Raw genomic sequence first — 48,556 nt, forward strand, 5'->3', positions numbered from 1 at the left:
GCCCTGCCCGTCGAGGTGGGCGGCACCGGGGTCACCCGGGTCGAGGTCGGCCTGGAGACCGGCGCCCAGGTGCGGGGCGTGGTCCGCGCCCCGCACGGGCCGCTGGCCGACGCCCGGGTCACCCTGGTCGACGCGGCCGGCAACGTGGCCGGCACGGCGACGACCGGTGCGGACGGGGCGTACGCCTTCGCCGATCTGGACGGCGGCGAGTACACCGTCATCGCGACGGGCTACCCGCCGGTGGCGACGGCGCTGACCGTCTCCGGCACCGGTGTCGACGACCACGACATCGAGCTCGCCCACCCGGGCGAGTAGCGAGACCCCGGCCCGTGGCGGGCGGGCGCGTCCTGTAGCGGAGACGCGCCCCCGCCGCGGGCCGGTCTGTTCACGACCATTTTGTACGCGTATGAGCATGTGCAGGGAGAAAACGGGATGCCACTGACCGCGAGGATCCGCACCCGGGACGGATGGGCCGTGTCGCACGCGGTCGTCACGGTGACCGACGGGACCGGTACACAGGTGCTGCGCGCCGGGGCGGACGCCGAGGGCGCCGTCCGGGACACCACCGCGCTGGCGCCGGGGGCGTACACCGTCGTCGTCACCGCGGTCGGGTACGCGCCCGCCGCCGCGAGCGCCATCGTCACCGCGAGCGGGCGGGCCGAGGTCGGGACGGTGACGCTGGCCCGGCAGGGCGGCACCGAGCTGCCGCCGCCGGGGCCGTGGACCGTGGACCCGGCGCACTCGAGCGTGGCGGCCGTCGCCCAGCACCTGGGCATCTCCAGCGTGCGGGGCCGGTTCACCGAGTTCGCGGCCCTGGTGGAGATCGCGCCGGACGACGTCGCCAAGTCCCGCGTGGAGGCGGTGATCCGGGCGGCGTCCATCGACACCGGCAACGGGACGCGCGACACCCATCTGCGGTCCGCGGACTTCCTGGACGTCGAGCGGTACCCCGAGATCACGTACCGGTCCACCGGCCTGACCGGGACGGGTTCCGACCGCTGGACGGTCCACGGCGAGCTGGCCATGCGGGGTGTCGTCCGGCCCGTCGACCTCGATCTGGCCTACCTCGGCACCGGGGCGGACCCCTGGGGCGGCACCCGGGCGGCCTTCCGCGCCACGGCCGAGCTGCGGCGCGAGGACTTCGCGATGAACTACAACCAGGTCGTCCAGGCCGGCATCGCGGCCATCGGCACGACCCTCCGGGTGGAGCTGGACGTCCAGGCCGTCCAGGGGGAGTCGCTCCCGGCCGCGTGAGGCCCTCGTGAGGCCCGTCAGGGGGCGCCGGGCGGGTCGACGATGCGGCGGGCGAGGTCGCGCAGTTTGACGTTCTCCCGCTGCGAGGCCCGCACCAGGCTGTCGAAGGCGCCGGCCGCGTCGATGTCCAGGCGCTCCATGAGGATGCCGGTGGCCTGGCCGATCAGGTCCCGGGTGCGCATGGCCTCGGTGAGCTGCTCGCGCACGGTGGCGGAGTCGAGGGCGATGCCGACGTGCGCGGTGAACAGCCGGCCGATCCGCAGCGCGGTCTCGTCGAAGGCGCGCGGCTTGCGGGCGTAGGCGGTGAGCACGGTCAGCCGGCGGCGGTCGGCCCGCAGCCGCAGCGACAGCACGGAACGCAGACCCAGTCCGCGGAGCGCGTCGTCGCCCTCACCGTTCTCGCTGTCCTCCACCTCGGCCACGGGGGCGTTCCACAGGCGCTGCCAGTACGGCTGGTGCCCGGCCCCGGGGTCGCCGCCCTCCTCGGCGGTGCGCACGACGTCGTCGGTCCAGGCGAGCGGGGAGCGCCGGTCGTCCCGCCCGATGACGGAGATGCCCGCGTGGTCGGCGCCGGGCACGAGGTCGACCGCGAGACGGACGGCCGTGTCCAGGGTGCTCTCCGGGGTGGACGTCTCGTGCAGTCGCCGTGCCGCCGACGTGAGCGCTTCCGCCAGCTCCAACCCGGCCGGGAAACGGGGCAAATCAGAAAACCGGGACGCAACCACCACGAACCTCTTCGGCATGCACGGCGCCACGGCCGTGCGCAGGAGAGCTCCGCAGCACATTCCCGACTGCGAGCACAGGACGCACAGAACTCTATCCGTTCGGTTGCGATGAGGTGACGCCCGGACCTGGGGTATCGACATCCGGGCCGGTCGCCACCCCGGTCCGCTCCCACCGGTGCCCTCCGGCGTGGTGGAGGGGCGGACGGGTCGGGAAAGCGGCCTTGCCGGAATCCCGGACGCGGACCGGCGGACCCGCGCCGCGACGTTCCCGTGTACGACGCTCTCCCGGAGGCCGGGGCGGCCTAGTCTGACGCCATGGCACCGAACATCGCGACGAACACCCGTGTCTCCCTCGACGAGCTGCTGGACTTCGTACGGCCCCGGCACCGGGCGATCCTGCTGACCCGGCGGGCCGACGGCGGGCCCCAGGGCTCACCGCTGACCTGCGGGGTCGACGACTCGGGCCGGATCGTGGTCTCCACGTACCCCGAGCGCGCCAAGACCCGCAACGCCAAGCGGGACACCCGGGTGAGCCTGATCGTCCTCAGCGACGAGTGGAACGGGCCGTGGGTCCAGATCGACGGCACCGCCGAGGTGGTGGACTCGCCCGAGTCCGTGGAGCCGCTGGTGGAGTACTACCGGAACATCGCCGGCGAGCACCCTGACTGGGACGAGTACCGCGCCGCCATGGTCAAGCAGGGCAAGTCGATCATCCGGATCACCCCGGAGCGCTGGGGCCCGGTGGCGACCGGCGGTTTCCCGGCGCGACTGGTCGAGGGGGAGTAGGCGGATGAGGGCGGTGACCTGGGATGTCACCGCCCTCGTCCCCCGTCGGGGGGGCCGTCAGTCGTCGGTCGCCTTCCGCGTGAGGTCGTAGAAGGTGGCCGAGCCGGCCGTCACCTCCTCGAAGTTCTCCTGCACCCAGGTGGAGATCTGCGAGGAGCTTCCGGAGTCGCCGCCCATGCCACCGCCCATGCCACCGCCGGCGACGAAGTAGTGGATCTTCCCGTCCGCCACGTACTCCTTGAACTGCGCGAGCGTCGGGGACGGGTCGGTGCCGTTGAAGCCGCCGACCGCCATCACGGGTTCGCCGGTGGAGAGCTGGTAGCTCGCGGCGTTCTGGGCGCCGATGGCCGCGGCGGCCCAGGTGTAGTCGCCGGCGTCGGTCTCCAGCAGTTCCTTCGCCTCGGAGTCGACGTCCGCGCCGCCGAGCAGACCGCCCATGCCGCCGCCACCGCCCATACGGCCCTCGGCGCTGTCGCCGGCGCCGTTCCCCGGGGCGCCCTGGCCGTTCTGGCCGTTCTGACCCATGGGTCCGCCACCGGGGAGGCCGCCGGTGCCGGTGCCGCCCGCGCCGGGCGGGGTCTGGCCCTGGCCCTGACCGCCCTGCTGCCCCTGGCCGCCGGGTCCGCCCCCGCCGGGGAAGCCGCCGCCCCCGCCGGGACCGCCGCCCATGCTCGCCCCGGCCGGACCGGCGGTGACGATCGAACCGGTGTGTCCCTCCCGCACGGTGCTCAGCGTGTACGCCGTCGGGCCGGCCAGCGCGGCCACCAGGCCCAGCCCCGCCGCCGCGAACGCCACCCGCCGCCCCACCCTGCCCGCGAAGACCAGCCCGAGGGCCGCGACCAGCCCGCCGACCAGGACCGGCCACTTCAGCCACGGCAGATAGTCGGGCGTGCGGTTGAGCAGGACGTACCCCCAGGCGGCCGTGGCCGTGACGGCCGCCGCCAGGGCGAGCGACGCCCAGAGCGCCCGCCGCTTCTCCCACAGGGCCGCCGTGCCCATGCCGACCACGGCCGCGAGATAGGGAGCGAGGGCCACCGTGTAGTACTGGTGGAAGATGCCCGCCATGAAGCTGAAGACGACCGTGGTCATCAGCAGCGAGCCGCCCCACACCAGGAACGAGGCGCGGGCGAGGTCGGTCCGTGCGGCCTTCCGGGTGAGGACCAGGCCGGCGACGAGCAGGATCAGCGCGGCGGGCAGCAGCCAGGAGATCTGGCCGCCGATCTCGGAGTTGAACATCCGGTCCCAGCCGGTCTCCCCCCACTGTCCGCCGCCGCCCATGCCACCGCCGCCCCCGACGCTGCCGGTCTCCTCGCCGTTGAGCCGGCCGAGACCGTTGTAGCCGAAGGTCAGCTCCAGGAAGCTGTTGTTCTGCGAGCCGCCGACGTACGGCCGCGACGACGCCGGCCACAGTTCGACGACCGCGACCCACCAGCCGCCGGAGACGACCAGCGCGAGGGTCGCCAGGGCCAGTTGCCCCAGCCGCTTCCTCAGCCGGACGGGCGCGCAGACGCCGTACACCAGCGCGAGGGCCGGGAGGATCAGGAAGGCCTGGAGGGTCTTGGCGAGGAACGCGAGACCGATCGCGGCCCCGGCCCACACCAGCCACTTCGTACGGCCGTCCTCCAGGGCGCGGACGACGAGGTAGCAGGCGGCGGACATCAGCAGCGCCAGCATCGCGTCCGGGTTGTTGAACCGGAACATCAGCGCCGCGACCGGGGTGAGCGCGAGGACCGCGCCCGCGATCAGACCGGCCGCCGGACTGAAGCGGCGGCGCACGGCCGCGTACACGACGGCGACCGTGCCGACGCCCATGAGCACCTCGGGCACCAGGATCGCCCAGGAGTTCAGGCCGAAGATCCGCACCGAGAGCTCCATCGGCCACAGCGAGGCCGGGGGCTTGTCCACGGTGATGGCGTTCGCCGCGTCCAGCGAGCCGAAGAAGAACGCCTTCCAGGACTCGCTGCCCGCCTGGACGGCCGCCGAGTAGAAGGAGTTGGCGTATCCGGAGGCGCTCAGGCCGTAGAGGTAGAGCAGTCCGGTGGCCAGCAGCAGGCCGAGGAAGGCGGGGCGCGCCCAGCGGGGGTCCTCGGGCCGGCCGCGCCACACTCTGCGGGCCAGCGGCCCCCGGGGTTCGCCGGGGGCGGCGTGCCGGGCCGGGGTCGGGGGTCCCCAGGTGGCGGGGTCCGCCGGGGGGCTCGGCTGGTCGTACTGCGTGGTCATCGAAGGTCCCTCGGGTCGGAGCGGGAAGGGCGGGACGGACGGGTGGGCAGCGACGAGCGGACCGGCTGGAGCGGCAGGGTCGCGTCCTGCCAGGCAGGGGCGGCGGGAGCGTCCTGCCAGGCGGCGGGGGCGGGGACGGGGGGCTCGGGGAACCGGGTGCGGTCCGGGAAGACCCACGCCCGGAAGAGCAGGAACCGCAGCACGGTCGCCGCGAGGTTGGCCGCGATGAGCACCGCCAGCTCGGTGGAGTGGGCGGGGTCGCTGGTCGCGGCGTTGAGCGCGGCGAGCGAGCCGCTGGTCAGGGCGAGACCGATGCCGAAGACGACGAGCCCCTGCGCCTGGTGCCGTACGGCCCCGCCGCGCCCCCGCACGCCGAAGGTGAGCCGCCGGTTGGCGGCGGTGTTGGCGACCGCCGAGACCAGCAGGGCCAGCCCGTTGGCGGTCTGGGAGCCGGTGAAGGTCCGGAAGCCGCTGTAGAGCAGCAGGTAGAAGAGGGTGGACAGGACGCCGACGACGCAGAAGCCGACCAACTGGCGGGCCAGTCCCTGCGGTACGTCCTGGAGGGTGCGGTCGCGCGGGTCGTCGCCGAAGGGGCGGGCGAGCCGGTCCAGCGGCAGCGAGCCGGTGGCCAGGGCCCTGCCGACCCGCCAGACGCCCTTGAGGTCGTCGGTCGCCGTCTTCACGATGTGCACGGTGGAGTCGGGGTCGTCGACCCAGTCGACCGGCACCTCGTGGATGCGCAGCCCCGCACGCTCGGAGAGGACCAGCAGCTCGGTGTCGAAGAACCAGCCGCTGTCCTCCACCAGGGGCAGCAGCACCTGGGCCACGTCACGGCGGATCGCCTTGAACCCGCACTGCGCGTCGGAGAAGCGGGCCTGGAGCGAGCCGCGCAGGATCAGGTTGTACGAGCGGCTGATGAACTCCCGCTTGGCGCCCCGCACCACGCGGGAGCTGCGGCTCAGCCGGGAGCCGATGGCGAGGTCGGAGTGGCCGGAGATCAGCGGGGCGACCAGCGGCAGCAGCGCGTTGAGGTCGGTGGACAGGTCCACGTCCATGTAGGCGAGGACGGGGGCGTCCGAGGCGGACCAGACGGTCCGCAGCGCCCGGCCGCGCCCCTTCTGCTCCAGGCGCACCGACCGCACCTGCGGGAGCCGTTCCGCCAGCCGGGCGGCCACGTGCGGGGTGCTGTCCGTGGAGGCGTTGTCGGCGATCGTGATGCGGAAGGCGTAGGGGAAGGTGCGGGTCAGGTGCTCGTGCAGTCTGCGGACGCACGGCTTGAGGTCCTTCTCCTCGTTGTAGACGGGGATCACGACGTCCAGGACCGGCGTGCCCGCTCCGGCGGCCGGGAGGTGCTCCCGCGCCGGCAGGGTGCCGGGAGAAGAATCGGTTCGCATGGAACCGACTCTGCTCAGGCGCCCTGTCCTGCCCATGTGGTGACGCTGTGCCGTGGCTGTGAGTACGGCTCGGGCGTCAACTCCGTTTCTACGGCGGGGAGATGGAGCGTGAACGCGGTGTGTCCGGGCACGCTGTCGACGGTCACGGCACCGCCGTGGGCGGTCGCCACGGCCTGCACGATGGCCAGGCCAAGACCGGTCGAACCGGTGGCACGGGTGCGCGCGGAGTCGCCGCGCGCGAACCGTTCGAAGATGCGCGGGAGCAGTGCGGGCGGGACGCCCGGCCCGTCGTCGACCACGTCCACGCAGAGCCAGGGCCCGTCGCGGCGCACCCGCGCGGTGACGGTGGTGCCCGGCGGGGTGTGGTTGCGGGCGTTGCCCAGCAGGTTGACGAGGACCTGCTGGAGCCGGGCGGCGTCGGCGCACACCGGCGCGGGCTCATCGGGCAGTTCGAGCCGCCACACGTGCTCCTGGCCCGCGGCCCGGGCGTCGCTGATGGTGTCCACGACGAGCGGTACGAGGTCGGTCTCCTCGAACCGCAGCGGCCGGCCCGCGTCCAGGCGGGCGAGCAGCAGCAGGTCCTCGACGAGCAGGGTCATCCGGCTCGCCTCGGACTCGATCCGTCCGAGCGCGTGCCGGGTGTCGGGGCCGACCTGCTCCCGGCCGCGCCGGGTGAGCTCGGCGTACCCCCGGATGGAGGCCAGGGGCGTACGCAGCTCATGGCTGGCGTCCGCGACGAACTGCCGTACCCGCATCTCGCTCTCCTGGCGGGCGTGCAGCGCCCCGTGGACGTGGTCGAGCATCCGGTTGAGCGCGGCGCCGACCCGGCCGACCTCGCTGTGCGGGTCGCACTCGGACTCGGGGACGCGCTCCTCGAGGTTCACCTCGCCGGTGTGCAGCGGCAGTTCGGAGACGCGGGTGGCGGTGGCGGCGACCTTGCGCAGGGGGCGGGTGGCGACGCCGACGATGACGGCTCCGGCGAGGGAGGCGGCGATCAGTCCGGCGGCGGTGACGCTGATCTCGACGAGGATCAGGGTGTTGACGGTGTTGTCGACGTCCGCGGTGGGGAGGGCGACGTAGAAGGTGCCGTTGGGGCCTGCCCGGTAGGCGACGCGGTAGGTCCCGAGGCCGGGGATGTCCACGGTGTGCTCGGTGAAGTCCCGGGCGACGGAGCCGAGCGCGGCGGTCTGGGCCGCGTCCAGCGACTTGGCGCTCATCGAGAAGTCGTCCTCGGACTTCTTCCCGTACAGGGCCTCCGTGACGGCGCCGTTCTCGACCTTCGCCGCGATGGTGTAGCTCGGCTGCGGGCCATGGGCGACGAACTCGGTGAGATCGATCGGCTTGGGATCCCGGCCGGCCCCGCCCCCGCCCTGTCCCGGCGGTCCGAAGTCGCCCGACGCCCGTGTCGCGACCTCCTTCAGCTGCCCGTCGAGCTGCTCGTACAGATGGGACCGCAGCGCCAGCGTGGTCACGGACCCGATCACCGCGCACACCACCGCGATCAGCACCACGGACGCGACGACGAGCCGCGTCCGCAGGGTGCGCGGGGTGCGCGCCCGCCGCCGCGGACGCGGCCGTCGCCGTCCGCTCACGAGACCGCGGGCTTGATCATGTAGCCGGCGCCGCGCCGGGTGTGGATCATCGGCTCCCGGCCCGCGTCGATCTTCCGGCGCAGGTACGAGATGTACAGCTCGACGACGTTCGCCTGCCCGCCGAAGTCGTACGACCAGACCCGGTCGAGGATCTGGGCCTTGCTGAGCACGCGCCGCGGATTGCGCATGAGGAAGCGCAGCAGCTCGAACTCGGTGGCGGTGAGGTGGATGCCGTCGCCGCCGCGGGTGACCTCGTGGCTGTCCTCGTCGAGGGTGAGGTCGCCGACGACCAGCATCGACTCGGAGCGGCGGTCGGCCGCGCCGGAGCGGCGGATCAGTCCGCGCAGCCGGGCGACGACCTCCTCCAGGCTGAACGGCTTGGTGACGTAGTCGTCGCCGCCGGCGGTCAGTCCGGCGATACGGTCCTCGACGGCGTCCTTGGCGGTGAGGAACAGTACGGGCACGTCCGGGAGTTCGCGGCGCAGCCGGCCGAGGATGGCCAGGCCGTCCATGTCCGGCAGCATCATGTCCAGGACGACGGCGTCGGGCCGGAACTCGCGCGCGGTGCGGAGGGCCCCCTGGCCGTCCCCGGCGCTGCGGATCTGCCAGCCTTCGTACCGCAGGGCCATGGACAGCAGCTCGGTGATCGACTGCTCGTCGTCCACCACAAGCACGCGGACGGGGCTCCCGTCCGGCCTCAGCAGTTCGGTGCGCCCCTGGGGCGAGATCGTGGTCATACCGCACACGATGTCCGGGGCCTCTGAGAACACCCTTTCGGGAACCTGTGTTTTACCTGAGAAACCCACAGGCCGTTCTCAGCCACCGTTCGGCGAGGGAGCGTCTCTCCGGCGTGACGCCGCTTGTGCGGTGTTCCGCGGGGAGGGGGGCCCTCTCGTGGTGCCGGGGCGGACGCCTGGCGGCCTCCGACGGATTCGCCTCATGCGGTGCTCCCCGGGGCGGGGAACTCCCGTCATGGTGCCGGGGCAGGCGCCCGGCGGCCGTCCGGCGGATGAGCCGACGGCGTCCAGTGCGTGCCGGACCCCGGATCAGAACAGCCCGTCCTGCGCCGCCGGCCGGTCCCTGACCGCCCTGACCGGCACCGCGAACTCCCGTCCCGGGGCCGGGAGCAGGTCCCACCCGGTCAGCAGCCGGGTGTCCAGCACCACGACGCCCTTCCCCGTCGCCAGATGCAGATCGGGACCGGCGGCGGCCACCAGCTCCCCGCTCACCGCGCCCCCGGCGACCAGCTCGCTCACCTCCCCCACGGCGGCCGGCACCCCCGCCAGCCCGAACACCCCGACGTGATCGACCGGCCGGAACGGCTCACGGGCGAGTGACTCCGGCCACCCGTCCAGGGCGACCGCCCGCGCGTGCAGCCCGGCGATCTCGGCCGCCCGCTCCTCCTCCCCGTCCGGGAGGACCGCCCGCACCGCCCGCTTGCCGGCGTACGGAATCCGGTCGGGCACCCGGAGAGCCGCGCGCAGCAGCTCCTCGGTGCGCCGCGCCGCCATCAGCGGCCCGGTCCCCAGCCAGCTGAAGCAGACCGCCCCCTGCTCCAGCAGCCGCGCCGGCCCCCGCTGTACGGCGGTGATCCCGACCTTGGTCATCCCCGGCCCGAACCACGCCAGGTACACGCGGTAGGGCCGCGGATCGTCCGCGAGGGTGTCGGCGGCCACCGAGTGCGCCCGGTCCAGCCGGGCGCACTCCTCGCAGCGCGCCCCCGTGCTCCGCCCCGGGACGGCCGCCCCCAGCGGACACACGTGCCCCCGTGCCCCCACGCAGGTCCGCACTCCCCCTTCCCCGACCCCGAAGGCCACCCGCTTCCCCCGGGGCAGCGCGGAGCGCCGGCCGCCCTCCCACGCCAGCACGGGACCGTCCGCCGACCACCGCAGCCCCGAGCACCGCCATGCCTGTGCCATCTCTGACGAGACTAGGGGGCACCACTGACAACGCCCGCGGTTCAGCCGCCGGTCCGCCCCGACCCCGCGGACCGCCGCCGCGTCCGCGGGGAAGCGCTGCCGGACGCCCTGGCCCGCGCGCGCGAGATCTACGACCCCCACCACGCCCGCGTCAACGAGCTCTTCGCCGACTGCACCCCGGAGGAGATCGCCGTGCTCCACGACTGGTTCCGCCGCGCGGACACGGTCGCGGCCGACCACCTGGAGGAGCACTGCCGCACCGGCTGAGACGCCGAGGTGCCGAGCGGGAACCGGAGTGCAAACCTGGTGGAGGGGCCGCAATGCTCGGGGACAGCCGAAAGGTCGGACACATGGCGAGCAATGTCAGCGGCACGCGCCACCACCAGGCCGGGTGGGAGGCCAGGAGCCCTTGGGCGACGAGCTGGACGGCTGCAGCGGCGGTCCTGATGACGTTCGGCGGCATCATGGCGATCTTCCAGGGCATCGCCGCCATCGCCCAGGACGACGTCTTCGTCGCCACCCGGAACTTCACCTACGAGTTCAGCCTGACCGGCTGGGGCTGGATCCACCTGATCCTCGGCGCCCTGGTGACCGTCGCCGGTCTCGCCCTGTTCACCGGGGCCACCTGGGCCCGCATGGTGGGCATCGCGCTGGCCGGGCTCAGCATGGTCGCCAACTTCGTGTGGCTGCCCCACGCACCGGTCTGGTCGATCGCCCTCCTCATCATCGACGGCTTCATCATCTGGGCCCTGTGCGCACCACGCCGCGAGTCCCGGACCTAGAGCGCACCTCCGCGGCCCGGAACACCCTGTGGCCCTGGCTGGTCCAGGCGGCGGGCGTGGCGACGATGGTCACCGCGTACTTCCTCCTGCCCCTGGACCGTCTGGGCCCGCGCCGCCCGGCCCTGAGCTGGCTCCTCTTCGGCCTCGCGCTGACGCTGATCGCGCTCCTGCTGCTGCGGCAGGTCGTCCACGTCCTGCTCGGCCGCCCGGACGTCCGTCCGGGGCTGGTCATCCCCCTGCTGATGAGCCTGTCCGTCCTGGTCTTCGCGACCGCCTACCAGGCCCTGGCCCAGCGCCCCGGCGAGCTCGACGGCATCGCCACCCGCCTCGACGCCCTCTACTTCACGGTGGTCACCCTCGCCACCGTCGGCTACGGCGACATCACCCCGCACGGCCAGGCGGCCCGCCTGGTGACCATCCTGCAGATCCTCTACACCTTCGTCTTCCTCACGGCGGCGGCCACCGCCCTGACCAACCACCTCCGCACCGCACTCCGGCGCCACGAGAATCCCCGCCGTCCGGAGTGACCCCCACGTCGCGAGACAGAGTGACCGGCGCCACACCGGAAGGGGTGGGGGCGCACCCTGTACCGCACCTCCCGAGGGGTGTCCGCTCATGAGCGGCATAACGGCAACCACGTTCGACAGCCTGCGCGAGACCCTGCGGGGACGGGTCGTCACACCGCAGGACACGGATGACGACGAGGCCCGCAGCATCTACAACGCCATGATCGACCGGCGTCCGGCCGCCATCGCCCGGTGCGCGGGCGCGGCGGACGTCCGGGCCACCGTCGCCCTCGCCCGGGAGACCGGGATCGACCTCGCCGTCCGCGGGGGCGGCCACAGCGGGCCGGGGCCGTGCCTGGTCGACGGCGGGCTCACCCTGGACCTGTCCCCGATGCGCTGGGTGCGGGTCGACCCGGAGACCGAGACCGCGCAGGCGGGCGGGGCGGTCAGCTGGGCGACCTGGACCACGAGACGCACGCCTTCGGCCTCGGCGTGCCGGCCGGGATCGTGTCGACGACGGGCGTCGGCGGTCTCACGCTGGGCGGCGGGCACGGGTACCTGACCCGCAAGTACGGGCTGACGGTCGACAGTCTGATCGCCGCCGACGTCGTCCTCGCCGACGGCACCTTCGTCACCGCCACCGAGAAGGAACACCCGGACCTGCTGTGGGCGCTGCGGGGCGGCGGCGGCAACTTCGGCGTGGTCACGTCGTTCACCCTCCGGCTGCGGCCGGTGCACACGGTCGGGGTCGCCGTGACCGTCTGGCCCATCGACCGCACGGGGGAAGTGCTGCGCTGGTACCGGGAGTTCCTGCCCGCCGCACCCGAGGACCTCTACGGATTCTTCGCGGTGCTGTCCGTCCCGCCCGGCCCGCCCTTCCCGAAGCCGATCCACGGGCAGAAGATGTGCGCCGTGATCTGGTGCCACACCGGTGACCTGGAGTCCGGCCGGCTGGAGGACGTCCTGTCCGTGGTCAACGACCCGGCCCCGCCGGCCTTCCACTTCACCACGCCGATGCCGTACCCCGCCCTGCAGAGCATGTTCGACGCGCTGATCCCCGAGGGCCTGCAGTGGTACTGGCGGGGCGACTTCTTCGACGCCATCCCGGACGAGGCCGTCACGGTGCACGAGCGGTACGGCCACAGCCTGCCCACCGGCCTGTCGACGACGCACCTGTATCCCGTGGACGGAGCGGCCCACCGGGTCGCCCCCGGCGAAACGGCCTGGGCCTACCGGGACGCCGTGTGGTCCGGCGTCATCGCGGGCATCGACCCCGACCCGGCCAACGCCGACCTGCTCCGGCAGTGGTGCGTCGACTACTGGACCGACCTGCACCCGCACTCCATGGGCGGCTCGTACGTCAACTTCCTCGGCGAGTCGGAGGGCCCCGAGCGCGTCCGCTCCACCTACCGCGACAACCACGACCGCCTGACCGCGGTCAAACGCGCCTACGACCCGGACAACCTCTTCCACGCCAACCAGAACATCCCGCCCTCCGCGGCCTGATCCGCGGCTCTGGACAGATCGGTCGGTGACCGTCGCACAGGCCGCACTTCGGGTCGGCAAGGACGCTACGGGACGGGGCCGGTCGCCGCGGCCGCTGTACTCCGCTGCTGTACCGCTGCCGTTCGCCCCCGTTGATGTCAGCCGTTGATGTCACCGATGAGGGGCGCTCCCGACAGACCCGACGCGGCCTGCCGAGTCTCGAAGTCGGGTGTGGGCTTGTGCCAGCATCACGGGATGCTGCGACTCACCGATTTCATCATCGACTGCCCGGACACGATGAAGCTGGCGGCTTTCTACTCCGAGGTGACGGGCCGTCCGATCAGGGAAGGAAGCTCCGAGGACTGGGCCGGCATCCAGTTCGGCGAGATCGAGCTGGCATTCATCCGGGTGGACGACTACCGCGCTCCGCAGTGGCCCGACAGCGAGCACCCCAAGCAGTTCCACCTCGACTTCGAAGTGGACGAGATCGAGTCCGAGCAGCGCCGTGTCCTCGACCTCGGCGCGACGCTGAGGAAGGACTTCATCGGCCCCAACGGCTACGGCTGGCGGATCTACACCGACCCGGTCGGCCACCCCTTCTGCCTGTGCCGCAACAAGGGTGTGACCTGGACCGACCAGGGCCCGGTCTGGCCCGAGCACGGCTGATCAGCCGCCCGCTTCCCCACCCACCGCCCTCCCCGGCTCCCGTCCCGTCCACCGCCTCGGCCGCGGGCGGAGCCGGTCCGGGTGCAGCGGCGGGTCAGCGCGGTCGAGGTCCACCCGGAAGTAACCCAGCGCATCCTCCGGCATGCGCGGATCGCCATGACGAGGGAGGTCTACGCCGAAGCGAGCGAGGAGGAAGTGCGCGCCGCGATCGGTCGACTGTACGGCACGACGAAGCCCCCTCCGGGATGATCCCGAGGGGGCTTCGATCTGTGTGCACTCGGCAGGATTCGAACCTGCAACCTTCTGATCCGTAGTCAGATGCTCTATCCGTTAAGCTACGAGTGCTTGTCTCTTCAGTTTTCTCGCCGCTTCCCGGTCCTTTCGGCCCGCTCGCGGCGACAGGAAGAACATTACATGACTGCCGCCGTCATGTGAAATCCGTTTGGCTCACCCCTTGTGACCTGCGCAAACGCGGGATCGGCCGGGGAGAGGGAACGACGAAGCCCCGGCCGCAGGACCGGGGCTTCGTGAGGTGGCGGAGGCGGAGGGATTTGAACCCTCGATGGGCTTTAAGACCCAAACCGCATTAGCAGTGCGGCGCCATAGACCGGACTAGGCGACGCCTCCATGCACAGAACCCTCCGCGCGTGAGCGCGAGTGGATCGGTGCGTGCCGATGATGACACACCCGCGTTGGCTGTCACCAATCGCCACCCACGGTACTAGGCGGGGAGCCCGCAGGGCAAAGCACTTCCGGCCCTCGCGTCGGTGTGGCGCAACGTCCCGCGCGGTGGCGCGTTGATCAGGTCATGTCGCAGTCCATGTCACAGCTCATGTCGCAGCTCACCCCTCGGGTCGTGTCGCGGATCCGGCGGGCGGGCACCGCGCTCCCCGTGCTGTGGCGGCTCGTCGCCGTCGCGGCCCTCACCTCGCTGTCCACCGCGCCCCCGGCGGCGTACGCGCAGGGCGCTCCCCCGCGCGGTGACCGCCTCACCGTCACCGTGCGCGACGCGGGCGGCGGGGCGGACGGGACGTACGAGGTGCGGTGCCGGCCCAGCGGCGGCGACCATCCCGACCCCGCCGGGGCCTGCGCGGCCGTCGAGCGGAACGCGCGGTGGGGGCGGGACGCCTTCGCCCCGGTGCAGCGGGACGCCGTCTGCACCCTGCGGTACGGCGGGCCCGCCACCGCCCGCGTCACCGGCACCTGGGCCGGCCGCCCCGTCGACGCGGCCTACGACCGTACGAACGGATGCGAGATCGCCCGCTGGGACCGGCTGGTGCCGCTGCTGCCCGCAGCGGGCGCCGGGGGACGCGGGTGAGGGGACCTCCAAAGCGGCCGGAGCGGCGGGGGCGCGTGGTGGCGAGTCGGGGCACAGGGGACGTAAAGGTCCCGCGAAGGTTCGTGGCGCGTCGGCGCAGGCAGTCACGGGTTCCGGGCGTACCGGGCGTCACATCGCCGTCACTTTTCCGTGCGATGTCCGTCCCATCCGGCGTCGCGAGCGCAATCCCAGCCCTTAGACTCCCTCGCGTGACACGCTGCGGGCAGGTTGGCAAGATGGCCCGAGCGGTCGGCACGTCGCGGTAACAGGGAGGAAGCGTCTCGTGAGCAGCAGGCCATCCCGGGGCACTGCTCGCCTCGCAGCCATACTGGACGCGCTCCCGGACGCCCTGGTGCTGGTCAACGCCAACGGGACGATCGTCAACGCCAACGCCATCGCCCTGGAGGCCTTCGAGACCCCGGGCACGGCGCTGGTGGGGCGGGGGCTGCTGGACCTGCTGCCGGAGTTCGACTCCAAGCTCATCCCGGGGTCCATGCGACGGCCCGACCACATCGATCCCCGGGCCCGCACCAAGCCGACGCGGATGGTCGCCCGGCGGACCGACGGGACCGAGTTCCCGGTCGAGGTCACCAGTGCGAATCTGGAGACCGGCCAGCAGGCGTACGACAATTACGGCTACACCGGCGACGAGCTGCTGATGCTCGTCGTCCGCGACCTCTCCGGCACCGTCGACACCGAGGCCGAGCTGGCGCGTTCGCAGCGGCAGACCGAGATGATCCTGCGCGCCGCCTCCGAGGGCGTCGTCGGCACCGACACCGACGGGCGGATCGTCCTCGTCAACCCGGCCGCCGCCCAGATACTGGGATACCGGGCCGGCGAACTCGGCGGGCGCGAACTGCACACGCTCGTCCTGCACTCGCGCGCCGACGGCGCCCCCTTCCCGTACGACGAGTCCCCGCTCGCCGACACCCTGCGCTCCGGGCGCAAGCACCGGGTGCGCGGTCAGGTGCTGTACGCCAAGAACGGAGACAAGCTGCCGGTCGACCTGACGACCGCGCCGGTGCGCGACGGCGACCAGCTCGTCGGCGCCGTCATGACGTTCCTCGACCGCCGCCCCTACGACGCGCTCGCCGAGGAGAAGGAGCGGGCCGAGCGGGAGCACGCCGAGGAGCTGGAGCGGCTCGCCGAGGAACACGGCTCCGAGCTCACCGCCCTGCGCCAGGGCCACGTCGCCGAGCTGGAGGAGCTGCGCGAGCAGCACGCGGAGGAACTCGCCGCGAACGAGGAGCGGTACGCCGCGCTCGGCGAGCGGGAGAAGGACCGCTACGAGGCCCTCGCCGCGCGTCACGACCAGTTGCTCACCCTGCTGGGGCGGTCCCTGCGGGGCCCGCTGGACGAGCTGCGCCGGGAACTGTCCGCGCTGGCCTCCGACGACGCCGGTCAGCTGTGGCCCGAGGCCAACCAGGTGCTCCACCACCTGTCGGCCGGCTACGCCCGGATCACCACCCTCATCGACAACGTCCTCGGCTACCAGCGGCTCGACGCCGGTGGCGAGCAGATCGCCCGCACGAAGGTGATGCTCGACGCCGTCGTCGCCGCCGGGGTCGACGGTGCCGTGGAACTCATCGGCCCCGGACGGGTGCAGTTCGCGGTGCACGCGCCGCCCATCGAGGCCGAGGTCGACCCGCGGCTGCTCGCGACCGCCCTCGCGCATCTCGTCGCGGACGTCGCGGGTGTCGACGCGACCGGCAACACGCCGGTGTCGGCGGGCGGCTACCTGGACAACACGGTCGTGGTCGCGGCGGCGCAGCGCGGTGAGGTCGTCCGCATCGAGGTGCGCGGGCCGTACGGCGGCGGCGACCCGGTGCACGAGCCGATCGTGCGCGGGATCGTCCGGGCGCACGGCGGTGTGCTGCAGACGCACGAGGTGCCCGGGATGAGCGGCAGCGCGTTCGTCCTCGAGGTGCCGATCGGGGGCGGGGCGGGGTCCGTGCCGGCCGCCGAACCGGCGGTGTCGGCGGTGTCGGCCGAGGTGGCCGAGGTGGCCGAGGTGGCCGTTCCCGCCGAGCCGGTCCCCGGCGGTGGCGGGCGGCGCCGGGCGCGGCGCGCGTCCGTGGACGCCTTCCTGGAGAGCGAGGTGCCGGGTCCGGACGACGGCTCCGGTACGGACTCCGCGCCCACCGGCCGGCGCAGGCGCCGGGCGGCCGCCGCCGTCGACGACGAGCCCGCGCAGGCGTCCGGCGGCACCGGGCGGCGGCGCGGCCGGCCGGCCGAGGACGCGTCGGCCGCGGTGGGTGCCGAGGTCGAGCTCGCCGGGGCCGCCGGGGTGTCCGAGGGGGCCGTCGTCACCGCCGCCGAGCACGCGGCGGGGGCCGCCGCGTCGAACACCGGGCTGGGCGGGACCGTGCCGCCGCAGGGGGTGCCGGGGCCGTCCGGGCAGCGTGCCCGGCAGGGGTCCGGCGAACAGCACGCGCTGCCGCCGGCGCTGCCCGCGCCGTCCGGCACACCGCAGACCGAGGTCGCGGTGCATGTCCCGGCTCAGGCTTCGGGACAGGCGCAGTCGCAGCCGACGGGACGGCGCCGACGTGCGCTGGCCGCCGCCACCGAGCGGGCGGCGGCGCAGGAGGCCGCGCCCCGTACGGTGTTCGCGCTGCCACCGGCCGAGGCGGACCAGGAACAGCACACCGGCCTGCCCGCCCAGGCCGAGGCGATCGGACAGACCGACGCGGCCGGGGTGGTCGGACAGGCCGGGGCCGCCGGACGGACCGGGGCTGTCGAGGCTGTCGGGCAGACCGGGGTCGACAACGGCCGCCATGACGCCGTTCCGCACGACCAGGCCGACGACCACACCCCGCCGCAGCCGCACCCCACCAGCGCGCCGACGGGCCGCCGGCGGCGGGCCGCCGCCCAGTCGGCAGGGCCCGACGGCGCACCCACCGGGGCTCCCGTTCCGGCCGCCCAGACGGCGACCGTCCAGGCCCCGGGGGCTTCGGCGCCGTGGGGGGCGGCACCCGCGCAGGGGGCGCCTGCCGCGCCTCAGGGGGCTCCGGCCCCGCCGCCGGGGGCTCCCGTGCCCGCGCAGGGAACGGCTGTTCCGGTCCAGGAGGTCGCGGTTCCGCCGCAGGGCACGTCCGCTGCGCCGCAGGGTGCACCCGTGCCCGCACAGGGTGCGGCCGTTCCCCCGCAAGGGGCTCCCGTAGCCGCACACAGTGCTGCGGTCCCGCCGCAGGGCGCCGCGGTCCCGGCCCCCGGCGCTCCTGTTCCGGCGCAAGGTGCCGCCGTCCCGGCACAAGGTGCCGCGACTCCAGCGCATGGAGCTCCGGTATCCGCACAGGGCGCGGCTGTTCCTCCGCAGGGGGCTCCGGTACCGGCACACGGTGCCGCCGTACCCCCGCAGGGCGCCACGCCCCAGGCGCACGGGACTCCCGTACCCGCACAAAGCGCGACCGTCCCCCCGCAAGGGGCTCCCGTAGCCGCACACGGTGCCGCCGCTTCCCCACAGGGCGCTCCCGTTCCGGCACACGGTGCCGCCGTACCCCCGCAGGGACAGGCGGCTCAGCCGCTTCCCGCCGCTCAGCCGCTTCCCGCCGAGGCCGCGCCCGGGTCGGGTGCCGCAGCCGAAGGTGGTCCCGTCCCGCAGCAGTGGCCCGCCGCCGGGGACACCTCCGGTGCCGGTACGGCCGTACCGGTGGCCGCGGGCCCGCCGCAGCCGACCCCCGCCGCCGGCACCCCGTTGCCGCCCGAGGGCGCGCCGGCGCAGCGGGCCGCTCAGCCGTTGCCCGCGGAGGCCTCGGCACCGGTCGATCCGAACTCCACGCAGGGGCGGGCGATCAGCGTGCGGACGCTGGGGCAGGGTGTGCCGTTCAACCGGCAGGCCGCCCAGGTGCAGCAGCCGCTGCCGTCGGCCACGCCTCCCCCGCACCAGCCGGGCGGCTCCGGCCGCCGCCGCAAGCTCGGTACGCGCCCCGACCCGGCCGCGGGCGGCGAGCAGAACGCGCGCCCTCACCCGCCGGCCGAGCCCGTACCCGCCGGCGCGCCCGCGCACGCCCCGGCGCACTCCCGGCTCGCGCCGGGGACCGAGGGCACCGGGCGGTCGTACGCCATAGGGGCGCCCGACGCGAACGCCGCCGAGGGGCCCGAGCCGCTGGACGGTCCGGGCGGGGCCGTCGAGGTGGCGGACCCGCCGCGTCCGCAGCCGATGGACGACGAGCTGCCGCCGGAGCCGCTGGACAACCCGCGCCGGCTGCTGGTGTGGCCCGCGCCGGACGTCACCACCCAGCAGGCGCTGAGCGACCGCGGCTACCGGCCGGTGATCGTGCACTCGCGCGAGGAGGTCGACGCGCAGATCGCGGCGTTCCCCGCCGCGCTGTTCGTGGACCCGCTGACCGGGCCGATCACCCGTACGGCCCTGCAGTCGCTGCGGCAGGCCGCGGTGGCCGCCGAAGTACCGGTGCTGGTCACGGCCGGGCTCGGACAGGCCTCGCGCGACGCCGCGTACGGCGCCGATCCCGCCGTACTGCTGAAGGCGCTCGCGCCGCGCGACAGCGAACAGCACCCCCCGCGCGTGCTGCTGATCGAGGAGCACGCGGAGATCGCGCTGGCGCTGACCGGGACGCTGGAGCGGCGCGGGATGCAGGTCGCGCGGGCCGCGAGTGACGCCGACGCGGTGGCGCTGGCGGGGCAGTTCCGGCCGAACCTGGTGGTGATGGACCTGATGCGGGTGCACCCGCGCCAGGCCGGGCCCGCCGGGATCATCGACTGGCTGCGGGCGAACGGACAGCTCACCCGCACCCCGCTCGTCGTCTACACGGCCGCCGTCGGCCAGGCGGACCTGCCGCGGCTGGCCTCCGGCGAGACGGTGCTGTTCCTTGCGGAGCGGTCCACCAGCGAAGAGGTGCAGGACAGGCTCGTCGACCTGCTGTCGCGGATCGGGACCAACTGACCCGCGCCCGGCTGCGCGCACCGGCCGGCCGGTGCGGCACGGCTGGAGCCGGCCCATCGGCACCGGTCGTGCCGCACCGCCGTCAGCGGGCGACCAGGCGGCGGGCCGCCTCCTTCACGGACGCGCGCAGCCGGGCTCGGTCGTCCGCCTCCCCGCCGACCAGGATGCGGCGCATCTGCGGGACGACGGCCGTCCAGTTGGCCAGCGCGGTCAGCAGGAACAGCAGGTCGCCGGCCGGGATGGCGTCGGTGACGACGCCCCGCTCCTGGCCGTCCCGGAGCAGGGCGACCTTGCGGACGTAGTGCTCCTGGCGTTCGCCCTCGTGGGGCAGCTCGTCGGTGCCGTACTCCAGGCCCTCCCAGAAGAGCAGGCGCAGCAGTTCGGGGTGGGCGGCGTGGTAGTCCATCAGCCGGTCGACCCAGCTCTCGATGTCGTCCGGGTCGACGGGGACGGACTCGGCGAGGTCCAGCATCTTCCGCTCCAGGACGATCGCGAACAGCTCCGCCTTGTTGCCGAAGTAGGCGTAGATGAGCTGTTTGTTGGCCTTCGCCTCGGCCGCGATGCGGTCGATGCGGGCGCCGGCGATGCCGTGGCGGGCGAACTCGGTGACCGCCGCCTCGAAGATCCGGGCCTTGGTGGCCTCGGGGTCCCTGACTGCCATGAGGACAGAGTAACCAACTGTTTGGTTGACAGGGAATCCGGCGGAAGCCCAGACTGTTCCCTCCATCAGCCAACCAACCAGTTAGTTGTTAGAGCAGGCTCGAAGGGGTATCCCGCTCATGTCCTCAGCGCCCAGCGCCACCGGCCGGCCGGCCCGCAGGCCACCGGTCACCACTCCCGATCAGCATCCGGGTCCGGTTCCGGGCCCGTCCCGCGGCTCCGGTGCGTTCCTCACGCTCATCGCCGTGTGCACCGCGGTCACGGCCGCCAACATCTACCTCGCCGCGCCCCTGCTCTCCCTGATCGCCCGCGACTTCGGTTCCACGCCGTCGGCCGTGGCCTGGATCGCCTCGGTCGCCCAGCTCGGTTACGCCGTCGGCCTGCTCTTCTTCGCCCCGCTCGGCGACACCGCCGACCGGCGCCGGCTGGTCACCGTCCTCACCCTGGTCACCACCGTGGCCCTGCTCGCGGCCGCCGTCGCCCCCGGCACGGGCCCACTGGCGGCCGCCGTGTTCGTCGCCTCGGCCGGGACCGTCGTACCGCAGCTCCTCGTCCCGCTGGTCGCCGAACGCGCCCCCGCCGCCCGCCGCGCCCGCCATGTCGCGGCCGTGATCGCCGGCCTGTTCACCGGCATCGTCGCGGCCCGGGTCCTCGGCGGTCTCACCGGGGAGGCCTTCGGCTGGCGGTGGGTGTTCGGGGGCGCGGCCGTCCTCACGCTCGCCCTGGGCACCGCCACCGCCCTCGTCCTGCCGTCCGGGCGGCGCCACCGCGACGGCTCGCTGTTCGGCGGCCTCGCCGCACTGCCCGGACTGCTGCGCCGCTCGCCCGACCTGTGGCGCGCGTCGGTGCGCCAGGCGGGGATGTTCGGCGCGTGGAGCGCCCTGTGGACCTCGCTCGCCCTGCTGCTGACGGGCCCGGCCTACGGCCTGTCCACCGCCACCGCCGGGCTGTTCGGCCTCTTCGGACTCGCGGCGAGCGCGGTGGCGCCGCTGGCGGGCGGGCTGGTCGACCGTTTCGGCGCCGCCCGGGTCGTACGGGGGGCGTATCTGCTCGCGGCCGTCTCCGTGCCGCTGTTCTGGCTGGGCGGGCAGGTCGTCTGGGCCCTGTTCGTCGCCGCGGTGGCGATCCACGCGGCCCTGGTCGCCTCCCACGTCGCCAACCAGACCCTCGCCCTGACCACCACCTCCAGCCCGGCCGTCGCCAACACCGCCTACGTCGTCTCCGGCTTCGCCGGCGGCGCCACCGCCTCGGCCCTCGCGGGCACCGCCTTCACCCACTTCGGCTGGGGCGGGGTGTCGGCGGTGGCGGCGGTCTGGCTGGCGCTGGGGTGGGGGAGCACGACGGTACGGCGGTGATGGCGGTGACAGCGGTGACGGCCATCGCCGTACGGCTCACCCGTCCACCGGTGACGGAGCCGCACGCCGCCGGGCGGTGAGGTTCCGCCTCACCGCCCGGCGCGTCCGGCGTACGTCATGTCAGAGCCGGGTGACGTCCAGCTCCCCGGCGGCGTACTGCCTGCGCAGTACCTTCTTGTCGAACTTGCCGACGCTGGTCTTCGGCACCGACGCGATCACCGTCCAGCGCTCCGGGAGCTGCCACTTGGCGATCTTTCCCTCCTCCTGGAGGAAGGCCCGCAGGGTGGTGAAGTCGGCGGTGGAGCCCTCCTTGAGGACGACCGTGGCCAGCGGGCGCTCGCCCCACTTGTCGTCCGGGACGGCGACGACGGCGGCCTCGGCGACGTCCGGGTGGGCCATCAGCGCGTTCTCCAGCTCGACCGAGGAGATCCACTCGCCACCGGACTTGATGACGTCCTTGGCCCGGTCGGTCAGGGTCAGGAAGCCGTCGGGGCTGATGGTGCCCACATCGCCGGTCTTCAGCCAGCCGTCCTCGCTGAACTTGTCGGCCGGGCGCAAAGGCTCGGCGTCGGGGCCGTTGTAGTAGGCCCCGGCGATCCACGCGCCACGGACCTCCAGCTCACCGGCCGACTCGCCGTCCCAGGGGAGGCGTTCGCCGCCGGGGCCGGTGAGGCGGGCCTCGACGCCGGCCGGGAAGCGGCCCTGGGTCAGCCGGTAGGCGAACTCCTCCTCGGTGCCCATGGCGTGGGCCGGCGGGCGGGCGATGGTGCCGAGCGGGGAGGTCTCCGTCATGCCCCAGGCGTGGCAGACCCGCATGCCCAGCTTGTCGAACGCCTCCATCAGGGAGGGCGGGCAGGCGGAGCCGCCGATGGTGACCTGGGTGAGGGAGGAGACGTCACGCGGCCTGGCGGTCAGCTCGGCGAGCAGCCCCTGCCAGATGGTGGGGACGGCGGCGGCGTGGGTCGGCCTCTCGCCCTCGATCATCTCGGCGAGCGGGGCGGGCTGCAGGAAGCGGTCCGGCATCAGCATGTTGACGCCGGTCATGAAGGTGGCGTGCGGCAGGCCCCAGGCGTTGACGTGGAACTGCGGGACCACGACCAGCGAGGTGTCCTGGTCGGTCAGGCCCATCGACTGCGCCATGTTGACCTGCATGGAGTGCAGGTAGATGGAGCGGTGGCTGTAGATCACGCCCTTGGGGTCGCCGGTGGTGCCGGAGGTGTAGCACATGGCGGCGGCGGCGCGCTCGTCCAGCTCCGGCCAGTCGTAGGCGACGGGATGCCCGGCGAGCAGGTCCTCGTACTCGTGCACCCGCGCGGTGGCGTCCGCCAGCGCGGAACGGTCCCCGGGGCCGGAGACGACCACGTGCTCGACGGTCTTGAGGTGCGGCAGCAGGGGCGCGAGGAGCGGGATCAGCGAACCGTTGACGATGATCACCCGGTCGGCGGCGTGGTTGACGATCCACGCGAGCTGCTCGGCCGGCAGGCGGAGGTTCAGGGTGTGGAGGACGGCGCCCATGGAGGGGATCGCGAAGTACGCCTCGACGTGCTCGGCGTTGTTCCACATGAGGGTGGCGACCCGGTCGTCGCCGGTGACGCCGAGGTCGTCGCGCAGGGCGTGGGCGAGCTGGGCCGCCCGGGCGCCGATCTCCGCGTAGGAACGGCGGTGCGGTTCGCCCTCGCCGGTCCAGGTGGTCACCTGCGAGGTGCCGTGGATCGTCGACCCGTGGGTCAGGATCCTCGAGATCAGCAGCGGTACGTCCTGCATGGTGCTCAGCACGGCGTCCTCCTGGGCGACATTGCCTGCGGGGCGGTAAGAGTTGCGCTGATTCTGCGCACATACCGCGCGGTATGTCACTAGGGGAGCGAATGATCGATCACGCCGCGTCGGCGGGCCGGAGCACCTCAGCCGCGGACGAGCCCCAGTTCGGCGTCCTCGCGGAGCTTGCCGAGCGCCCTCGACACGGCCGACTTCACCGTGCCCACCGAGACGCCGAGCACCTCGGCCGTCTGCACCTCGCTGAGGTCCTCGTAGTACCGCAGCACGACCATCGCCCGCTGCCGCGCGGGCAGCCGCATGATCGCCCGCCACATCGCGTCGCGCAGCGCCTGCTGCTCGGCCGGGTCGTCGCCGCCGGGCACCGGGTCGGGCTCGGGCAGCTCGTCGCAGGCGAACTCGTCGACCTTGCGCTTGCGCCACTGCGAGGTGCGCGTGTTCAACAGCGCCCTGCGCACATAACCGTCGAGCGCCCGGTGGTCCTCTATGCGCTCCCAGGCGACGTACGTCTTGGCGAGCGCGGTCTGCAGCAGGTCCTCCGCGTCGCTCGGGTTCCCGGTCAGCGACCGGGCGGTACGCAGGAGCACCGGCTGGCGAGCCCTCATGTACGACGAGAACGACGGGTACGGGAGGGTCTGCGCCGCTGTCGCTGGAGTGGCGGCTTTCGAAGCGCTGGTGCAGACGGGTGTGGTCATGGCTCCACGCTATGAGCGGGGCCGGTCCGGCGGATCGCCCGCAGGTCCCGAAGGCACGTCCCCCTCAGGTTGTAGGGGTGGGGCCGGCTGCACCTCCTGAAGGTGGACCGGCGGGTGAGGGGTACTGCGGGTCGGCCCCTGAGGGAGCGCTCCTGGGGTGTCCGGGCGACGGCACCGAAGCACCGCCGCCCGGACACTCCGCACCCCACGAAGCACGCCCGCACGGTCAGGGCGCCGGCCTCACCACAGCGGGGTGAAGACGATGGCCACGTTGTCGTCGCCCTGGTTGACGGCCGTGAAGGCGGAGCCGGTGACCTGGGCGGTGTTGTTCTGGTTCGTGGCGCCGGCTCCGGTGGCCTGCTGCTGCGTGGTGGCCGAGTTGCCGAAGTTGTCGCCGCCGACACCGCTGCCCAGGGCGTCGACCTCGGAGCTGGTGGCCGTCGCGTTCGATCCGTCGTCCGCGAGGGCGCCGCTGTCCGCCGCCGCGACGCCGGTGAAGAGGGCGGCCGCGAGCGGCAGGGCGGAGACCGCGGCGATGACGCGGGCGGTACGGATGCTTGCCATGGTGTGTTCCCTCCAGAACAAGGACGCACCGGCTCATGACCGTGTGCGGTTCATGACCGTGCGTGCGTGAAGTACGGCTGTCACCAGGGAAGTTGTCCCCCCGCCCCGGTGCTGTGGACGACGTCGCGAGATCAAGGCTGCCCGGGGAATCCCCCGCGAACCACCCTGGACACCATCATTCGCACGCAAGTGTGACGACAAGGCGATAAACCCTGACGCGCCCCTTGAATCCCACCCCTTTCCGAGGGGGAGGACCCCGCCCCGCTCCCGTAAGGGATGAAGCGTTCCGCCGCTCCTGCCGCCCACCGCCCCGTCCCGGCGCGACGCGCACCCCCCTTCCCTTACTCGAACATCGGTACGAAAATAGAGGCATGGCCACCACCGACCGGCAGGCCGCGACCCTGGCCCTCGCACACGCCCTGTCAGCCGCCGAACGCGGACTGGCCGTCATCCCCCTGTCCCGGACGAAACTCCCGGCCCTGCGCTCCCCGCACCGCGACGACCCGGAGCCGTCAGGTCCGCCCTGCCACGGCGAGTGCGGCCGCTTCGGCCACGGCGTCCACGACGCCTCCACCGACCCCGCCCGCATCCGCGCACTGTTCGCCGCCGCACCCCACGCCACCGGCTACGGCATCGCCTGCGGGCTGCCCCCGCACCACCTCATCGGCGTCGACCTGGACATCAAGACCGGTACCGACTCGTTCGCCGCCCTGCGCGAACTGGCCCGGCGCCACCTGTTCACGATCCCCGCCACGGTGATCGTCCTCACCCCGAGCGGCGGCCGTCACCTGTGGCTGAGCGGCCCGCCGGACGTCGTCGTCCCCAACTCCGCGGGCCGGCTGGCCCCCGGCATCGACATCCGGGGCGCCGGCGGCTATCTCGTCGGCCCCGGCTCCCACACCGACCACGGCCCGTACACCACCGCCCCGGGCACCGCGCGTCTGGCCCCGGCGCCCTGCCCGCCCGCCCTCCTGCGCCTGCTCCTCCCACCGCCCCGCGCCCACCACCCGACGGTCACGCCGGCCGACGGTCACGGCCGGGGCCTGGTCCAGTTCGTCCTCGCGGCACACGAGGGCCAGCGCAACACCCGCCTGTTCTGGGCGGCCTGCCGCGCCTACGAGGACGGAATCGGCCCGGCCCTGGTGGATCCCTTGGTCGACGCGGCCCTCAGCACCGGCCTGTCCGAACACGAAGCCCGCGCGACGATCGCGTCGGCGGCACGGATGACGGGGCACCGCCCCTGACCACCCCGCCCCCACCGGAACCGAAAGACCCCGATGCACCACCGCTCCAAAACACCGACCATGTCACTCGCCCGCGTCCTCCTCGGCTCCGGCCGCCCGGTCGACCTCTCCGAGCTGCGGATGGCGTCGACGTACGGCGGACCGCTCGAGGGCTACCCGTGCAAGCCCTTCAACGACAGGAAGGTCGACCGGCTGCTCCGGTCCGCCGAGCGTGCCTTCCCCGGCACCCCGGTCCACCTGATCCCGCCCCCGCGCGAGTACCCCGACCAGTACGCGGGTGCCTTCGGCCCCGTGGAGGTGCTGCCCGCCGTGACGTGCGTCGGCAGCTTCCGGTCCGAGGCGCTCGATCCGGCCCACGACCGCTCCCGCCTCATCGTCGTCTGGTTCCAGCCCTCCCCGCGCGTACCGTCCGGCTGTGACGCGGAGCCCTCACTGCGGGACCTGCCCTGGGAACGGCTGGCCGAGGACGAAGAGTTCCAGAGACCGGCGCTCGGACCCGTTCCGGGCGCGCGAGGTGACGGTCCCGCGAGGTGATGCACACGTACGGAGTGGCGACAGCCTGAACGTCATCACACGTACGGGTGAGTGTCGAGGTCCATTGCCGGGGTACGAAGCCGCTGCCCCGGCCTCTGCGAAGGCCACCCCCGTCGAGGGCCCGAGAGGCGAAAAAGCCTGGTGGCAGGGGATCGCGCGAAAGAAAACGATGCCGCGGGAGACCTTTTCGATCATCTGCTGTCAGCGGTGTGCGCGTGTCTACAGCGACCTAAACGTCCTGATTGTTCAGAATGTTACCTACTGCCCCAGTTGAAACTATGAAGTTTCATTGCCGAGGAGCATGACATGCAGGTTCGCAGGTGGCTCCCAGACCAGCCCACTCGTATCGGCCGTCACGACTGGCCGGACGAGGGGGACAACGGAACGCACATGCGGCTGCGGGCCGGCTCCATCGTGGTACTGGACCGGCAGGGGTGGCGGATCCTGGAGATCAACGGCTACCCGAGCAACTGGTGGCCGGAATCCTACGAGAAGGCGTGGCGCGACCACGTGGAACTGTGGTGGCACGCCAACGAACTGCGCCGGGCCAACAACCAGGCGGTCAAACCGGCCCCCGAACGGGCCGAGTTCTACAAGCGCCCGGTGGTGCTGGTGCTGCGCAACGAGAACCTGCCCCGTTCCACGCCGAAGCACTGGTGCGCTCCCGCCAGCCACGACTGGCGGGTCCTCCCCGAGCACTACGCCGTCTGCCGCGCCTGCGGCGAACTGCCGCCCTGCCACCACGGGGAGTACCGCTGGGAGGGCGGCCCCCGCTGGCCGGAGCAGGACGGCGGCATCCCGCTCATGGTGCCGGAGGGCTGCTGCATGGGATGCGCCGAGCCGATCCGTCCCCGGGTGCGGACCGTGCGCTTCCCGGGCCCGAACCTCTGGTACCCGGACCTGGGGGAGGACACGGCCGTCTTCCACGCCCGCACGGCCTGCGCCGACCAGGTCGACCGTTACCGCATGCAGTGGCAGGCCGAGTACAACCCGCGCTCCTCCGCCCACCTCGCCACTCCCTCGTTCCCGGGTTTCGAGCACTTCGTGCTCCCCCGCACACGCCACGCGCCGGACGTGTCCCCGCACGACCGGCGGACCCCCCAGGACCCGCACCGGCCGGAAGCGGAGGAATGCGCCTCCGTGACCGGCGACTTCGGTGCCTTCCCCGCCCCGTTCGACGGACGCCGGGCGGACCCGGGGACCGGCACACCGCCGACCGCCCCGCCGGCGCCCCCGGCCGCGCCCGAGCCGGCACACCAGCCGGCACCCGCGTCCTCCGGCACACCCCCGGCGGACCCGACGGCGCCGGCGCCTCTTCCCACGGTTCCCGCGGTTCCCGCGACCGGTACGAGCGTGCCCGCCACCGCGCCGGCCGAGGCGCCCGCACCCGCCTCCCCTTCCCTCGAAGGCCTCGGTCCGGCCCTCCGGTCCGCGCAGGAACTGGACCTGGCGCTGACAGGAAGCCCGTCCTTCCACAACGCCGAGCAGGCGGCCCGGGTGATCGAGGAACTCACCGCCGCGGTCCGCAACATCGCGCTCTGCCTGAACAACCCGGCCGCACGCGAACGCCCCTGACCCAGGTCAGGCGGCTGCGAGCACCCGAGCGGCACCGTCATCGTGCCCCAGCCGTGCCCGACCGAGCGGGAAGCCATGGGGAACCGCGGTCAGTCGCGGAGAACCGAACCCGAGAACGGCCCCTGACCGAGTAACCAGGTCAGGGGCCGTTCTCACTGCTCATCGCGCGGAGGCGGTGGGATTTGAACCCACGGTGACATCGCTGCCACGACGGTTTTCAAGACCGTTCCCTTCGGCCGCTCGGGCACGCCTCCCCGCGCCGGCCGGTGATCGGCGGCGCGGGGACAAGGGTAACGGGTCCGGGGTCCGCGGGTGAGGTCAGCTGTCGCCCACGCGGGAGCCCAGGGTGAGTTCCGTGGTGCGTTCCTTGCCGTCGCGCTCGTAGGTGATCGTGACCTCGTCGCCCGGCTTGTGGGTCCAGATCTCGCCGATCAGGGTGGGGCCGGAGTCGATGACCCGGTCGTCGAGCTTGGTGATGACGTCACCGGGCCGCAGGCCCGCCTTGTCGGCGGGGCCGCCGGGGTCGACGGGCTCGGAGCTGCCCGCGCCCTGCTCGGTGATCTTCGCGCCGCCCGCCGTGTCCTCCAGGGAGACCGACGCGCCGATCTTGGCGTACACCGGCTTGCCCGTCCTGATCAGTTCCTGGGCGACGTACTTGGCCTGGTTGACCGGGATGGCGAAGCCCAGGCCGATCGAGCCGGCCTGCCCCGTGCCGAAGCCGCCGTTGCTGGTGGACTGGATCGCGGAGTTGATGCCGATCACGTTGCCCTGCGCGTCGAGCAGCGGGCCGCCGGAGTTGCCCGGGTTGATGGACGCGTCGGTCTGCAGGGCGCTCATGTAGGAGGCCTGGCTGCCGCTGCCGTCGCTGGAGGCGACCGGGCGGTTCTTCGCGCTGATGATGCCCGTCGTGACCGTGTTGGACAGGCCGAAGGGCGCGCCGATCGCGATCGTCGAGTCGCCGACGGCCACCTGGTCGGAGTTGCCCAGGGGGAGGGGGTCGAGGTCCGAGGGGGCGTTGTTCAGCTTGATGACCGCGACGTCGTAGCCCTGTGCGTGGCCGACCACCTCGGCGTCGTACTTCTTGCCGTCGGGGAAGGTCGCCGTCACCTTGCCGCCGTCGACGGCCTCGGCCACGACGTGGTTGTTGGTGACGATGTGGCCCTCTTTGTCGAAGACGAAGCCCGTGCCTGTGCCGCCCTCGCCGCTGCTGCTCTCGGCCTCGATGGTGACCGTGCTCGGCAGCGCCTTGGCGGCCACGGCGGCGACCGTGCCCGGGTCGCGCTTCACGTTGCCGCCGCTGGTGGACGCCGAGACGGTCGTCGAGCCGTTGCTGTCGTTCTCCTTGGCCAGCGTGTAGCCGAGGCCGCCGCCCGCGCCGCCCGCGACCAGCGCGGCCACCAGGACCGCGGCGAGCAGACGGCCGCGCCTGCCGCCGCTCTTCGGCGCGGGGTGCTGCTGGTAGGAGGAGCCCCAGCCGCCCGGACCGTGCCCGGCGCCACCGTCGCCGCCGTACGACGGGGTGGACGGCGGCGGGGGCGGGGGCCAGGAGGCGTCAGGGGCGGAGGAGGAAGGGGCGGGGTCCGGGTTTCCGTGGGCACCGTGCGGGCCCCAGCCGGTCTCGCCCACCGGGGTGTGAGGGGCTGAGCCGTATCCCTGGTCCGCGTTCCGCACGGGTGCCTGCGGCGGTGCGGACGGGGCCGGGTCCGGAGCCGCTCCCGGGGCCGGGTGCCCCTGGTGCGCCGGAGCAGCGGGAGCATCCACCGGCGCGGGCGGCGGTGCGGACGGCGCCGGGGGTACCGCGGTGCCCTCGTTCTCGGTGCTCACAGCTTCTCTCCTCGATCCACGGCGTTGTTGTCGGTCACGCCCGTCCACGAGTCCGGCGCGACGCGGCTGTGCATGTCTCTTTGTATGACGTCAGCTTTTCCCACGGGCCGTCAGGGCACCATAAGCCGTTCCTGTGGGTCCGGGGCCATTCTTTATATAGGGCATTACTCACTTAAGGCGCGCCACTCGATGTCTCCGACCGGACGGCGACACCGTTCATCCCACTCCGGGCACTCGTCTACCCGTGCACGGTGGCACCATGACGCGGTGACCCACGCACGGCAGCACCCGCCCCGAGTCGTCGCGCACCGCGGGGCCTCCGAGGACGCCCCCGAGCACACCCTGGCCGCATACCGCAAAGCGATCGAGGACGGTGCGGACGCGCTCGAATGCGATGTGCGCCTGACCGCCGACGGTCACCTTGTGTGTGTGCACGACCGTCGCGTCAACCGTACGTCCAACGGGCGCGGTGCGGTGTCGGCGCTCGAGCTCTCCGATCTGGCCGCCCTGGACTTCGGCTCCTGGAAGAGCCGCGACGCCTTCGGGGGACCGCGCGTCGAGGAGCCCGACTGGGAGCACCGCCCGGAGGACCGGGAGGCCACCTCCGTCCTCACCCTGGAGCGGCTGCTGGAGCTGGTCTCCGACGCCGGGCGCCGGGTCGAGCTGGCGATCGAGACCAAACACCCCACACGGTGGGCGGGACAGGTGGAGGAACGGCTGCTGCTCCTGCTCAAGCGGTTCGGCCTCGACGCGCCCGCCGCGGCGGAGGACTCCCCGGTACGCGTGATGAGCTTCTCCGCGCGGTCGCTGCACCGCGTACGTGCCGCCTCGCCGACGCTGCCCACGGTCTATCTGACGCAGTTCGTCTCACCGCGGCTGCGCGACGGACGCCTGCCCACCGGCGTGCGGATCGCGGGGCCCTCGATCCGCATCGTGCGCGGCCACCCCGCGTACATCGAACGCCTGAAGCAGTCCGGGCACCAGGTGCACGTGTGGACCGTGAACGAGCCGGAGGACGTGGACCTCTGCGTACGTCTCGGCGTGGACGCCATCATCACCAACCGCCCCCGCGCGGTGCTCGATCAGCTCGGCCGCTGACCGCGCGGCGCACCACCCGCCCCACCGGCCCCAGGAGCAGTGCGCACGAGTCTTGACCTCGTGCCCGACCCCGGCGCATCCTCACATCTCGGCCACAGCGACGAAATCCAGCCACATGGCTACGGGGAGTGCTCCGGCGCGTTCGGTGCGTATTCGATCGCTTGGAGTGCGTCACCGCTCACGGACCGACCGGTTTCCCGTTCGGGCCCATGGGGCATCCACACCGTGGCGTGGGGCGAAGGAGGTCTCGGGGGTGGCGTTGGTGGTGGCACAGGAGGTGCCCACGTCGTCGTGCATGGCCGTACCCCATGGCCCTGCGGGCGTGGGGCAGGCGAGGCGCCGTATGCGCGCGCAGCTGCGCGACGGCGGGGTGGCGGACCCGGTCATCGACGACGCCGTACTGATTCTTTCCGAGCTGCTGAGCAACGCGTGCAGACACGGCCGGCCGCTCGGCGACGCCCTGGCCGGGGACGGGGACGTACGCGCCGCCTGGCGGGTGGACCCGTGCGGACGGCTCGTCGTGGAGGTCACGGACGGCGGCGGCCCGACCCGCCCGGCTCCGGCCACCCCGTCGGTCACGGCGCACGGCGGCCGGGGGCTGAACATCATCACCGCGCTGGCCGACGACTGGGGCGTACGCGACGAGGTGCCGGGCGAGGTCACGGTGTGGGTCGTCGTCCACGACGACGTGTACGACCCGGACGCCGGAGCCGCGCACCGGCGCGAGGACTTCGCCGCACGGGTGACGGCGCCCGCCGTCTCCCGCATGCCCGGGCTGGACTTCGCGGACGTCTTCGACGAGCTGGACTGAGGGCGGCCCCGGCCGGGGAGAGGGCGCCGGTCCGGCGCGGTGCCCGCGGTGTCCACAGGTCGGCACGTCGTCCACAGGTTCCCGTCGGCCGTGGCGTGAACGGCTAGGCTCGCGCCCGTACGAGACGAGCCGTAACCGGGAGACACCCACGATGGCCAAGAAGCGACCCCAGACGAAGGCCAAGCGCCCGCAGCTCACGGACGGGCAGATCCCGGTCGTCGGCGCCCGCGAGCCCTGCCCGTGCGGCAGCGGCCGCCGTTACAAGGCCTGCCACGGCCGTGCCGCCGCGCACGCGGTGACCGAGCTGGTGCACCGCCCGTTCGAGGGCCTGCCGGGCGAGTGCGACTGGGTGGCGCTGCGCGAGCTGGTGCCGGCCGCCACCGTCGGACTGACGCTCAAGGACGGCCTGCCCGAGGGAGTCCCGTCGGTCACGCTGGCCACGGTGCTCCCGATGGCCTGGCCCGCCCTGCGCCGCGACGACGGCTCGGTCCTGCTCGGCCTGCAGAACGACACCTCCTCCGGCGACATCAGCCGCGACCTCGCCGACACCCTGCGGCGCGCGCTCACCGCCGCCCCGGGCACTCCGGTACAGGCCCGGCGCGTCCCCGCCGACGGGATCCGGCTGCAGGACCTGCTCGACCCCGAGGGCGCTTTCGAGCCGGTCGTGCACAGCGGGTTCGAGTTCTGGGTCCCGGACCCGGAGAACGCCACGCCGGACGTCACCGCCTCCCTGGAGCGGGCCAACGCCGCGGCCATCCCGACCGTCAAGCTGTCGGGCGTGGACTCCGCGTACTGGTGCGAGACGCCCGAGAAGAACCATCTGCGGTGGGTCATGCCGCATCCCGAGGAGCAGCTTCTGGACGCTCTCGCGCGGTTGCACGCGGCGGGCGGCTCCTCCCTCGGTGAGGGCACCCGTCTCGTGGGCTCCTTCCGCGCTCACGGGCTCACCGTGCCGGTCTGGGACCTGCCCAGCGGGGTCGGCGCCGAGGACGTGGAGAAGCCGGCGGCCGAGTTCGCCGAGCGGCTCGCCGCCGCGCTGGCCACGGACGCGCCGCTGACCGCCGACGAGCGCCGCGCGCGCGGCGGCCTGACGAACCGCCAGGTCACTCTGAGCTGAGGTCCGGCCGCACACCCGGTTCCGCCGGCCGCCCGACCGGCGGAACCGCCCCGTCACGCACCATCGGCCTCCTGCGCAACTCCCGTCGCGCACAAGCCAGTCGGTGACCGGAAAGGCCGAGATCGAATTTGCGAACCGGCGATCTCTTGTTACCGTTCCAGTAGCCCGGTTGCTGGTGCATCCCCCGTCGCCAGCAACCGGGTCTTTGCGTGTCGGCCACCGCTCACGGAGCGCGGTCGCCCGTCAACCGCGCGTCGCCACAAGGGAGTTGCTTCCGAAGCGCAACGGCTGCGGTCCCCTTACGACACCGGCCTCGACCTCCGCGGCCGCCGTGCGGCACCCGCGGCCACCCCGAACGCGCCGACCCGGTGTCCCGCGCGTGGCAGCCCGTTCCCGGCGCGGTGCGTCCGCCGCCGGGTCCCCTGAGGCCGGGTACGGCGTTCCAGGCCCCGCCGGTGGCGTCGCGGCGGTGAGTCCGCGCCCGGGGTCCCGCCCTCGCGACGGCACACAGGCCCGTGCCCCTGTGCCGTCGGGGAAGGGGAGGAGAGCACGGGGCCCCGCCGCGCGCGGCGAGCGTGCGGAACCGGTGCGGTCCCCGGGCCCGGACGGTGCGCCCCGTCGGCGGCAGCGGCACCTTGACGTTCCGCGCACAGTGGTCCGTACCGCACCGGTCGGCCCCGCGGGCGTGTCCCCGGCCCCGCCACGGCGGCATGCGACCGGGCGGGCCGCCACGGCGCCCGTGAGGCGCGTGGGCACCCCGGTCCGGGAGGGAGGGGCCGCGCCCGGCCGGGACGCCGTGCGCGCACCCGCTACATCTCGGGCGCGCTCACACCCGTACGCGTGAGGGCGTCGACCACGGCGTCCACCACCGCCTCGACATCGGGCACCCACGGTGCGGCCGAGCCGGGCAGCGGCGCGCGTTCCCAGCGGATCTCGCCCTGCGCGGTCCCGGACGGGGGCAGCGCGAGGTAGCCGCCCTCGCCGTGGAAGCGGAGGGAGCCGGGGACGAAGTCCTTGGCGTACAGCAGCTCGCCCAGCTGCTCCATGGAGTACGGCTTCACCAGGATCGACCAGCGGGCCGGCGCGGCGACGACCGGGCCGAGCCGCATGCCGCAGCGGTCGAGCGCGGCGAGGGCGCGGGCGGCCGGCAGGGCGGGCAGGGACACCGCGCAGGGGGCCGTGCCTCCGGTGGCGAGGACGATCGGCGCCGTCGGCCGGTTGCCCCACCACCAGCGCACCATGCGCGCGTCGGTGGTGGCGGCGAGGAGGCCGGGGTCGAACGGGTGGGCACCCGGCACCGTGCACTCGGGGTCGGGGCAGGCGCAGCGGGACCGGTCCTGCGGGTCCGCCGCCACGCCCGGGAGTACGGGCCACTGCCAGTCCGTGGCGAAGGTCAGGGCCGCGCCGATCAGATCGGGCCCTCCGTCGCCACGCCGGGACAGGAGCCTGCGTCGCCTTCCGAGGATCTCGCGCATGAGCGCTCGTTCCTTTCCGTTGCACGCCTGGCAACACCGTGGTCCAGATCACGTCATGTGTCGATCACTTCACTGTGCGTACCTATGGGCGCATCACACCCCGTGCCGGGCAGGGGGTACCCCTATGGGCCGAGCATGGGCTGCCTCCGCGGCCGTTCCACCCGTACCGCGTCTCTCGGAAGTACGGGCGTGGCGTGGGGGTGGCGAAGTCTGGCGTTTGCCGTCGCGCGTGGTTCTCTCCGCCTCCGCCGCGGGAGGATGGGGCACGGTCGTCGGTGGTTAAGACGCCCGGGTCCGTCGCCAGGTTCCCGGGCGGTTCCCCACCACACCTGGCCTTCACCGAGTACGTACCCATCACGACCGTTGTGACGCTCCGTCGAGCAAGCCCAGTCGACCGCAATATGCCTCCCCCTGAGGCAGTTTCAAGCCAACTTCATATTTCGGCAAGGGGTCTGCGGGAATTCTCTCCAGTCCCACGGACACCAGGAATCCCAGCAGGACAATGCTGGACATCTCCTCACGAGTACGTGTACATGTGGAGACACTGCCGGCGAGCAGAATGACATGGGGGTTTGCGATGCTTTTGAGCAGTACGTACCGGTCGGAAAGCCGGACACCATGAACGCCCCGCACCCTCCGAAAGTGGCCGGAATCGATTCAACGGTTCCCTCACCCGCACACACTGTCGCGTCCGTCACCGCGGGTGCCTCCCCGGCTCCCCCGGCAAACCCCCGGAACGCGCCGGGCGCGCTGCTCCAGGACCGGCTCGCCGGCTGGGTCTCCGACCTCACGACCCTCCACGAACTCACCGAACGCCTGGCCCGCGCGAGCACGCTCGACGAGGCCCTCCAGGAGCTGCTGCGTGCGGGAGCCGCCCTGGTGGGCGCGCGGCGCGGGCTCGTCTCCCTGGAACCCGCCGACGGTCTCGGCCCGGCCACCGCCCTCGGCCTGGGACTGGCCCGCGCGGATCTCGGCCATCTGGAGACGGTGCCGCGCGGCGCACTGCCGTACGGCAGGATCCTCGACGGGCTGCCCGGCTCCGACGACGGCGTCGCCGAACCCGACCTGTTCGCCGAGAAGGGGCTCGACCCCCGGCACCGCGAGGTCGCCGCCCGCCTCGGCTACGCCGCCAGCTTCGCCCTCCCGCTCGCCACCGGGACCGCCGGGCGCCTGGGCGCCGCGGTGTGGCTCTACGACGAGCCGGCCGAGCCGTCGAAGCGGCAGCGCCACCTCCTGGGCCTGTACGTCCGCCACGCCGCCGAGCACCTGGCCCGGCTCCTCGAACTCGAGCGCACGCGCGCGTGCATGGCCACGATGGCCGAGGAACTGCTGCCCTCCCGTCTCCCCCGGGTACCCGGCGTCCAGCTCGCCGCGCGGCACCGCACCTCCCCGCGCGGGGGCGGCGACTGGTACGACGCGCTGCCCCTGCCCGACGCGGCCCTCGGTCTCGCCGTCGGGTCCGTCACCGGGTCGGGACCCAGTGCGGTCGCGGCGATGGGCCGGCTGCGGGCCTCGCTGCGCGCGTACGCCGTGATGGAGGGCGAGGACCCGGTCGCCGTCCTGTCCGACCTGGAGCTGCTGCTGCGGCTCACCGAGCCCGCCCGGTCGGCCACCGCCCTGTTCGGTTACTGCGAACCCGCGCTGCGCCGGATCACCCTGGCCGGCGCCGGGCACAGTCCGCCGCTGCTGCTCGGCGAGCGCCGCACCGAGTTCGTCGAGACGTCGGTCTCCGCGCCGCTGGGCATGCTCGCCTGCTGGGAGGCGCCGAGCGTGGAGGTCCAGGCGGAGCCGGGGGAGACGGTGCTGCTCTACACCGACGGGCTGCTGCACCGCACCGGCGACCCGACCGACCGTGCCTTCGCGCGGCTGCACGCGGCGGCGGCCGGGGTGCCGAAGGCCCTGCGTCACGACCCCGGCGCCGTCGCCGACCACGTCCTGCGCGCGGTGCTGCCCGGGGGCGCGGACACGGCGGACTCCAGGGAGGACGTGGTGCTGCTGGCGGCGCGGTTCGCGTAGCCGTCCCGTCCCTCTCCGCCACCGGTCCGTGCCCCATTCGGCCGTTTCCGCCCGACCGTACGATGGGGGGTGGTCCAGTGCCGTATCGAGGAGGATGACCGTGGCCGAGGAGCTGCCGGAGACCCCGGAGACTGCCGAGGAAGAGCCCGTCAAGCAGCGCAAGAACGGCCTGTACCCGGGCGTGTCCGACGAGCTGGCCGAGAGCATGAAGAACGGCTGGGCCGACACCGAGCTGCACGATCTGCGGCCGATCCCCCAGGCCGCCGAGACCGCCGCCCGCCGCGCGGCGCTCTCCGCCCGTTTCCCGGGTGAGCGTCTGGTCGTCCCCGCGGGCAACCTGAAGACGCGGTCGAACGACACGGAGTACTCCTTCCGCGCGTCGGTCGAGTACGCCTACCTCACCGGCAACCAGACGGAGGACGGCGTCCTCGTCCTGGAGCCCACGGCCGACGGCCACCAGGAGACGATCTACCTCCTGCCCCGTTCCAACCGTGAGAACGGCGAGTTCTGGCTGGACGGGCAGGGCGAGCTGTGGGTCGGCCGCCGCCACTCCCTCACCGAGGCCGAGAAGCTGTACGGCATCCCCGCCTCCGACGTGCGCGAGCTGGCCGGCGCGCTGCGCGAGGCCACCGGCCCGGTCCGGGTGGTGCGCGGATACGACGCCGGGATCGAGGCGGCGCTGACCGACAAGGTCACCGCCGAGCGCGACGAGGAGCTGCGCGTCTTCCTCTCCGAGGCGCGGCTGGTCAAGGACGACTTCGAGATCGGCGAACTGCAGAAGGCCGTCGACTCCACCGTGCGCGGCTTCGAGGACGTCGTGAAGGTCCTCGACAAGGCCGAGGCGACGTCCGAGCGCTACATCGAGGGAACGTTCTTCCTGCGCGCCCGCGTGGAGGGCAACGACGTCGGCTACGGCTCCATCTGCGCCGCCGGACCGCACGCCTGCACGCTGCACTGGGTACGCAACGACGGCCCGGTCCGCTCCGGTGACCTGCTGCTGCTCGACGCGGGCGTGGAGACGCACACGTACTACACGGCCGACGTCACGCGCACGCTGCCGGTCAACGGCACGTACAGCGAGCTGCAGAAGAAGATCTACGACGCCGTGTACGACGCCCAGGAGGCCGGTATCGCGGCGGTGAAGCCGGGCGCCAAGTACCGCGACTTCCACGACGCCGCCCAGCGCGTGCTGGCCGAGCGGCTCGTCGAGTGGGGCCTGGTCGAGGGCCCGGTGGAGCGGGTGCTGGAGCTGGGACTGCAGCGCCGCTGGACGCTGCACGGCACCGGTCACATGCTCGGCATGGACGTCCACGACTGCGCCGCCGCGCGGACCGAGACGTACGTCGACGGCACGCTGGAACCCGGCATGGTGCTCACCGTCGAGCCGGGTCTGTACTTCCAGGCCGACGACCTGACCGTGCCCGAGGAGTACCGCGGCATCGGCGTCCGCATCGAGGACGACATCCTCGTCACGGCGGACGGCAACCGGAACCTGTCCGAGGGGCTGCCCCGGCGGTCGGACGAGGTCGAGGCGTGGATGGCGGCCCTGAAGGGCTGACGCACGGCACGACGGCCGGGCACACGCGCGTGCCCGGCCGTCCCCGTTCCCGTCGCCGCACCGCGGCCCGGCCGCACCGTGGCTCGCCGTACCGCGATCCGCTACACCGCGACGAGCGGGGCGTCCTCGCGCCATTTGAGGATCTTGTCGAAGCTCACCACCGCGCCGCCCCGGCCCGGCTTGTTGCCGATGTGGACGTGGTCGGCGAGCTCCCGGATGAGACACAGGCCCCGTCCGTGCTCCGCGTCGGACGGCGCGGGACGGGCCGGCGGGCGGGGCCGGCTCCCGGTCACGCCGGGGAAGCCGGGGCCCGCGTCGGCGACCTCGATGCGGCACTTCTCGCCGTCGAGGTAGGCGGTCACCCGGAACGCCTCCGAGGTGCCGTCCCGCACGGCGTCACCGCCGTGCTCGACCGCGTTCGCACAGGCCTCACTGAGGGCGACGGACAAGTCGTAGGAGATGTCGGGGTCGACGCCCGCGGTCTCCATGGTGCCGAGCAGCAGGCGCCGGGCGAGCGGCACGCTGGCGGCGTCGCGCCGCAGATGGAGTGACCACCAGATGCTCATGCTCCAGCCTCCTGGCTGCGGCTCGACATACCGTTACGTATTGCCCTGAGTGCTCGCCGGTAAGCGTAAAGTTGACGTGACACCGCCCATATGGCGGGTGTGTCGTGGATACGATCGGTGTATGCGGGGCATGTCGTACCAGATGTGATCTTCCGGCCGTACCTCATCTTGCGGACCTGCCGTACGGCGGTCGGTGGGCCGGTGCGATGATGAGCGCGCCATGTCTGCCCCCCACCCGTGTACGACACGCTCCGGACGAGGCCTCCGGATCCTGCGGGCCGCGGTGTTCGCCGCGGTCTGCGTCGTGCTGGCCGGGGCAGGGCACGCGCTCGCCTCCCGCACCGCCGTACCGCTGTGGACGCTGGGCGCGGGCTTCCTCGGGGCCCTCGCGGTCGCCGCGCCGCTCGCCGGACGCGCGCGGTCGCTGCCGGGGATCGTGGTGTTGCTGGCGTGCGGCCAGACGGCCCTGCACACGCTGTTCGGCCTGGGGCAGCACGGCGTGCCCGCCACGGAGCCGTCGTCCGCGCTCTCCGACGCCGCGCTGGTCGAGCGGGCCGCGCGGCTGCTGTGCGGGACCGCCTCGGCGGGGCTCAGCCCCGCACAGGCCGAGCGCGTCCTCATCGACGCGCGGGTCCGGCATCCCGGAGCCGCCACCCACGCGCAGACCGCCGCGGACGCCCCGGCGTGCCTGCTGCCGTCGCTGCCGATGCTGCTCGGACACGTCCTCGCGGCGCTGGCCGCGGGATGGCTGCTGCGCCGCGGTGACCTGGCCCTGCTGCGGCTGGCCGGACTGTCGGCGCACGGTGTCGCCGAGGGCGCCCTCGTACGGTCCCTCCGCGCGGCACTCGCCCTGGTGCGCGCCCTGCGCGCCGGGCTCCCGGGAGCACCGGAAGGGGCCCCGCGCATGGCGTGCACCGCGCTGCTCGCCCCGCTTCCGCCCCGTTCCGCCGGACTGCACCACACGGTGATCCGCCGGGGCCCGCCGGCCGCCGGCACCGCACTCGCTCTCGCCGCCTGACGCGAGGCGACCACCACTCCGGGTTTTCCGGTCGAGGAGCCGAGGAGAGGGGCGCCGTCGTGCGGCACGCGCGTGCGGCCGTTTCCGTGTGCGCCCGGCCGTCCTGCCCGAAGGGCCCGTCCGGTCGTGCGCGCGGCACATCCCTCACCGTCAGTGAAACCTCAACCGAAGCGGAGTGCTTCTGCCATGAAGGCTTCCCGTATCGCCGCCGCCGGCGCCGTCGCCGGTGCCGCCGTCCTCGCCGTGTCCACCCCCTGCTTCGCGCACGTCAGCGTGCAGCCGGAGGGTGAGGCCGCGAAGGGCGGCTACGCGGTCGTCGGCTTCAAGGTCCCCAACGAGCGGGACAACGCCTCGACCACCAAGCTCGAGGTCACCTTCCCCACGGACCACCCGCTGGCGTCCGTGATGCCGCAGCCGGTCGAGGGCTGGGACGTCAAGGTCACCACGTCCAAGCTGGACAAGCCGCTGGAGATGCACGGCAAGAAGATCGACGAGGCCGTCTCCAAGGTCACCTGGACCGCCAAGGGCGACGGCATCGAGCCCGGCTTCTTCCAGAAGTTCCCGGTGTCCGTCGGCACGCTGCCCGAGGACGCCGACGAACTCGTCTTCAAGGCCCTGCAGACGTACTCCAACAAGGAGGTCGTCCGCTGGATCGAGGTGCCGCAGGAGGGCCAGGAGGAGCCCGAGCACCCGGCTCCCGTGCTCACCCTGTCCGAGGCATCCGAGGACGGCCACGCGCACGGTGCCGCGGACGACGACAAGGCCTCCGGCGACACCGCGGCGGCCGAGAACGCCTCCGCCCAGACCTCCGCCTCCGGCGACGAGGACGAATCCGGCGGTACGGACACCACCGCCCGCGTCCTGGGCGTCGTCGGCATCGTGGTCGGCGCCGCGGGCGTCGCCTACGGCGTCCTCGCCGGTCGTCGGCGCACCACCGCCTGACCCCTTCCTCGTCCCGACGGCGCGCACCGGGCCGCTCACGGCCCACGTGACCTCCCGGTGCGCGCCGGAGCACTCACCTCTCAGGACCATTCATGCGCAAGAAGACCTTCGCGGCCGCGGCCCTGCTCGCCGTCGCCTCCCTCACCCTCTCCGCCTGCGGGAGCGGGTCCGGCGACAGCGGCGATCCCGTCGCCGTGGTGTCCGAGGAGGCCGGCGCCCAGAAGGCGGGCACCGTCCTCGACAATCCGTTCGAGAAGCCGGACCTCGTCCTCACCGACACGGACGGCAAGAAGTACGACCTCCGTGAGGAGACCGCGGGCAAGCCGACCCTGATCTACTTCGGCTACACGCACTGCCCCGACGTCTGCCCGCTGACGATGAACAACCTCGCCGTGGCCAAGAAGCAGCTTCCCCGGGAGCAGCAGGACGAGCTGCGGATCGTGTTCGTCACCACCGACCCGGAGCGTGACACCTCCGCCGCGCTGGGCACGTGGCTCAAGGGCATCGACCCCCAGGTCGTCGGCCTGACCGGCGACTTCGCCACCATTCAGGCCGGTGCCCGCACCCTCGGCATCTCGATCGACCCGCCGCGCAAGGACGACAACGGCAAGACCGTCTCCGACCACGGCACCCAGGTCATCGCCTTCTCCCCGAAGACCGACGGCGGGTACGTCCTCTACGGCGAGGACGCCACCGTCGAGGACTACACCAAGGACCTCCCCAAGATCATCAAGGGTGAGAACCCGTGAGGCGCCCGGCAGCAGCGGCCCTGGCCGTCGCCGGGGCACTGGCCCTGGCCGGCTGCGGCGGCTCCGGCAGCGGCCCGGCGGAGCTGTCCGTCGGCTCCGCGTACATGCCGCAGCCGGTCTCCGACCTGGCCGCCGGCTTCCTCACCATCACCAACGACGGCGACTCCGCGGACCGGCTGACCTCGGTCAGCAGCGACGTCGCCGGCCAGGTCACCGTGCACGAGACCGTCGACGGGGCCATGCGGGAGGTCGAGGCCCTCGACATCCCGGCCCACGGCAGCCTGGTGCTGGAGAGCGGCGGCAACCATCTGATGTTCGAGCGGCTGAAGCGGAAGCCGAAGCAGGGTCAGAAGGTATCCGTCGAGCTGCGCTTCGCCGAGTCGGACCCCGTCACGGTCGAGATACCGGTGAAACCGGCCACCTACACCCCGAAGACCGGACACTGAGGGAGACACCCCTGTGACCCAGACCATCGCCCCCCGCGTGCGGATCCTGGTGCTGCTGCTCCTGGCGGTCACCGGCGCGCTCCTCGCCGGAGCCGCTCCCGCCTCCGCGCACGCCGCGCTGACCGGCAGCGATCCCGGGCAGGGGGCGGTGGTCGACACGGCACCCACCCAGGTCTCGCTCACCTTCTCCGAGCAGATCGCGGTGAGCGACGACGCCGTGCGCGTCCTCGACCCCAAGGGCAAGCGGGTCGACAAGGGCACCCCGGCCAGCCCCGGCGGCACGACGTACACCGTGCGGCTGCTCAGCGGACTGCCCGACGGCACCTACACCGTGGCCTACCAGGTGGTGTCCGCGGACAGCCACCCCGTCGCCGGTGCCTTCACCTTCTCCATCGGCGCCCCCTCCGAGACCTCCGTCTCCGCCTCCGCGCAGGCCTCCGACGACGGCCTGATCGGCGGGCTGTACGGCATCGGCCGCTACCTGTCGTACGCCGGCTTCGTCGTCATGACCGGCGGGGCCGCCTTCGTGCTCGCCTGCTGGGGGCGCGGCGCCGGGGTGCGGGCGGTGCAGCGGCTGGTCGTCTCCGGCTGGCTGACGCTCACCGCGGCCACGCTCGCGCTGCTGCTCCTGCGCGGCTCCTACACCACCTCCGGGGCGGTCGGCGACGTCTTCGACCTGTCGCTGCTCGGGGACGTGCTCCAGACGAAGACCGGCGCGGCACTGGTCTCCCGGCTGCTGCTGCTCGCCGCGGCGGCCCTGTTCATCGCGGTGCTGTTCGGCGCCTACGACAAGCGGGAAGCCGAGGAGAAGCGGGACCTGACCTTCGGGCTGGCGATCGGCGGGACGGTCGTGGCGGCCGGGCTCGCCGCGAGCTGGGCCATGTCCGAGCACGCCTCCCAGGGACTCCAGCCCGGTGTCGCCATGCCCGTCGACGTGCTCCACCTGCTGGCCGTCGCCGCCTGGCTCGGCGGACTCACCACCCTGCTCGTCGCGCTCTACCGGGCGCCCGCCGACACCCCGGTCGGGCGGGACGCCGTCCAGCGGTTCTCACGGCTCGCCTTCGGCAGCGTGGTGGCGCTGGTCGTCACCGGCGTCTACCAGAGCTGGCGGCAGCTCGGCTCCTGGTCGGCGTTGACCGACACCCGGTACGGACAGCTGCTGCTCGCCAAGATCGGGCTCGTGGTGGTGATGGTCGCGACCGCCTCGATCTCACGGCGCTGGACGGCACGGCTGGTGGAGGCACCGGTCCCGGCGGCGCGTGAGGAGGAGAAGGAGAAGCAGCCGGCAGGGGCGGGCAAAGCCGCCGAAGCCGGAAAGGGTGAGTCCGGGAAGGACGAGCCCGGGGCCGAAAAGGGCGGTGACGCCCGGGCCGCCCAGCTCGCCCGGCAGCGGGCCGCGATGGAGAGCGCCCGGCAGAAGCGGCTGCGCGACGCCGACCCCCACCGCTTCGGCCTGCGCCGCTCCGTACTCGCCGAGGCGGGCATCGCCGTCGTCCTGCTCGCCGTCACCACCGTGCTGACGCAGACCGAGCCGGGGCGCACCGAGCAGGAGGCCGCGGCGGCCGCCTCCGCCTCGTCGTCCGCCTCGACCGGTCAGGGCACCGGTGCGGTGACACTGAACATGCCCTTCGACACCGGCGGCGAGAACGGCAAGGGCGTCGTCACGATCGACCTCGACCCCGCCCGGGTCGGCGACAACGACATGCACGTCTATGTGGAGGGCCCGGACGGCCAGGCCGTCGACATCCCCGAGGTGAAGGTCGCCCTCACCCTCTCCGCCAAGGACATCGGGCCGCTGCCCGTCGTCCCCGACCGCATCACCACCGGACACTGGTCGGCGAGCGGAGTACAGATCCCCATGACGGGTGACTGGAAGGTCGAGGTGACCGTGCGGACCTCCGACATCGACCAGGTGACCGTCTCGAAGAACGCGAAGATCGGCTGAACCACCATGGCTGACCAGACCCTTCCGCAGGCCCGGACCTCCGGGGCACCCCAGGGGGAGGCCGGGGACCGGACCACCGGGAACGGCATCTCCCGGCGCCGGCTGCTCGGCACGGCCGGTGCCACCGGACTCGCCCTCGGGGCGGCGGGCGGAGCCGTGGGATACGCGGCGGCACCCGCCGGAGCCACCCCGCTGACGTCGGTGGGCGACGGCCGGGTCGAGTTTCACGTGAAACATCAGCCCGGCATCACCCAGCCGCTCCAGGCCCGCGGCCACCTCATCGCCTTCGACCTCGCGCCCGGGACCGGACGCAAGGAGGCCGCCGCCCTGCTGCGCCGCTGGTCGGACACCGCCCGCCGGCTGATGGCGGGCGAGCCCAGCGCGCAGGACGACACCGGCGTGGCCCGTGACGCCGGCCCCTCCTCACTGACCCTCACCTTCGGCTTCGGTCACAGCTTCTTCGCCCGCACCGGCCTGGAGAAGCAACGCCCGGCCGCCCTGGACCCACTGCCCGACTTCTCCTCCGACCACCTCGACAAGGCCCGCAGCAACGGCGACCTGTGGGTGCAGATCGGCGCCGATGACGCCCTCGTCGCCTTCCACGCCCTGCGCGCCGTCCAGAAGGACGCGGGCTCCGCGGCGAAGGTGCGCTGGCAGATGAACGGCTTCAACCGCTCACCCGGCGCCACCGCCCGCCCCATGACCGCCCGCAACCTGATGGGCCAGGTCGACGGCACCCGCAACCCCAAGCCCTCCGAGCCCGACTTCGACGAGCGGATCTTCGTCCCCGGGAAGGGCGAGCCGGCCTGGATGGCGAACGGCTCCTACGTCGTCGTACGCCGTATCCGCATGCTGCTGGACGACTGGGAGAAGCTGCCGGTCAAGGAGCAGGAGAGCGTCATCGGGCGCCGCAAGTCCGACGGGGCGCCGCTGTCCGGGGGCACCGAGACGTCCGAGATGGACCTGGAGAAGACGGATTCCCGGGGCAACCTGGCCGTCCCGATCAACGCCCACGCGAGGATCACCCGGCCCGACCAGAACGGCGGCGCCGCCATGCTCCGCCGCCCGTTCTCGTACCACGACGGCATCGACGCGGACGGGACGCCGGACGCGGGGCTGCTGTTCATCTGCTGGCAGGCCGATCCGCTGCGCGGCTTCGTGCCGGTGCAGCGCAAGCTCGACCGGGGCGACGCCCTGACGCCGTTCGTCCGCCACGAGGCGAGCGGGCTGTTCGCGGTGCCGGGCGGCGCGGCGGAGGGAGAGTATGTGGGGCAGCGGCTGCTGGAGGGGTGAGAACCGTCCCGCGTCACCCCTGAGGGCGCCGGCGGGGCAGCCGTCGGCCGGGGGCCCCATTAGGGTGAGGTCATGCCAGCGAGCTACGCGTATCTCGGTCCAGAGGGCACCTTCACCGAAGTCGCCCTGCGCACGCTTCCCGAGGCGGCCACCCGTGAGCTGATCCCGTACGTGTCCGTGCAGTCCGCGCTCGACGCGGTGCGCGTCGGCGAGGCCGAGGCCGCGTTCGTCCCCATCGAGAACTCCGTCGAGGGCGGTATCACCACCACCCTCGACGAGCTGGTCGCGGGCACCCCGCTGATGATCTACCGCGAGGTGCTGCTGTCGATCACCTTCGCGCTGCTCGTCCGTCCGGGCACCAAGCTGTCGGACATCAAGACGGTCACCGCCCACCCGGCCGCCCAGCCGCAGGTCCGCAACTGGCTCAGGACACACCTCCCGGATGCCGTCTGGGAGTCGGCCGCCTCCAACGCGGACGGTGCGCGGCTGGTCCAGGAGGGCCGGTACGACGCCGCCTTCGCCGGTGAGTTCGCCGCCGCCCGGTACGGTCTGGAGGCCCTGGAGACGGAGATCCACGACGCGGAGAACGCCCAGACCCGGTTCGTACTGGTGGGCCGCCCGGCCCGGCCCGCCGCGCCCACGGGGGCCGACAAGACCTCCGTCGTACTGTGGCAGCGCGACGACCACCCCGGCGGGCTGCGCGACCTGCTGGGTGAGTTCGCCACCCGTGGCATCAACCTGATGCTGCTCCAGTCCCGGCCGACCGGTGCCGGGATCGGCAACTACTGCTTCTGCGTCGACGCCGAGGGGCACATCTCGGACCGCCGGATGGCCGAGGCGCTGACGGGGCTCAAGCGCATCTGCCTGCAGGTGCGTTTCCTCGGTTCGTACCCGCGTGCGGATGTGCACCCCGGGGAGGTACGACCGCCGTTCCCCGGGACATCGGACGAGGAGTTCGTGGGGGCGGCGGAGTGGGTCGCGCGGTGCCAGGACGGGCGGTTCTGACAGAACCGGCCGGTCCTACCTGCTGATTTTCGTTATCCACAAGAGTTATCCACAGGTCTGCTTCTTCATCTGGGGACAAGTCGACACCGAAGCCCCATCCCGTCGACAAATCGCTCCACAGGGCATGACCTCGTTCATCGCCCCGCACATCCCCCTTCGTCCACCCTTTTCCTTTGGTCAACCCTTTGGGGTGAGCCTTTTCCACTCAAAAGTGGGGAGGAAGGGAGTTTGTCCTGGGAATCCTCGGCTTTGATCAGACGTTTCGGAGCGATCAATTCCGCAGTCCACAGATCTTCCCCACAGCCTGTGGATAACTTCCCGGACGTGTGGATGCCTGTGGAAAACCGAGGCTCAAGTTCCGTACCGCACAAGGGATCCCGGTCAACCCACGTCCCGCGGACTGACCCGTTCCAGGGGGAGCGCCCCATTCATTGACCTTGCGGAACATTCTGCGCAATTCCCCCATAACGGAACGTGCGTCACCGCACCGCAATAGTGAGTCGTGAGGCGTCACCCCGCACCGGTAGCCTTGACCGCGTGATTGACCTTCGCCTGCTTCGTGAGGACCCCGACCGTGTGCGCGCTTCGCAGCGCGCCCGTGGAGAGGACGTCGCGCTCGTCGACGCCCTCCTGTCTGCCGACGAGCGGCGCAGGTCGTCCGGCGTCCGCTTCGACGAGCTGCGCGCCGAGCAGAAGTCGCTCGGCAAGCTCATCCCCCAGGCCGCCGGTGACGAGAAGGCCGAGCTGCTGAAGCGGGCCGGCCAGCTCGCCGCCGACGTCAAGGCGGCCGACGCCGACCGCGACGCCGCCGCGACCGAGACCCAGGACCTGCTGCTCAAGCTGAGCAACCTCGTCCACCCCGACGTGCCCGTCGGCGGCGAGGAGGACTTCGTCACGCTGGAGACGCACGGCAGCATCCGTGACTTCGACGCCGAGGGCTTCGCGCCCAAGGACCACCTGGAGCTCGGCCAACTCCTCGGTGCCATCGACGTCGAGCGCGGCGCCAAGGTCTCGGGCTCCCGCTTCTACTTCCTGACCGGTGTCGGCGCGCTGCTCGAGCTCGCCCTGGTGAACGCCGCGATGGCGCAGGCCACGGCCGCCGGCTTCACGCCGATGCTGACCCCCGCGCTGGTGCGCCCCCAGTCGATGGCGGGCACCGGGTTCCTCGGCCAGGCGGCCCAGGACGTCTACCACCTCGACAAGGACGACCTCTACCTGGTCGGCACGTCCGAGGTGGCGCTGGCCGCGTACCACATGGACGAGATCATCGACGCCGACCGGCTGCCGCTGCGGTACGCGGGCTTCTCGCCCTGCTTCCGCCGCGAGGCCGGCTCGCACGGCAAGGACACCCGGGGCATCTTCCGCGTGCACCAGTTCGACAAGGTCGAGATGTTCTCGTACGTCGCCCCGGAGGACTCCCAGGCGGAGCACCAGCGGCTGCTGGAGTGGGAGAAGCAGTGGCTGACCTCGCTGGAGCTGCCGTTCCGCGTGATCGACGTCGCCTCGGGCGACCTGGGCTCCTCGGCCGCGCGTAAGTACGACTGCGAGGCGTGGATCCCGACCCAGGGCAAGTACCGCGAGCTGACCTCGACCTCGGACTGCACCGAGTTCCAGTCGCGCCGGCTGTCGATCCGCGTCCGTGAGGACAAGAAGGTGCGCCCGTTGGCCACGCTCAACGGCACGCTGTGCGCCGTACCGCGCACGATCGTGGCGATCCTGGAGAACCACCAGCAGGCCGACGGCTCCGTGCGCGTGCCGGAGGTGCTGCGTCCGTACCTGGGCGGCCGGGAGATCCTGGAGCCGGTCACCAAGTGAGCACCGCCCCCTTCCCGTACCGGCTCATCGCCACCGACCTCGACGGCACGCTGCTGCGGGGCGACCACTCGGTCTCCCGCCGCACCCGTGACGCGCTCGCCGCGGCCACCGCGGCGGGCGCCGCGCACATCGTCGTCACCGGCCGCGCGGTGCCCTGGACCCGCCCCATACTCGACGACCTCGGCTACGAGGGGCTCGCCGTCTGCGGCCAGGGCGCCCAGGTGTACGACGCCGGGGCGCACCGCCTGCTGACGTCGGTGACCCTGGACCGGCAGCTGGCCGGGGTGGCGCTGGCGAAGATCGAGGCGGAGGTCGGCCCGCTGTACCTGGCGGCGAGCCGCGACGGTCTGGACGGCGAGGTGCTGGTCGGTCCCGGTTACGAGGTCGTGGGCGGGCTGCCCGCGACGCCGTTCACGGACGCGTCGGACCTGTGGACGGCACCGCTGAACAAGCTGTACATCCAGCACCCGGGCCTGACCTCGGACGAGCTCGCCGACGCGGCCACCCGCGCGGCGGGCGGGTTCGTCACCGTCACCATGGCGGGCGAGGGCATCGTCGAGCTGCTCCCGCTCGGTCTGTCGAAGGCCACGGGGCTGTCCCTGGCGGCGCGCCGGCTGGGCGTGAAGGCCGCGGAGACGATCGCCTTCGGTGACATGCCCAACGACATCCCGATGTTCGCCTGGTCCGCCCACAGCGTGGCCATGGCCAACGCCCATGAGGAACTGCGGGCGGTGGCCGACGAGGTGACGGCCTCGAACGAGGAGGACGGCATCGCACTGGTCCTGGAACGACTGCTGTCGTCGTAAATGCGGGCAATCGTGCCTCCCCCAGTGCCTAAGAAGTCATCTCATTTGGCTGGGTAAGCTGCCGGTCGTGGCAGGGATTGTTGAGCGGCTGGTGCCGGACGAGTTGTGGGAGTTGTTCCAGC

Annotated in this window: 39 protein-coding genes, 3 tRNA genes and 1 pseudogene (1 of these 43 only partly in view); 27 read left to right on the forward strand and 16 right to left on the reverse strand. The window is 72.9% G+C overall.

Going from position 1 to position 48,556, the window contains the following annotated elements; genetic code table 11:
* Together ACF1DX_RS35115 and ACF1DX_RS35120 are read left to right on the forward strand one after the other, a co-directional pair.
* Window positions 1-315, forward strand: the final stretch of a protein-coding gene (locus tag ACF1DX_RS35115; protein WP_391795197.1) for an MFS transporter. The gene continues 2,226 nt to the left of window position 1, outside the view; 315 of the gene's 2,541 nt are visible here — the last part of the coding sequence; the start codon falls outside the window, past its left edge; it ends in the stop codon at window positions 313-315.
* Window positions 316-432: 117 nt separating this feature from the next.
* Window positions 433-1,254, forward strand: a complete 822-nt coding sequence (locus ACF1DX_RS35120; RefSeq protein WP_391795198.1) for a YceI family protein — start codon at window positions 433-435, stop codon at window positions 1,252-1,254.
* Between the two features lie 17 nt (window positions 1,255-1,271).
* Here the strand turns inward: ACF1DX_RS35120 and ACF1DX_RS35125 are convergent, their stop codons facing one another.
* The gene (locus tag ACF1DX_RS35125; RefSeq protein ID WP_391795199.1) at window positions 1,272-1,997 is read right to left on the reverse strand and encodes an ANTAR domain-containing protein; all 726 of its coding nucleotides are present in this window, start codon (window positions 1,995-1,997) and stop codon (window positions 1,272-1,274) included.
* Window positions 1,998-2,294: 297 nt separating this feature from the next.
* On the opposite strand from ACF1DX_RS35125, the gene ACF1DX_RS35130 reads away from it, so the two are divergent.
* The gene (locus tag ACF1DX_RS35130) at window positions 2,295-2,765 is read left to right on the forward strand and encodes a PPOX class F420-dependent oxidoreductase (protein WP_391795200.1); all 471 of its coding nucleotides are present in this window, start codon (window positions 2,295-2,297) and stop codon (window positions 2,763-2,765) included.
* A 57-nt stretch (window positions 2,766-2,822) separates the two neighbouring features.
* Here the strand turns inward: ACF1DX_RS35130 and ACF1DX_RS35135 are convergent, their stop codons facing one another.
* The 5 genes from ACF1DX_RS35135 to ACF1DX_RS35155 form a co-directional block, all read right to left on the reverse strand.
* Window positions 2,823-4,985: an ArnT family glycosyltransferase gene (locus tag ACF1DX_RS35135; protein WP_391795201.1), complete on the reverse strand. Its 2,163-nt coding sequence runs from the start codon at window positions 4,983-4,985 to the stop codon at window positions 2,823-2,825.
* Window positions 4,982-6,379 carry a glycosyltransferase gene (locus tag ACF1DX_RS35140; RefSeq protein ID WP_391795202.1) on the reverse strand — a complete coding sequence of 466 codons (1,398 nt, stop codon included), beginning with the start codon at window positions 6,377-6,379 and terminating at the stop codon, window positions 4,982-4,984. The genes ACF1DX_RS35135 and ACF1DX_RS35140 overlap by 4 nt, the downstream gene beginning before the upstream one ends.
* 14 nt (window positions 6,380-6,393) lie before the next feature.
* Window positions 6,394-7,971, reverse strand: coding sequence for a sensor histidine kinase (locus ACF1DX_RS35145; protein WP_391795203.1), 1,578 nt, complete (start codon window positions 7,969-7,971; stop codon window positions 6,394-6,396).
* Window positions 7,968-8,708: a response regulator transcription factor gene (locus ACF1DX_RS35150; protein ID WP_199822037.1), complete on the reverse strand. Its 741-nt coding sequence runs from the start codon at window positions 8,706-8,708 to the stop codon at window positions 7,968-7,970. Before ACF1DX_RS35150 ends, ACF1DX_RS35145 begins: the two co-directional genes overlap by 4 nt.
* Window positions 8,709-9,017: 309 nt before the next feature.
* Window positions 9,018-9,890 (reverse strand): DUF2797 domain-containing protein, encoded by an 873-nt coding sequence (locus ACF1DX_RS35155; protein WP_391795204.1) that lies wholly within the window; start codon window positions 9,888-9,890, stop codon window positions 9,018-9,020.
* A gap of 350 nt (window positions 9,891-10,240) precedes the next feature.
* On the opposite strand from ACF1DX_RS35155, the gene ACF1DX_RS35160 reads away from it, so the two are divergent.
* From ACF1DX_RS35160 to ACF1DX_RS35175, 4 genes and pseudogenes are all read left to right on the forward strand, one after another.
* The gene (locus ACF1DX_RS35160; RefSeq protein ID WP_391795205.1) at window positions 10,241-10,672 is read left to right on the forward strand and encodes a hypothetical protein; all 432 of its coding nucleotides are present in this window, start codon (window positions 10,241-10,243) and stop codon (window positions 10,670-10,672) included.
* 65 nt (window positions 10,673-10,737) lie between these two features.
* A complete protein-coding gene (locus tag ACF1DX_RS35165; RefSeq protein WP_391795239.1) occupies window positions 10,738-11,199 on the forward strand; it encodes a potassium channel family protein in 462 nt (153 codons plus the stop codon).
* 88 nt (window positions 11,200-11,287) lie between these two features.
* Window positions 11,288-12,684: pseudogene (locus ACF1DX_RS35170) on the forward strand (FAD-binding oxidoreductase).
* 234 nt (window positions 12,685-12,918) lie between these two features.
* A complete protein-coding gene (locus tag ACF1DX_RS35175) occupies window positions 12,919-13,329 on the forward strand; it encodes a VOC family protein (protein WP_391795206.1) in 411 nt (136 codons plus the stop codon).
* 272 nt (window positions 13,330-13,601) lie between these two features.
* On the opposite strand, the gene ACF1DX_RS35180 is transcribed toward ACF1DX_RS35175, so the two are convergent.
* Both ACF1DX_RS35180 and ACF1DX_RS35185 read right to left on the reverse strand, forming a co-directional pair.
* Window positions 13,602-13,674 (reverse strand) — tRNA-Arg (locus ACF1DX_RS35180).
* Between the two features lie 188 nt (window positions 13,675-13,862).
* A tRNA-Ser gene (locus ACF1DX_RS35185) sits at window positions 13,863-13,956 on the reverse strand.
* 181 nt (window positions 13,957-14,137) lie between these two features.
* Here ACF1DX_RS35185 and ACF1DX_RS35190 point away from each other — a divergent pair.
* On the forward strand, window positions 14,138-14,647 hold the full coding sequence (locus ACF1DX_RS35190; RefSeq protein ID WP_391795207.1) for an SSI family serine proteinase inhibitor: 510 nt from the start codon (window positions 14,138-14,140) through the stop codon (window positions 14,645-14,647).
* A 283-nt stretch (window positions 14,648-14,930) separates the two neighbouring features.
* Window positions 14,931-19,550, forward strand: a complete 4,620-nt coding sequence (locus ACF1DX_RS35195) for a PAS domain-containing protein (RefSeq protein ID WP_391795208.1) — start codon at window positions 14,931-14,933, stop codon at window positions 19,548-19,550.
* A gap of 82 nt (window positions 19,551-19,632) precedes the next feature.
* On the opposite strand, the gene ACF1DX_RS35200 is transcribed toward ACF1DX_RS35195, so the two are convergent.
* Window positions 19,633-20,211 (reverse strand): TetR family transcriptional regulator, encoded by a 579-nt coding sequence (locus tag ACF1DX_RS35200; RefSeq protein WP_085575728.1) that lies wholly within the window; start codon window positions 20,209-20,211, stop codon window positions 19,633-19,635.
* Window positions 20,212-20,329: 118 nt separating this feature from the next.
* On the opposite strand from ACF1DX_RS35200, the gene ACF1DX_RS35205 reads away from it, so the two are divergent.
* Window positions 20,330-21,565 carry an MFS transporter gene (locus tag ACF1DX_RS35205; RefSeq protein ID WP_391795209.1) on the forward strand — a complete coding sequence of 412 codons (1,236 nt, stop codon included), beginning with the start codon at window positions 20,330-20,332 and terminating at the stop codon, window positions 21,563-21,565.
* Window positions 21,566-21,685: 120 nt separating this feature from the next.
* Here the strand turns inward: ACF1DX_RS35205 and ACF1DX_RS35210 are convergent, their stop codons facing one another.
* The 3 genes from ACF1DX_RS35210 to ACF1DX_RS35220 form a co-directional block, all read right to left on the reverse strand.
* On the reverse strand, window positions 21,686-23,329 hold the full coding sequence (locus ACF1DX_RS35210; protein WP_391795240.1) for a long-chain fatty acid--CoA ligase: 1,644 nt from the start codon (window positions 23,327-23,329) through the stop codon (window positions 21,686-21,688).
* A 137-nt stretch (window positions 23,330-23,466) separates the two neighbouring features.
* Window positions 23,467-24,033 carry a SigE family RNA polymerase sigma factor gene (locus ACF1DX_RS35215; protein WP_391795210.1) on the reverse strand — a complete coding sequence of 189 codons (567 nt, stop codon included), beginning with the start codon at window positions 24,031-24,033 and terminating at the stop codon, window positions 23,467-23,469.
* Between the two features lie 240 nt (window positions 24,034-24,273).
* Window positions 24,274-24,597: a hypothetical protein gene (locus ACF1DX_RS35220; protein WP_391795211.1), complete on the reverse strand. Its 324-nt coding sequence runs from the start codon at window positions 24,595-24,597 to the stop codon at window positions 24,274-24,276.
* Window positions 24,598-24,968: 371 nt separating this feature from the next.
* Between ACF1DX_RS35220 and ACF1DX_RS35225 the strand changes: the two genes are divergently transcribed.
* From ACF1DX_RS35225 to ACF1DX_RS35235, 3 genes are all read left to right on the forward strand, one after another.
* Window positions 24,969-25,841, forward strand: a complete 873-nt coding sequence (locus ACF1DX_RS35225) for a bifunctional DNA primase/polymerase (protein ID WP_391795212.1) — start codon at window positions 24,969-24,971, stop codon at window positions 25,839-25,841.
* Between the two features lie 60 nt (window positions 25,842-25,901).
* Window positions 25,902-26,375, forward strand: a complete 474-nt coding sequence (locus tag ACF1DX_RS35230) for a hypothetical protein (protein ID WP_391795213.1) — start codon at window positions 25,902-25,904, stop codon at window positions 26,373-26,375.
* Between the two features lie 306 nt (window positions 26,376-26,681).
* Complete coding sequence (locus ACF1DX_RS35235) at window positions 26,682-27,950, forward strand: hypothetical protein (RefSeq protein WP_391795214.1); 1,269 nt, start codon at window positions 26,682-26,684, stop codon at window positions 27,948-27,950.
* Window positions 27,951-28,117: 167 nt separating this feature from the next.
* Here ACF1DX_RS35235 and ACF1DX_RS35240 read toward each other — a convergent pair.
* Together ACF1DX_RS35240 and ACF1DX_RS35245 are read right to left on the reverse strand one after the other, a co-directional pair.
* A tRNA-Ser gene (locus tag ACF1DX_RS35240) sits at window positions 28,118-28,204 on the reverse strand.
* Window positions 28,205-28,268: 64 nt separating this feature from the next.
* On the reverse strand, window positions 28,269-29,774 hold the full coding sequence (locus tag ACF1DX_RS35245) for a S1C family serine protease (RefSeq protein ID WP_391795215.1): 1,506 nt from the start codon (window positions 29,772-29,774) through the stop codon (window positions 28,269-28,271).
* Window positions 29,775-30,041: 267 nt separating this feature from the next.
* On the opposite strand from ACF1DX_RS35245, the gene ACF1DX_RS35250 reads away from it, so the two are divergent.
* The 3 genes from ACF1DX_RS35250 to ACF1DX_RS35260 all read left to right on the forward strand — a co-directional run bounded on the left by ACF1DX_RS35250 (window position 30,042) and on the right by ACF1DX_RS35260 (window position 32,800).
* Window positions 30,042-30,872, forward strand: a complete 831-nt coding sequence (locus ACF1DX_RS35250) for a glycerophosphodiester phosphodiesterase (protein WP_391795216.1) — start codon at window positions 30,042-30,044, stop codon at window positions 30,870-30,872.
* A 166-nt stretch (window positions 30,873-31,038) separates the two neighbouring features.
* Window positions 31,039-31,683 carry an ATP-binding protein gene (locus ACF1DX_RS35255; RefSeq protein WP_391795217.1) on the forward strand — a complete coding sequence of 215 codons (645 nt, stop codon included), beginning with the start codon at window positions 31,039-31,041 and terminating at the stop codon, window positions 31,681-31,683.
* Between the two features lie 151 nt (window positions 31,684-31,834).
* Window positions 31,835-32,800: a DUF5926 family protein gene (locus ACF1DX_RS35260; protein WP_391795218.1), complete on the forward strand. Its 966-nt coding sequence runs from the start codon at window positions 31,835-31,837 to the stop codon at window positions 32,798-32,800.
* An 809-nt stretch (window positions 32,801-33,609) separates the two neighbouring features.
* Here ACF1DX_RS35260 and ACF1DX_RS35265 read toward each other — a convergent pair.
* On the reverse strand, window positions 33,610-34,275 hold the full coding sequence (locus ACF1DX_RS35265; protein WP_391795219.1) for a bifunctional DNA primase/polymerase: 666 nt from the start codon (window positions 34,273-34,275) through the stop codon (window positions 33,610-33,612).
* 618 nt (window positions 34,276-34,893) lie between these two features.
* Here ACF1DX_RS35265 and ACF1DX_RS35270 point away from each other — a divergent pair.
* Both ACF1DX_RS35270 and ACF1DX_RS35275 read left to right on the forward strand, forming a co-directional pair.
* The gene (locus ACF1DX_RS35270) at window positions 34,894-36,291 is read left to right on the forward strand and encodes a PP2C family protein-serine/threonine phosphatase (RefSeq protein ID WP_391795220.1); all 1,398 of its coding nucleotides are present in this window, start codon (window positions 34,894-34,896) and stop codon (window positions 36,289-36,291) included.
* Window positions 36,292-36,391: 100 nt separating this feature from the next.
* A complete protein-coding gene (locus ACF1DX_RS35275) occupies window positions 36,392-37,849 on the forward strand; it encodes an aminopeptidase P family protein (protein ID WP_391795221.1) in 1,458 nt (485 codons plus the stop codon).
* 101 nt (window positions 37,850-37,950) lie between these two features.
* Here ACF1DX_RS35275 and ACF1DX_RS35280 read toward each other — a convergent pair whose 3' ends face one another.
* Window positions 37,951-38,415: an ATP-binding protein gene (locus ACF1DX_RS35280; RefSeq protein WP_391795222.1), complete on the reverse strand. Its 465-nt coding sequence runs from the start codon at window positions 38,413-38,415 to the stop codon at window positions 37,951-37,953.
* A 220-nt stretch (window positions 38,416-38,635) separates the two neighbouring features.
* Between ACF1DX_RS35280 and ACF1DX_RS35285 the strand changes: the two genes are divergently transcribed.
* From ACF1DX_RS35285 to ACF1DX_RS35325, 9 genes are all read left to right on the forward strand, one after another.
* Window positions 38,636-39,433, forward strand: a complete 798-nt coding sequence (locus ACF1DX_RS35285; protein WP_391795223.1) for a hypothetical protein — start codon at window positions 38,636-38,638, stop codon at window positions 39,431-39,433.
* Window positions 39,434-39,619: 186 nt separating this feature from the next.
* Entirely contained in the window at window positions 39,620-40,375 is a 756-nt protein-coding gene (locus ACF1DX_RS35290) for a YcnI family protein (protein WP_391795224.1), read from the forward strand.
* A gap of 92 nt (window positions 40,376-40,467) precedes the next feature.
* Window positions 40,468-41,124, forward strand: coding sequence for an SCO family protein (locus ACF1DX_RS35295; protein ID WP_391795225.1), 657 nt, complete (start codon window positions 40,468-40,470; stop codon window positions 41,122-41,124).
* Window positions 41,121-41,570 carry a copper chaperone PCu(A)C gene (locus tag ACF1DX_RS35300; RefSeq protein WP_391795226.1) on the forward strand — a complete coding sequence of 150 codons (450 nt, stop codon included), beginning with the start codon at window positions 41,121-41,123 and terminating at the stop codon, window positions 41,568-41,570. Before ACF1DX_RS35295 ends, ACF1DX_RS35300 begins: the two co-directional genes overlap by 4 nt.
* 13 nt (window positions 41,571-41,583) lie before the next feature.
* Window positions 41,584-43,515: a copper resistance CopC/CopD family protein gene (locus ACF1DX_RS35305; protein WP_391795227.1), complete on the forward strand. Its 1,932-nt coding sequence runs from the start codon at window positions 41,584-41,586 to the stop codon at window positions 43,513-43,515.
* Window positions 43,516-43,521: 6 nt separating this feature from the next.
* Window positions 43,522-44,808 (forward strand): iron uptake transporter deferrochelatase/peroxidase subunit, encoded by a 1,287-nt coding sequence (gene efeB / locus ACF1DX_RS35310; RefSeq protein WP_391795228.1) that lies wholly within the window; start codon window positions 43,522-43,524, stop codon window positions 44,806-44,808.
* 72 nt (window positions 44,809-44,880) lie between these two features.
* Window positions 44,881-45,813 carry a prephenate dehydratase gene (pheA, locus tag ACF1DX_RS35315; protein ID WP_391795229.1) on the forward strand — a complete coding sequence of 311 codons (933 nt, stop codon included), beginning with the start codon at window positions 44,881-44,883 and terminating at the stop codon, window positions 45,811-45,813.
* Between the two features lie 537 nt (window positions 45,814-46,350).
* Window positions 46,351-47,628 carry a serine--tRNA ligase gene (serS, locus tag ACF1DX_RS35320; RefSeq protein WP_391795230.1) on the forward strand — a complete coding sequence of 426 codons (1,278 nt, stop codon included), beginning with the start codon at window positions 46,351-46,353 and terminating at the stop codon, window positions 47,626-47,628.
* Window positions 47,625-48,434: an HAD family hydrolase gene (locus ACF1DX_RS35325; protein ID WP_391795231.1), complete on the forward strand. Its 810-nt coding sequence runs from the start codon at window positions 47,625-47,627 to the stop codon at window positions 48,432-48,434. The genes serS and ACF1DX_RS35325 overlap by 4 nt, the downstream gene beginning before the upstream one ends.
* Window positions 48,435-48,556: the final 122 nt, after the last annotated feature.

It is taken from the genome of Streptomyces sp. NPDC014676, assembly GCF_043084105.1.
GTDB lineage: Bacteria > Actinomycetota > Actinomycetes > Streptomycetales > Streptomycetaceae > Streptomyces.

Bases quoted from the DNA above. Each gene is read 5' to 3' on its own strand.
- ACF1DX_RS35210 (WP_391795240.1), bottom strand. From the start codon at position 23,329: ATGCAGGACGTACCGCTGCTGATCTCGAGGATCCTGACCCACGGGTCG.
- ACF1DX_RS35120 (WP_391795198.1), top strand. From the start codon at position 433: ATGCCACTGACCGCGAGGATCCGCACCCGGGACGGATGGGCCGTGTCG.
- pheA (WP_391795229.1), top strand. From the start codon at position 44,881: ATGCCAGCGAGCTACGCGTATCTCGGTCCAGAGGGCACCTTCACCGAA.
- ACF1DX_RS35285 (WP_391795223.1), top strand. From the start codon at position 38,636: ATGTCTGCCCCCCACCCGTGTACGACACGCTCCGGACGAGGCCTCCGG.
- ACF1DX_RS35220 (WP_391795211.1), bottom strand. From the start codon at position 24,597: ATGGCAAGCATCCGTACCGCCCGCGTCATCGCCGCGGTCTCCGCCCTG.
- ACF1DX_RS35190 (WP_391795207.1), top strand. From the start codon at position 14,138: ATGTCGCAGTCCATGTCACAGCTCATGTCGCAGCTCACCCCTCGGGTC.
- ACF1DX_RS35290 (WP_391795224.1), top strand. From the start codon at position 39,620: ATGAAGGCTTCCCGTATCGCCGCCGCCGGCGCCGTCGCCGGTGCCGCC.
- ACF1DX_RS35160 (WP_391795205.1), top strand. From the start codon at position 10,241: ATGGCGAGCAATGTCAGCGGCACGCGCCACCACCAGGCCGGGTGGGAG.
- ACF1DX_RS35225 (WP_391795212.1), top strand. From the start codon at position 24,969: ATGGCCACCACCGACCGGCAGGCCGCGACCCTGGCCCTCGCACACGCC.
- efeB (WP_391795228.1), top strand. From the start codon at position 43,522: ATGGCTGACCAGACCCTTCCGCAGGCCCGGACCTCCGGGGCACCCCAG.
- ACF1DX_RS35295 (WP_391795225.1), top strand. From the start codon at position 40,468: ATGCGCAAGAAGACCTTCGCGGCCGCGGCCCTGCTCGCCGTCGCCTCC.
- ACF1DX_RS35235 (WP_391795214.1), top strand. From the start codon at position 26,682: ATGCAGGTTCGCAGGTGGCTCCCAGACCAGCCCACTCGTATCGGCCGT.
- ACF1DX_RS35130 (WP_391795200.1), top strand. From the start codon at position 2,295: ATGGCACCGAACATCGCGACGAACACCCGTGTCTCCCTCGACGAGCTG.
- ACF1DX_RS35125 (WP_391795199.1), bottom strand. From the start codon at position 1,997: ATGCCGAAGAGGTTCGTGGTGGTTGCGTCCCGGTTTTCTGATTTGCCC.
- ACF1DX_RS35175 (WP_391795206.1), top strand. From the start codon at position 12,919: ATGCTGCGACTCACCGATTTCATCATCGACTGCCCGGACACGATGAAG.
- ACF1DX_RS35200 (WP_085575728.1), bottom strand. From the start codon at position 20,211: ATGGCAGTCAGGGACCCCGAGGCCACCAAGGCCCGGATCTTCGAGGCG.
- ACF1DX_RS35135 (WP_391795201.1), bottom strand. From the start codon at position 4,985: ATGACCACGCAGTACGACCAGCCGAGCCCCCCGGCGGACCCCGCCACC.
- ACF1DX_RS35205 (WP_391795209.1), top strand. From the start codon at position 20,330: ATGTCCTCAGCGCCCAGCGCCACCGGCCGGCCGGCCCGCAGGCCACCG.
- ACF1DX_RS35265 (WP_391795219.1), bottom strand. From the start codon at position 34,275: ATGCGCGAGATCCTCGGAAGGCGACGCAGGCTCCTGTCCCGGCGTGGC.
- ACF1DX_RS35140 (WP_391795202.1), bottom strand. From the start codon at position 6,379: ATGCGAACCGATTCTTCTCCCGGCACCCTGCCGGCGCGGGAGCACCTC.
- ACF1DX_RS35215 (WP_391795210.1), bottom strand. From the start codon at position 24,033: ATGACCACACCCGTCTGCACCAGCGCTTCGAAAGCCGCCACTCCAGCG.
- ACF1DX_RS35230 (WP_391795213.1), top strand. From the start codon at position 25,902: ATGTCACTCGCCCGCGTCCTCCTCGGCTCCGGCCGCCCGGTCGACCTC.
- ACF1DX_RS35165 (WP_391795239.1), top strand. From the start codon at position 10,738: ATGGTCACCGCGTACTTCCTCCTGCCCCTGGACCGTCTGGGCCCGCGC.
- ACF1DX_RS35270 (WP_391795220.1), top strand. From the start codon at position 34,894: ATGAACGCCCCGCACCCTCCGAAAGTGGCCGGAATCGATTCAACGGTT.
- ACF1DX_RS35155 (WP_391795204.1), bottom strand. From the start codon at position 9,890: ATGGCACAGGCATGGCGGTGCTCGGGGCTGCGGTGGTCGGCGGACGGT.
- ACF1DX_RS35280 (WP_391795222.1), bottom strand. From the start codon at position 38,415: ATGAGCATCTGGTGGTCACTCCATCTGCGGCGCGACGCCGCCAGCGTG.
- ACF1DX_RS35150 (WP_199822037.1), bottom strand. From the start codon at position 8,708: ATGACCACGATCTCGCCCCAGGGGCGCACCGAACTGCTGAGGCCGGAC.
- ACF1DX_RS35260 (WP_391795218.1), top strand. From the start codon at position 31,835: ATGGCCAAGAAGCGACCCCAGACGAAGGCCAAGCGCCCGCAGCTCACG.